Source organism: Paraburkholderia sp. LEh10 (assembly GCF_017814945.1).
Classification (GTDB): domain Bacteria; phylum Pseudomonadota; class Gammaproteobacteria; order Burkholderiales; family Burkholderiaceae; genus Paraburkholderia.
Window position 1 is genome coordinate 1 of record NZ_JAGIPX010000049.1, and the last position, 55,457, is coordinate 55,457.

General features: G+C 60.3%; 56 protein-coding genes and 4 pseudogenes (1 of these 60 running past the window's edge). 27 read left to right on the forward strand and 33 right to left on the reverse strand.

What is annotated here, in order from left to right:
• Positions 1-216: 216 nt before the first annotated feature.
• Entirely contained in the window at positions 217-543 is a 327-nt protein-coding gene (locus J8I87_RS31100; protein ID WP_209935992.1) for a hypothetical protein, read from the reverse strand.
• Positions 544-1,254: 711 nt separating this feature from the next.
• Between J8I87_RS31100 and J8I87_RS31105 the strand changes: the two genes are divergently transcribed.
• The 4 genes from J8I87_RS31105 to J8I87_RS31120 all read left to right on the forward strand — a co-directional run bounded on the left by J8I87_RS31105 (position 1,255) and on the right by J8I87_RS31120 (position 3,895).
• Positions 1,255-1,458, forward strand: a complete 204-nt coding sequence (locus J8I87_RS31105; RefSeq protein ID WP_209935994.1) for a cold-shock protein — start codon at positions 1,255-1,257, stop codon at positions 1,456-1,458.
• 779 nt (positions 1,459-2,237) lie between these two features.
• Entirely contained in the window at positions 2,238-2,978 is a 741-nt protein-coding gene (locus J8I87_RS31110) for a 3-ketoacyl-ACP reductase (RefSeq protein WP_209935995.1), read from the forward strand.
• A 162-nt stretch (positions 2,979-3,140) separates the two neighbouring features.
• On the forward strand, positions 3,141-3,476 hold the full coding sequence (locus J8I87_RS31115; RefSeq protein WP_209935996.1) for a hypothetical protein: 336 nt from the start codon (positions 3,141-3,143) through the stop codon (positions 3,474-3,476).
• A gap of 185 nt (positions 3,477-3,661) precedes the next feature.
• On the forward strand, positions 3,662-3,895 hold the full coding sequence (locus tag J8I87_RS31120) for a hypothetical protein (protein ID WP_209935997.1): 234 nt from the start codon (positions 3,662-3,664) through the stop codon (positions 3,893-3,895).
• Between the two features lie 170 nt (positions 3,896-4,065).
• Here J8I87_RS31120 and J8I87_RS31125 read toward each other — a convergent pair whose 3' ends face one another.
• The 5 genes from J8I87_RS31125 to J8I87_RS31145 all read right to left on the reverse strand — a co-directional run bounded on the left by J8I87_RS31125 (position 4,066) and on the right by J8I87_RS31145 (position 7,406).
• Complete coding sequence (locus tag J8I87_RS31125; RefSeq protein WP_209935998.1) at positions 4,066-4,590, reverse strand: hypothetical protein; 525 nt, start codon at positions 4,588-4,590, stop codon at positions 4,066-4,068.
• A gap of 423 nt (positions 4,591-5,013) precedes the next feature.
• Positions 5,014-5,229, reverse strand: a complete 216-nt coding sequence (locus J8I87_RS31130) for a hypothetical protein (protein WP_209935999.1) — start codon at positions 5,227-5,229, stop codon at positions 5,014-5,016.
• Positions 5,230-5,254: 25 nt separating this feature from the next.
• On the reverse strand, positions 5,255-5,425 hold the full coding sequence (locus J8I87_RS31135) for a hypothetical protein (RefSeq protein ID WP_209936001.1): 171 nt from the start codon (positions 5,423-5,425) through the stop codon (positions 5,255-5,257).
• Positions 5,426-5,946: 521 nt separating this feature from the next.
• Positions 5,947-6,375 carry an SRPBCC family protein gene (locus J8I87_RS31140; RefSeq protein ID WP_209936002.1) on the reverse strand — a complete coding sequence of 143 codons (429 nt, stop codon included), beginning with the start codon at positions 6,373-6,375 and terminating at the stop codon, positions 5,947-5,949.
• Positions 6,376-6,386: 11 nt separating this feature from the next.
• A complete protein-coding gene (locus J8I87_RS31145) occupies positions 6,387-7,406 on the reverse strand; it encodes an aldo/keto reductase (protein WP_209936003.1) in 1,020 nt (339 codons plus the stop codon).
• A gap of 98 nt (positions 7,407-7,504) precedes the next feature.
• On the opposite strand from J8I87_RS31145, the gene J8I87_RS31150 reads away from it, so the two are divergent.
• From J8I87_RS31150 to J8I87_RS31170, 5 genes and pseudogenes are all read left to right on the forward strand, one after another.
• On the forward strand, positions 7,505-8,410 hold the full coding sequence (locus tag J8I87_RS31150) for a LysR family transcriptional regulator (RefSeq protein WP_209936004.1): 906 nt from the start codon (positions 7,505-7,507) through the stop codon (positions 8,408-8,410).
• Between the two features lie 29 nt (positions 8,411-8,439).
• Positions 8,440-8,526, forward strand: a pseudogene (locus J8I87_RS31155) (DUF3079 domain-containing protein); the annotation flags it as partial.
• 306 nt (positions 8,527-8,832) lie between these two features.
• A complete protein-coding gene (locus J8I87_RS31160; protein WP_209936006.1) occupies positions 8,833-10,071 on the forward strand; it encodes a Crp/Fnr family transcriptional regulator in 1,239 nt (412 codons plus the stop codon).
• Between the two features lie 78 nt (positions 10,072-10,149).
• Positions 10,150-10,914 (forward strand): flagellar motor protein, encoded by a 765-nt coding sequence (locus J8I87_RS31165; protein ID WP_209936007.1) that lies wholly within the window; start codon positions 10,150-10,152, stop codon positions 10,912-10,914.
• 63 nt (positions 10,915-10,977) lie between these two features.
• Positions 10,978-11,679 (forward strand): flagellar motor protein MotB, encoded by a 702-nt coding sequence (locus J8I87_RS31170; RefSeq protein WP_209936008.1) that lies wholly within the window; start codon positions 10,978-10,980, stop codon positions 11,677-11,679.
• A 398-nt stretch (positions 11,680-12,077) separates the two neighbouring features.
• On the opposite strand, the gene J8I87_RS31175 is transcribed toward J8I87_RS31170, so the two are convergent.
• The gene (locus J8I87_RS31175; RefSeq protein WP_209936009.1) at positions 12,078-12,848 is read right to left on the reverse strand and encodes a DUF3047 domain-containing protein; all 771 of its coding nucleotides are present in this window, start codon (positions 12,846-12,848) and stop codon (positions 12,078-12,080) included.
• Positions 12,849-13,200: 352 nt separating this feature from the next.
• Here J8I87_RS31175 and J8I87_RS31180 point away from each other — a divergent pair, with 352 nt between their 5' ends.
• Both J8I87_RS31180 and J8I87_RS31185 read left to right on the forward strand, forming a co-directional pair.
• Positions 13,201-13,647 (forward strand): hypothetical protein, encoded by a 447-nt coding sequence (locus J8I87_RS31180; RefSeq protein WP_209936010.1) that lies wholly within the window; start codon positions 13,201-13,203, stop codon positions 13,645-13,647.
• Between the two features lie 773 nt (positions 13,648-14,420).
• Complete coding sequence (locus tag J8I87_RS31185) at positions 14,421-15,653, forward strand: ABC transporter substrate-binding protein (RefSeq protein ID WP_209936011.1); 1,233 nt, start codon at positions 14,421-14,423, stop codon at positions 15,651-15,653.
• A 252-nt stretch (positions 15,654-15,905) separates the two neighbouring features.
• Here J8I87_RS31185 and J8I87_RS31190 read toward each other — a convergent pair whose 3' ends face one another.
• The 14 genes from J8I87_RS31190 to J8I87_RS31255 all read right to left on the reverse strand — a co-directional run bounded on the left by J8I87_RS31190 (position 15,906) and on the right by J8I87_RS31255 (position 26,930).
• Positions 15,906-16,115: a hypothetical protein gene (locus tag J8I87_RS31190; protein ID WP_209936012.1), complete on the reverse strand. Its 210-nt coding sequence runs from the start codon at positions 16,113-16,115 to the stop codon at positions 15,906-15,908.
• 393 nt (positions 16,116-16,508) lie between these two features.
• The gene (locus J8I87_RS31195; RefSeq protein WP_209936013.1) at positions 16,509-17,024 is read right to left on the reverse strand and encodes a hypothetical protein; all 516 of its coding nucleotides are present in this window, start codon (positions 17,022-17,024) and stop codon (positions 16,509-16,511) included.
• Positions 17,024-17,215 carry a hypothetical protein gene (locus J8I87_RS31200; protein ID WP_209936014.1) on the reverse strand — a complete coding sequence of 64 codons (192 nt, stop codon included), beginning with the start codon at positions 17,213-17,215 and terminating at the stop codon, positions 17,024-17,026. The genes J8I87_RS31195 and J8I87_RS31200 overlap by 1 nt, the downstream gene beginning before the upstream one ends.
• A 199-nt stretch (positions 17,216-17,414) precedes the next feature.
• Positions 17,415-17,612 (reverse strand): hypothetical protein, encoded by a 198-nt coding sequence (locus J8I87_RS31205; RefSeq protein WP_209936015.1) that lies wholly within the window; start codon positions 17,610-17,612, stop codon positions 17,415-17,417.
• 215 nt (positions 17,613-17,827) lie between these two features.
• On the reverse strand, positions 17,828-19,600 hold the full coding sequence (locus J8I87_RS31210; protein WP_209936016.1) for an ATP-dependent DNA helicase RecQ: 1,773 nt from the start codon (positions 19,598-19,600) through the stop codon (positions 17,828-17,830).
• Positions 19,601-19,637: 37 nt separating this feature from the next.
• Entirely contained in the window at positions 19,638-20,633 is a 996-nt protein-coding gene (locus J8I87_RS31215; RefSeq protein WP_209936017.1) for an SDR family oxidoreductase, read from the reverse strand.
• A 58-nt stretch (positions 20,634-20,691) separates the two neighbouring features.
• Positions 20,692-20,964 carry a DUF6723 family protein gene (locus J8I87_RS31220; RefSeq protein ID WP_209936018.1) on the reverse strand — a complete coding sequence of 91 codons (273 nt, stop codon included), beginning with the start codon at positions 20,962-20,964 and terminating at the stop codon, positions 20,692-20,694.
• Between the two features lies 1 nt (position 20,965).
• Positions 20,966-21,202 carry a low affinity iron permease family protein gene (locus J8I87_RS31225; protein WP_280923115.1) on the reverse strand — a complete coding sequence of 79 codons (237 nt, stop codon included), beginning with the start codon at positions 21,200-21,202 and terminating at the stop codon, positions 20,966-20,968.
• A 301-nt stretch (positions 21,203-21,503) separates the two neighbouring features.
• Positions 21,504-22,673, reverse strand: coding sequence for a zinc-dependent alcohol dehydrogenase (locus tag J8I87_RS31230; RefSeq protein WP_209936019.1), 1,170 nt, complete (start codon positions 22,671-22,673; stop codon positions 21,504-21,506).
• A 50-nt stretch (positions 22,674-22,723) separates the two neighbouring features.
• A complete protein-coding gene (locus J8I87_RS31235; RefSeq protein ID WP_209936021.1) occupies positions 22,724-22,927 on the reverse strand; it encodes a CsbD family protein in 204 nt (67 codons plus the stop codon).
• 219 nt (positions 22,928-23,146) lie between these two features.
• Positions 23,147-23,848, reverse strand: coding sequence for a hypothetical protein (locus tag J8I87_RS31240; protein WP_209936022.1), 702 nt, complete (start codon positions 23,846-23,848; stop codon positions 23,147-23,149).
• A 317-nt stretch (positions 23,849-24,165) separates the two neighbouring features.
• The gene (locus J8I87_RS31245; RefSeq protein ID WP_209936023.1) at positions 24,166-25,056 is read right to left on the reverse strand and encodes a manganese catalase family protein; all 891 of its coding nucleotides are present in this window, start codon (positions 25,054-25,056) and stop codon (positions 24,166-24,168) included.
• 122 nt (positions 25,057-25,178) lie between these two features.
• Complete coding sequence (locus tag J8I87_RS46405) at positions 25,179-25,376, reverse strand: hypothetical protein (RefSeq protein WP_409518845.1); 198 nt, start codon at positions 25,374-25,376, stop codon at positions 25,179-25,181.
• A 9-nt stretch (positions 25,377-25,385) separates the two neighbouring features.
• Positions 25,386-26,930 carry a CYTH and CHAD domain-containing protein gene (locus J8I87_RS31255; RefSeq protein ID WP_209936024.1) on the reverse strand — a complete coding sequence of 515 codons (1,545 nt, stop codon included), beginning with the start codon at positions 26,928-26,930 and terminating at the stop codon, positions 25,386-25,388.
• A 671-nt stretch (positions 26,931-27,601) separates the two neighbouring features.
• Here J8I87_RS31255 and J8I87_RS31260 point away from each other — a divergent pair.
• Both J8I87_RS31260 and J8I87_RS31265 read left to right on the forward strand, forming a co-directional pair.
• The gene (locus J8I87_RS31260) at positions 27,602-28,027 is read left to right on the forward strand and encodes a CopG family transcriptional regulator (protein ID WP_209936025.1); all 426 of its coding nucleotides are present in this window, start codon (positions 27,602-27,604) and stop codon (positions 28,025-28,027) included.
• Between the two features lie 41 nt (positions 28,028-28,068).
• Positions 28,069-29,163, forward strand: a complete 1,095-nt coding sequence (locus tag J8I87_RS31265) for a PHB depolymerase family esterase (RefSeq protein ID WP_209936026.1) — start codon at positions 28,069-28,071, stop codon at positions 29,161-29,163.
• Between the two features lie 121 nt (positions 29,164-29,284).
• On the opposite strand, the gene J8I87_RS31270 is transcribed toward J8I87_RS31265, so the two are convergent.
• The 3 genes from J8I87_RS31270 to J8I87_RS31280 form a co-directional block, all read right to left on the reverse strand.
• Positions 29,285-29,575, reverse strand: coding sequence for a hypothetical protein (locus J8I87_RS31270; RefSeq protein WP_209936027.1), 291 nt, complete (start codon positions 29,573-29,575; stop codon positions 29,285-29,287).
• A gap of 129 nt (positions 29,576-29,704) precedes the next feature.
• Positions 29,705-29,941, reverse strand: a complete 237-nt coding sequence (locus tag J8I87_RS45130) for a hypothetical protein (RefSeq protein WP_245254300.1) — start codon at positions 29,939-29,941, stop codon at positions 29,705-29,707.
• The gene (locus J8I87_RS31280; RefSeq protein WP_313066982.1) at positions 29,865-30,281 is read right to left on the reverse strand and encodes a CsbD family protein; all 417 of its coding nucleotides are present in this window, start codon (positions 30,279-30,281) and stop codon (positions 29,865-29,867) included. Before J8I87_RS31280 ends, J8I87_RS45130 begins: the two co-directional genes overlap by 77 nt.
• A 276-nt stretch (positions 30,282-30,557) precedes the next feature.
• On the opposite strand from J8I87_RS31280, the pseudogene J8I87_RS31285 reads away from it, so the two are divergent.
• The 4 genes and pseudogenes from J8I87_RS31285 to J8I87_RS31300 all read left to right on the forward strand — a co-directional run.
• Positions 30,558-30,711 (forward strand): annotated as a pseudogene (locus J8I87_RS31285) (alcohol dehydrogenase catalytic domain-containing protein); the annotation flags it as partial.
• Between the two features lie 195 nt (positions 30,712-30,906).
• Positions 30,907-31,404: a ferritin-like domain-containing protein gene (locus J8I87_RS31290; protein ID WP_209936029.1), complete on the forward strand. Its 498-nt coding sequence runs from the start codon at positions 30,907-30,909 to the stop codon at positions 31,402-31,404.
• A gap of 233 nt (positions 31,405-31,637) precedes the next feature.
• Complete coding sequence (locus J8I87_RS31295; protein ID WP_245254294.1) at positions 31,638-32,966, forward strand: Nramp family divalent metal transporter; 1,329 nt, start codon at positions 31,638-31,640, stop codon at positions 32,964-32,966.
• Positions 32,963-33,148 (forward strand): annotated as a pseudogene (locus tag J8I87_RS31300) (CinA family protein); the annotation flags it as partial. The gene J8I87_RS31295 and the pseudogene J8I87_RS31300, both read left to right, overlap by 4 nt.
• 120 nt (positions 33,149-33,268) lie before the next feature.
• On the opposite strand, the gene J8I87_RS31305 reads toward J8I87_RS31300, so the two are convergent.
• Complete coding sequence (locus tag J8I87_RS31305; RefSeq protein WP_209936031.1) at positions 33,269-34,213, reverse strand: YihY/virulence factor BrkB family protein; 945 nt, start codon at positions 34,211-34,213, stop codon at positions 33,269-33,271.
• Positions 34,214-34,503: 290 nt separating this feature from the next.
• Positions 34,504-35,478: an oxidoreductase gene (locus J8I87_RS31310; protein WP_209936032.1), complete on the reverse strand. Its 975-nt coding sequence runs from the start codon at positions 35,476-35,478 to the stop codon at positions 34,504-34,506.
• A gap of 77 nt (positions 35,479-35,555) precedes the next feature.
• Here J8I87_RS31310 and J8I87_RS31315 point away from each other — a divergent pair, with 77 nt between their 5' ends.
• The 3 genes from J8I87_RS31315 (at position 35,556) to J8I87_RS31325 (ending at position 38,082) form a co-directional block, all read left to right on the forward strand.
• Positions 35,556-36,545, forward strand: a complete 990-nt coding sequence (locus J8I87_RS31315; RefSeq protein ID WP_245254295.1) for an AraC family transcriptional regulator — start codon at positions 35,556-35,558, stop codon at positions 36,543-36,545.
• A 272-nt stretch (positions 36,546-36,817) separates the two neighbouring features.
• The gene (locus tag J8I87_RS31320) at positions 36,818-37,003 is read left to right on the forward strand and encodes a hypothetical protein (protein WP_209936033.1); all 186 of its coding nucleotides are present in this window, start codon (positions 36,818-36,820) and stop codon (positions 37,001-37,003) included.
• A 305-nt stretch (positions 37,004-37,308) separates the two neighbouring features.
• Positions 37,309-38,082 (forward strand): response regulator transcription factor, encoded by a 774-nt coding sequence (locus J8I87_RS31325; protein WP_209936035.1) that lies wholly within the window; start codon positions 37,309-37,311, stop codon positions 38,080-38,082.
• Between the two features lie 28 nt (positions 38,083-38,110).
• Here the strand turns inward: J8I87_RS31325 and J8I87_RS31330 are convergent, their stop codons facing one another.
• Together J8I87_RS31330 and J8I87_RS31335 are read right to left on the reverse strand one after the other, a co-directional pair.
• Positions 38,111-38,497 (reverse strand): response regulator, encoded by a 387-nt coding sequence (locus J8I87_RS31330; protein ID WP_280923116.1) that lies wholly within the window; start codon positions 38,495-38,497, stop codon positions 38,111-38,113.
• A gap of 74 nt (positions 38,498-38,571) precedes the next feature.
• Positions 38,572-39,576, reverse strand: coding sequence for a LysR family transcriptional regulator (locus J8I87_RS31335; protein WP_209936037.1), 1,005 nt, complete (start codon positions 39,574-39,576; stop codon positions 38,572-38,574).
• Between the two features lie 271 nt (positions 39,577-39,847).
• On the opposite strand from J8I87_RS31335, the gene J8I87_RS31340 reads away from it, so the two are divergent.
• Positions 39,848-42,316 carry an ATP-binding protein gene (locus tag J8I87_RS31340; RefSeq protein ID WP_209936038.1) on the forward strand — a complete coding sequence of 823 codons (2,469 nt, stop codon included), beginning with the start codon at positions 39,848-39,850 and terminating at the stop codon, positions 42,314-42,316.
• Positions 42,317-42,617: 301 nt separating this feature from the next.
• Here J8I87_RS31340 and alsS read toward each other — a convergent pair whose 3' ends face one another.
• Together alsS and budA are read right to left on the reverse strand one after the other, a co-directional pair.
• Positions 42,618-44,312: an acetolactate synthase AlsS gene (gene alsS / locus J8I87_RS31345; RefSeq protein WP_209936039.1), complete on the reverse strand. Its 1,695-nt coding sequence runs from the start codon at positions 44,310-44,312 to the stop codon at positions 42,618-42,620.
• A 58-nt stretch (positions 44,313-44,370) separates the two neighbouring features.
• Positions 44,371-45,153: an acetolactate decarboxylase gene (gene budA, locus J8I87_RS31350; RefSeq protein ID WP_209936040.1), complete on the reverse strand. Its 783-nt coding sequence runs from the start codon at positions 45,151-45,153 to the stop codon at positions 44,371-44,373.
• Positions 45,154-45,252: 99 nt separating this feature from the next.
• Here budA and J8I87_RS31355 point away from each other — a divergent pair, with 99 nt between their 5' ends.
• The 4 genes and pseudogenes from J8I87_RS31355 to J8I87_RS31370 all read left to right on the forward strand — a co-directional run bounded on the left by J8I87_RS31355 (position 45,253) and on the right by J8I87_RS31370 (position 50,189).
• Positions 45,253-46,200, forward strand: a complete 948-nt coding sequence (locus J8I87_RS31355; RefSeq protein WP_209936041.1) for a LysR family transcriptional regulator — start codon at positions 45,253-45,255, stop codon at positions 46,198-46,200.
• Between the two features lie 302 nt (positions 46,201-46,502).
• A pseudogene (tatB, locus tag J8I87_RS46085) lies at positions 46,503-46,964 on the forward strand (Sec-independent protein translocase protein TatB); the annotation flags it as partial.
• 68 nt (positions 46,965-47,032) lie between these two features.
• Positions 47,033-47,827: a twin-arginine translocase subunit TatC gene (gene tatC, locus J8I87_RS31365; RefSeq protein ID WP_209936043.1), complete on the forward strand. Its 795-nt coding sequence runs from the start codon at positions 47,033-47,035 to the stop codon at positions 47,825-47,827.
• Between the two features lie 121 nt (positions 47,828-47,948).
• Positions 47,949-50,189 (forward strand): FUSC family protein, encoded by a 2,241-nt coding sequence (locus tag J8I87_RS31370; protein WP_209936044.1) that lies wholly within the window; start codon positions 47,949-47,951, stop codon positions 50,187-50,189.
• 334 nt (positions 50,190-50,523) lie between these two features.
• Here the strand turns inward: J8I87_RS31370 and J8I87_RS31375 are convergent, their stop codons facing one another.
• From J8I87_RS31375 to J8I87_RS31385, 3 genes are read right to left on the reverse strand one after another with little or no spacing between them, the layout of a single operon-like run.
• Complete coding sequence (locus tag J8I87_RS31375) at positions 50,524-51,396, reverse strand: efflux RND transporter periplasmic adaptor subunit (protein ID WP_209936045.1); 873 nt, start codon at positions 51,394-51,396, stop codon at positions 50,524-50,526.
• A gap of 9 nt (positions 51,397-51,405) precedes the next feature.
• Complete coding sequence (locus J8I87_RS46090) at positions 51,406-51,606, reverse strand: DUF1656 domain-containing protein (RefSeq protein WP_209936046.1); 201 nt, start codon at positions 51,604-51,606, stop codon at positions 51,406-51,408.
• Between the two features lie 49 nt (positions 51,607-51,655).
• A complete protein-coding gene (locus J8I87_RS31385) occupies positions 51,656-53,188 on the reverse strand; it encodes an efflux transporter outer membrane subunit (protein ID WP_209936061.1) in 1,533 nt (510 codons plus the stop codon).
• 316 nt (positions 53,189-53,504) lie between these two features.
• On the opposite strand from J8I87_RS31385, the gene J8I87_RS31390 reads away from it, so the two are divergent.
• Together J8I87_RS31390 and cydB are read left to right on the forward strand one after the other, a co-directional pair.
• Entirely contained in the window at positions 53,505-54,944 is a 1,440-nt protein-coding gene (locus J8I87_RS31390) for a cytochrome ubiquinol oxidase subunit I (protein ID WP_209936047.1), read from the forward strand.
• Positions 54,945-54,958: 14 nt separating this feature from the next.
• Positions 54,959-55,457, forward strand: partial view of a cytochrome d ubiquinol oxidase subunit II gene (gene cydB, locus J8I87_RS31395; protein WP_209936049.1) — the 5' portion only. Its footprint extends 494 nt past the window's final position; 499 of the gene's 993 nt are visible here — the first part of the coding sequence; the start codon lies at positions 54,959-54,961; the stop codon falls past the right edge of the window.

A 55,457-nucleotide genomic window follows, 5' to 3' on the forward strand; every position in this document is an offset into this window, starting at 1 on the left:
GAAGCCCGTCAGGCAGTCACCCTCAAAGAGGCCGCCTGAGTTGCAAAACCGTGTCCAGACAATCCGAGCCGGTACATCGGTTAGCGCTTTCGAGCACCGAACTGCTGCTCATCGAGTTCGTACTTGCGGCGCAAGGACTTCTCGCCCCCGACAACTGCGCGCAGCGTTGTCGAGGTCGAACGCATTTGATGGCGGCGCGAAGTGCGCGGTAAGGCCTTATTCGCTATCAGGTCTATCAGGTCTGGTTTTCAGCCGGAAAGGCGCAAGCAGTGCCTGGACGTCGACCGATTGGCCTTGCAGGATCAACAGGCGGGCATGCAGAACAGTGTTTTCGAGGAGGAGTTTGGCCGTGCTCAGCAAATACATCGCATGGACGTCATCGACGTTCAGGTCATTGCGGACGTGATGGTGGCGCTCAACGAGTGAACCGACTACAAGCCGACGCAGTTCCTTCTCGCCAAACGGCAGGTCGGCGTAATCGATAGGATCTGCAGACTCGATTTCCTGCAGCATGTCGACGAGATTTTCGGTGCTTACCTGCATGTTCGCTCCTTTGTAAGGCACAAGCAGCATAGGTATCGCGGCAGCCGGTTTCGACCCCGTGCAAGCAGTCTACCAGACCAGCGCACAGCCCGTCGGCGCGCTTTCGCGGGCGGCATCGGCGTGCATTATGGCGCCGCGCTCTGCCGTTTCAACCGCACACCCGCCAAACGAAAGCACGCTTGCCAAGGACTTAATGGCGTCCTCGCAATTGTCGCGACGAGAAGCCGTACTACGGAGACAGACGGCAGCGATTCTGTGCTAGCCAGCCGGGTTGCCGTGCGCGCAGTGCGCCCGATTGACTAGCAGACAGTAATGCGTCCCCATTTAAAAACCAAGAGTGACGGGGCTGTCCGTAACTTAACCGATCCGTACATATACTCGTCTAAGGAATGAGATTCGTCCCTGTTAAGATGAACTTAACCGCGCGTCGCTTCACGGACAACTTCGAAAGAGATGGATATGAGTTACCGACAAAACCCTCCAACGGTGGGGTTGAGCGCGACCTCGGTCCAGGCGGGTCGTTATCGTGCATTGTTGTCGGTTGAAAAACGATATAACGAAGCGGAACTTGTTCGACGGTGTGCTTATACACACACAAGCCGCTTCAAATATCGTAAACGCGTATGTCCCGCATCGGTTTTGCTGTGTTAAAAAAACGTCTCTGCGCTAGACAATGGCGACATTTTTTCAACTCAACGGGTTATCGAAACTATGGCCTCAGGTACTGTCAAGTGGTTTAACGATGCAAAGGGTTTTGGGTTCATCACGCCGGATGACGGCGGCGAAGACCTGTTCGCGCACTTCTCCGAAATTCAAGGCAAAGGTTTCAAGTCACTGCAGGAACAGCAACGTGTGACCTTCGACGTCAAGCAGGGACCGAAGGGTAAGCAGGCAGCAAATATTCAGCCGCAGTAATCCGTCGTCACGTTGTGCAACACAGACAAGAATTTTTTTGAAGCCATGCTTCGTGTCGTCATGACCAGGAAGCAGCGGGGCGTATGAATCGGACTTCCAGCGAAACGCGCGGACATCCATGCCGCCCTAAGGGAGTGCTCAACTGGCGCTGGCTGCAGATACGTTTATATGTATTGAGCTGTATGCATGCGCACTGTTGGGCACTCCCCGCCTGCCGCCCCAAACGTGATGATGCCACTTGAAGTTGTCAATTGACTGGTTAGCTTTGTTGGTCGCCCAGCTGCGACGACTATAAGACATACGACTATAAGACACTGCTGAGAGACTTCAAACGCGATGAATCAACGCGCACAAACCATCGAGCATCTCGAGCGTATCGGTGAGGACAGTAGCTTGAGACGCGCTCTTGCCGCACGTCTTGACACTGCCCTGAAGCGTGCTGGCGTCACCTCCGCCCGGGCCGCCAGGTGGCTCGATGTCAGCGAATGCGACGTGCAATTCTGGCGCCGTGGAATCACGGTGCCACCGCTAAACGCATTCAAACGGATTGCAGTCTTTCTCAACCTGGACGTCTACTGGCTTTGTACTGGACAAATACCGGCATAGCCGGTTTCATTTCAGTTCGTGCAGGGCTGCGACGGATGACAATCAGGTTGTATGAAGCTGGTCAGCGAGCTTACCCATCACAAAGTAGTACTGCTATCAAGATATAAAGAGGCCACAATTCATTGCATGGCGCGGCAAATAGAACTAACCGTTAACAACGAGGAGTCGAAGACATGGCGAAGCGAATTGCTTATGTAACTGGTGGCATGGGCGGAATCGGAACTGCAATCTGTCAGCGCCTGCATAAGGACGGGTTGACGGTGGTGGCAGGCTGCGGACCGAACTCCCCTCGTCGGGAACGGTGGCTGGCCGAGCAGTCGGCGCTGGGCTTTACGTTCATCGCATCGGAAGGCAATGTCGCAGACTGGGAGTCGACTGAGGTGGCCTTCGCGAAGGTGAAGAAAGAGGTAGGTGACATTGATGTACTGGTGAACAATGCGGGCATCACCCGGGACGGCGTGTTTCGCAAGATGTCGCGGGAGAACTGGAACGACGTCATTGCGACCAATCTGACCAGTTTGTTCAACGTGACCAAACAGGTCATTGAGGAAATGGTCAGCAAGGAGTGGGGCCGCATTATCAATATCTCGTCCGTCAACGGGCAGAAGGGGCAGTTTGGCCAGACCAACTACTCGACTGCCAAGGCGGGCATTCACGGCTTCACGATGTCGCTTGCCCAGGAGGTAGCGACAAAAGGCATCACGGTGAACACGGTTTCTCCAGGGTACATCGGGACCGATATGGTCCGTGCAGTGAAGCCCGAAATCCTGGACGCAATTGTTCAAAGCATTCCGGTTCGCCGTCTCGGCGAAGCCTCGGAGATTGCGTCGATTGTCTCGTGGCTCGCCAGCGACGAAGCAGCGTTCGCAACAGGAGCGGACTTCTCGTTGAACGGCGGCCTGTACATGAGCTAGGGGTCTCCGACGCTTGAACCACGGCGCGAAAGCTGCTGTCTCCAGCGCTCTCGAGGGAACGCTGGACGATGGTGGCGTCGCGCTTGAATCGACGTGTTGCACCGGACCTGGGTTGATAGCCTGGCGTCAGGCGAATCCCACGCATCACTCACGGAGAACAGCATGCGCGATGTGCCAAGCATCGAATCATCTACATTCATGGTAGGGCAGAGGACGCTGCGCATGCTTGCGCGCGATGACAAAAATCCCAGCGCCGCACTCGTGTATTGGTTAGGGACAGCAGAGCCGTCACGCGAAGCGAACTTCTTCTACGCGACACGAAAATTCGGCGTTTTGATGCAGCTCGTTCTTCCCGACGAGCGCCCCGGCGTGTTTGTGAATCGGAGCGCGGTTCATACCGTTAAGGATTGTGGTGCGGTGAAACGACTTGTTTTCAAGGACAAGTCGTCGCTCGACGTCCGATACAGCGGACCTTGCAGCGACCTGTGCGACCCGTGACTGTCCGTTGACAACGACGGGTCCGCATACTTCGTCGCACCGCGCGATGACGAGCACGGGACGACAGCGTCATTGCGAAGAAAAGCGCATACTGGCCAGGCATCCCTGTTGCCAGTATGGGATTCGTCTGACTCGACGCGGACATCCATCGTCGAACGGTCTACCTCGATAACGAGGAGGTGACTATGGACCTGGAAGAAGAGTTGGGCGAACTCTGCGTGGCCGACAAGCACATCGCCAGAGGGCTGGAACTCGTTGAGCAGCAGCGAAAAAGGGTGCGCGCGCTGGATGGAGTCGGGTACGACTCTGCGTCGGCGACCCGATTGCTGGTGGCGTTGCAAGCGTCGCTGGATGCAATGGCCGAACACCGTGCGGTCATCCAGGAAACCATTGCAATGATACGGTCGGGTCTTAGGTAATCAGCGATCTTGAGACCTATGAAGTCCAGCTGCAAAGGTTCCACGTCGAGTCAATATCGGATTGGTGAACAAGCCGGACCAGCATGAACGGCTGGTCCAGCTACTAGCTGATTTCACGAGCCCGTCGCGCGCAAGCCCGGGAACGCCGCAAGGACCTACGCCGCGGCGCGTCACGACGTCGAGCCAGGCTGAGGCCAGGGCCATCCCGTCTTGTCGTCGGGCGCATCCCACTCACCGATCGGCGCTGCCTCGACGGACGCTTCGGCCGGACTGGCGTCCATAGCAGCGGCAGTGCGCGGCGATTCGCCCGCAGTGCTCTTTTTCATCTTGGGCAGCCCAGTTCCAAACCACGCGACCTTCTCGTGCATGTAGGCGACATACGCCTTCCAGCCGTCAGGGTTACCTTCGAAGAGGTCGTGCTGAACGGTCGACGCAAGCGCGGTGCGGTTGAGTTCCACTTCGAGCAGTTCCTTTGGCCACAAAAACAAAGCGCTGGCCACGCGAGCGCCGAACTCCGCCGTCAGCATTCTCGGGGCAACCATTCGGAGGAACTGGAAGTCCCGCAACGATTCTTCTTGTTTAGCAAGTTGTGCAACGGGTATGTCGGGCTGGCCAATCCTGGATAAACAGTTGACGGCTTCGAGCATGTCCCCGAGGTGAAGCAGCAACTCCCTTCTATCGAATCGGTCGTCCATTGCGGTATCTCCCGTCCATTGTGTCCCAGTTCGATGATACTCGCCGTTCTCGCGGCGGCGTTAAGCGGCCTTTGACGACAGGAAAGCAGCGACGCGACAAACAGCTCTGGTGAGCGCGGTTTCCGTTACGGGAATCGGGAGTCTATGCTTGCCCTCGGCCCTTGGCGGCCATGCTGACCCGGCGCGCAAAGCAGTGCGGCGGCTTCATATGACATTTGGTGGCACTGCCTTTTCCCGTGCGCTTCCAGGATGCCGAGGGGCCTTTTCCGCCTGATGCACCTGGGCGGTTTCAGTCCCGGCGTTTCATGGATTTCTCATGAAGACAACCTCCAGCAAGGTCGCGGTATCAATCACGTGAAGCCCGTCGCCATCGTCTCACGTAGAGTCACCGCTCGCCGCCGCTATAGGCCGGCGATATGCTTTTTAGCCGCCCGGATTCAGTTCAGGGTGACCGTGGGAGTAGGGCGCTTCGTGCTTCAGTTCGTAGTGCGCGCCGACACCCGTTCGTGTTGGCGGAAAGCGGTCGCCCTCGACGCATGTGGCTTCGAATGTCCTGCCCTCGCTGTCGCCGCCTTCAAGGACGACGGAGTAGATGCCCGAGATTTTCACCGTTTCGCCGGGTTTGAAAGTGTCTGCCATGGTGCCTCCCTCCTGGTTGCGTCCCTCATTGCTCGGGCAAATCATCGTCAGTTTCGTCGCCGTCTTCCGACTCGATGCGGGTCGTTCCGCCCGTCGCCGGCGGGTCGCTGGCGGGAAACGTATCATCGACAGTCCTGTCGATTTCGTCTTCGGATTTCGTATTGGTCGGGTACTGTTCCTTGGGCTTTCTGGCCATTTGCGTCTCCAGTGGTCTCGTGAGCGATTCAATCGAAGCAAGGCGTATTCCGCACCCGCGGCGACACCGTGCGAAGCAAACGCGATGGCATGCATGATGGGAAGCCTCAAGCCAACCCGGCATCTCGCTCCTCCCGCTCACTATCAGTGCGGATAGTGCGGGCCTGACCTTAGCACCAGCATTTTTCCGCTTGGCTTCGTTCAATCGATCTCTGAGGTGATGAGCGCGCGGACTTGCTGCGTCATCGTGCGAGAACTCCCATCGGGTATGTACGTGCGGACCGAACGGAAGGCAGCAAGACGCAAGGGCAGAACATAAGAGCGGCGGTTTTATGAACGCTTCATCAGCGAAGTTTTCGCCGGCCAAGAGTCACCAACGCTTTCGCTCGCTCGATGGGAGTCAGCTGATCGCGGACCGCCATGCCGTATGGAACGAGCTGAAACCGGCTGGCGTGCATCACGCTGGCGGCAAGCACCCGGCCGGCCCCGATCCGAGGCCGGCCGGGCCCGAACGCGCGCTGTTCAGGCAAGGCCCTTGTTAGCGAACGCTGCCGCCAGCGCCTGCAAACCGTCCCGATAGATACCTTCGAAGAGTCTCGATGCTTCTTCGTCGCTCACACCGTTCGGCGTGAACTCGCCGGACCAGTCGACCTGCGATGCACGGCCGCCCTCGATCTCCCGCACCTCTATCGTCGAGCGGTAGCCCGTGACTGGAAACGGCGCCTCAATGATCGAATAGGTATAGCTGCGCGCGCGGTTATCGAACGCTTCCAGACGTTCGACGATCACTTCGCCGCTCGGATTGGCCAGGCGCCGCACGCGGCCGCCTTCACTCAATTCGCTGGATGGAATATAGGGTAGCCAGTCCGGCAGCGAGTTGAAGCCGCCGATCAATTGCCACACCACGTCGGGCGAAACGGGAATCCGGATGGTTGAACTGGCGCGGGTCATGATCGATCTCCTTATGCGTTGGTCGGCAGCGGTGCATTCGCGGCGACGAGACCCTGCTCGCGCAACTCGCGCCAGAAGTCTGCCGGAAGCACTTCCTTGACGGCGGCATGGTCTTCCGCGATGCGTTCGGGCCTGCTCGCGCCCGGAATCACCGCCGCGACGACCGGGTTGGCCAGCACGAATTGCAGCGCTGCGGCCTTGACGCTCACGTTGTGGCGCGCGGCGATGGCCTCGATACGACCGACCTTCGCGAGGATCTCGGGCGATGCCTTCTGGTATTCGAAGTTCGCGCCGCCTGCGAGCACGCCCGAACTGTACGGACCGCCCGCAACGATCTCCACGGCTTGCGCGGCAGCGGCCGGCATCAGTCGCTGCAACGCACGGTCGTGATCGAGCAGCGAATAGCGGCCTGCGAGCAGGAAACCGTCCGGCTTCGATTCGGAGAGATCGAGGAGCAGTTCGCAAGGCTCGACGCGGTTCACGCCAAGTCCCCATGCCTTGATGACGCCTTCATCGCGCAGACGGGTCAGTGTACGGAAGGCGCCCTTGCGTGCCGATTCGAACACCGAGAGCCATTCGTCGCCGTAAAAGTCCTGCGCGACGTCGTGAACCCACACGATATCCAGATGGTCGGTCTTCAGTCGCTGAAGACTGTCTTCGACCGAGCGCAGCGTTGCGTCGGCCGAATAATCGTTGACGATCTTGTTGGGACGGCCAAATGCAAACACGCCGCCTTTCTCGCCCAGATCGCGCGCGCCCGCATCCTCGATTTCGTCGAGAATCACGCGGCCCACTTTCGTGCTCAGCACGTATTCGTCGCGCTTATAGCCTGCGAGTGCTTCGCCCAGACGGATTTCGGAAAGGCCGGCGCCATACAACGGGGCGGTATCGAAATAACGCACGCCTTGGTCCCAGGCGGCCTTCACCGTCGCAAGCGCTTCGGCTTCCGGGATGTTGCGGAACATATTGCCCAGCGGCGCTGCGCCAAAGCCGAGCTGTGTGCCTGCGGGCAATTTATCCTTGATGCTCATCGACTTGCTCCTTTTGGTGAGTCGGTAGCGCAAGTCTAGGGTGGTGATTTAAGTCTGTCCAAGACATAATAAGATAAACTTGAGACCCCGGAGGTCTTATGCTGGACATTCGCCAGTTGCACTATTTCGTGGCGGTCGCCGAGGAAGAGCATGTCGGCCGGGCAGCCGAACGGCTGCATATTTCACAGTCGCCCCTGAGTCGCCAGATCGCGCAGCTCGAGGAAAATCTCGGCCTGACGCTGTTCGAGCGCTCGCAGCAGCGCATTCGTCTAACGATTGATGGGCGCACGTTTCTCGCCGAAACGCAGGCATTCCTTACGCACGCCAAGCGCCTCGAATCGCTCGCGCGGCGACTTGGGCGCGGCGACGAAGGCGGCCTTTGCATCGGATACCTGGAAAACGCGATGCACTCCGGCGTGCTGCCCAATGCGCTACGGCAACTCCGGTCGGACAAGCCCGATGTGCACATCGCCCTCTACAACTATCAGTCGGCCGACCAACTGACGGGCCTGCGTCAGCGCAGCCTTGACATCGCGCTCGTATGCGAGCCCCCGCCGTCCGACGACCCGGATCTCGAAGCAGCGCAGGTTCTGGATGATCCGATGTTGCTCGCGATTCCTGAAGGCCATCCGCTGGCCAACGCGGCGTCCTTCACGCCCGACGACCTGGCGGCGCAGAAGTGGATTGGCGTGATGCACACAGAAGGAGCGCTGCGGCACGACAACTTCGTTGCGGCATGTGCGAAGGCGGGCTTTACTCCCGATATCGCGATGGAGGCAACCGAGCCGCTGGCCGCACTGGGTCTTGTCGCAGCGGGTCTTGGCGTGACCATGATCCAGCAAAGCCTGCGACATCAGGCACCGGCTGGCGTCGTGCTACACGAGCTTTCGTGGTTCAGCTATCGCACGGCGCTGTGGGCCGCATGGCATAGGGTCAACCTGAGACCACTTGTAGAGCGTTTCCGCACCACGTTGCTGCGTTCCAGCGGCACGTTGCAGACGTGAGCAGGCAATCATGCGAGTGGGTCAGGAAAATGGCAAAGAACATTCCGCTGCACCCGAAGCATCCCGAGCGGATCTGCTGGACGTGTGATCGTTTTTGCCCGACTGACCCGGTGGCCTGAGGCAATGGATGGAGCCGGACCCAGCATGATGTTGAACCGTTGGCGATGACTGGTTACTGCAGCGGGTCGATTTTTTCACGTTCAGCAGGAGATAGAACGCGCAAACGATTGCGTCGGGCACATTCCTCCGGTGTTATCGAATGACGCCGGTGAAATCGCGCTAAATCCTTCCACCCCGGGCCTCCAAGGCTAAAGACGGTCGACGCGGGTGTCGATAACCAGTGACCACTATCGCTGTCAAAAAGAGCCCAGGATTTCTGAAGGGCAAGACGGCGACGACTAAGGCACCACCCGGGGAACGGAATGAAACAGCAAGGTTCGTCCTGGTCACGCACTGCCGTGCCGGGAGAAGTTATCTATTCGGAAGGATTCGCTGGAGAATCGGTCATCTACATCATCGCAGATGGCAAGGTAGAGATCTCGACACAGTGTGACGATAAAAAGGTCGTCGTCGCGACGCTCGGAAAAGGCGAATTCTTTGGCGAAACAGCGCTGATCGGTTCCGAGCCTAGGCCGAATACCGCCAAAGCCCTCACATTCTGTCAATTCACCGTGGTGCGGGCCAACGTGGTCGAGGAGGAACTCGAGCGCGTCTCACCGCTGCTTCGGCATATCGTTCGAACAACAATCCGTCGCATCAAAAAGAAGGACGATCTTCTCGCGACCTATACGCACGCGGATTTCATGCCGGGCGTGCTGTCATACGCACATGTGCTTGCGCTGATGGCGAACGGCGTCGAAAGTTCTGGCGAGCGCGGATGGCGGGGGCAACCCGAAGAGGTGTCGGTGCCGTTGCGCGAAGTTATCAAAAAGTGCCGCGCAATCGCCGGTCACTCGCGACTGCACGTGATGGTGATGCTCAAGCGCATGGAGAAGCTGAACCTGATCACAATGGAAGCGGGCCGTTCGGAGTTCATGGGCGCTTCCGCGACCCGGCACACATCCTCTGAGGATGCAACCGAGCGTCAAGTCGTCACATTCGATCCGCAACGTATTACCGAACGCGCGCAAAACGTCGCTGATCAGGATCTTGAAGTCGCCGTAGCGAGCGAGCTCGAGCTAATCGAACTCACGGACCTCGAGGCGTTGATCGGCGTTGAGAAGAAGATGATTCTCAACAAGCTTTCACGGGCCGAAATTGCCGAAGACGTCTTTGCTTTTCGCAAGACGAAGGTACTGAACTACGTCGAGGAAAAAGGGCTCACCTATTTTTCGCGCCCGGCACGTCGGCCACTGGGCGAAATCGCTTCGCTCGAAGATCTGGAATTCGTCGACCAGCGTTCGCTATTCGACGCCGTCAGTGCTTTCGATACCTACGATCTGGCAAAAATGCTCGCGTCGATGGCGGACCAGACCATTGTCGACCGGTTGCTGGGAGTGATGACGGAAGCGCGAAAAAAAGAAGTGTCGTGGGTCATGCGACGGGACATCCGTATCGATCCCGTCGAGGTCGGCGATATCGAACAGCGCTTCCTCGAGACGCTCAGGACGATCAGATCGTCTGCCACGGCAGCGGGGCCGCTGTCGCAACTGGGCGCGTAATCACGTCGCGCGGCAAACAGATGTCGGGGTGCCGAACCCAGCGCACGGACGCGGCTACCCCGACGACCTGAGGAACTCATGGACCTTCTCACTGTATTCGGAGCACTGCTGGGGCTCGCGGCTATTGGCGTCGGCTTCACGCTCGAAGGCGGCCACTTCACCGCGCTGCTGCAGCCGCAAGCGCTCGTTATCGTTCTGGGCGGCACGCTTGCCGCCGTGATGATCCAGAACACATGGGCGCGATTCTTCGATGGCGTCTTACAGATTCGACTCGCATTCGTGAAGGCCCGCCAGGTCGACAGGGAAAACTTGTCGCTGCTGCTGGAGTGGGGCGATCAGGCCAAGCTCAACGGGATGCTGGCGCTCGAGTCGATCGATACGAGGGGGCTCAACCCGTTCGCACAGAAAGGTCTGGAACTGCTTGCGAATGGTCTGCCGACCGCCGTCATTGAAGACGCGTTGCAACGCGAGCTGGATGCATACGAACGCAATCACATGGGTGCGGCGCGCATCTGGCAGCAGGCGGGCGGCTACGCGCCGACGTTCGGCATTCTTGGCGCAGTGCTGGGCCTGATCCAGGTGACCGGGCACATACTCGAACCCGCGCAACTGGGACAGGGGATTGCCGTCGCCTTCGTCGCGACGCTCTACGGTCTTGCCGTGGCAAACCTCATTTTTCTGCCTTTGCACGGCAAGATAAAGGCGCAGATCGACAGCGAATTGCGCTTTCGCAGATTGTATCTCGATGGCCTGCTGGCGATATCGCGCAAGGAGTCGCCGCAGATGATCGAGACGCGTCTTGCCGGGGACGTGCGCAGGCGGGCTGCAGAGCTGCTCGCGTAGCAAACGCAGCAGAACAACGCTCGACCATCTTCGCAACGCATTGTGAAAGAAGACCTTTTGTCGATGGACATCCATCATCGCTACCGGCGACAACCCGCCAAAACAGCCAGTCACTTGGGCGAAGAGGAAGCCGACGGCGACGCGAGTTCGGAACGCTGGCTGATTTCATACGCGGATCTGATCACGACACTGATGGTGTTCTTCCTGGCGCTTTACGTGCTGCAGCTCGCGAAGACCCGGGAAGTGGAAATGAAGGCTTTGGCGGCACGCGTCAGTCACGACAACGTGGGAAACACTAACCGCGTCGTTACCGTCGCCGCGGAGCGGGAGGCAGCCCGAAAAAGTCTGCTGACGCAACTCGAGACGTTGAAGGACAACAAACAGATCACGGTCAGGAGCGAAAATCAGGGTGTCGAAATCGGCATCGATGCACGCATACTTTTCAATCCTGGCGACGCTCGCCTGCTACCGCAATCGCTTGACGTGCTCGGGGACATAGCCATGGCACTGCGAAAACAGCCGGACAGCCATGTACTGGTTGAGGGGCATACGGACAGCATCCCGATCTCGAATGCCCGGTACGCGTCGAACTGGGAGCTATCGTCGGCGAGGGCGGGGGCAGTCGTGAGACTTTTCGTCGACAAGGGAATCTCGTCGCGCAGGCTTGCTGCCGTCGGCCGCGCCGATAACTATCCGCTCGTGATCGGCAATGATGCCGCGGCGCGGGCGATGAATCGTCGCGTGACAATACTGGTCCAGTACTGACTTGCTTTGGCCGGAATCGTCTGCCCGCGCTGCTGCTTCAGTGCAAGACGGTAGTCTATGTTCGACGGTCGACGCAGGCTCAGGTCCAGATGAATCCTGAGAGCCAACGTCGCCGATATGAACTCGTGAGTGATGCGACGCGCAACAACGAAGCCGGTTGCCGACCATACGGCGCTGGCCATTGCCCGCCGTCATCTGAAGGACGAGGCGATGCCGGCTGCGAGACGCGTGCCGCTTGCGCGGACCGTTCGCAGATGGATCGCGCCGTGCTGGCGTCACTTGCTGCGCGGGCCACCACCTGGCCTTTCGCGGCGCTGATGACGGGAATCAAGCCGAGGACCATGCCGCACCACTTGCCGCTGGCGGGCGAGTGGGCGGCTTCGTCCGGCGTCCGATTGTCATGGCCCGGGGAGGAACTGGATGTCTCCGTACCAGGCTCGCGCCGTGGTACCGGTATTGTCGGTATCGGTCAGCAGACCGTAGCCGGTGATCCGTCCTGGCGGTTCGTGAAAGACCTTTTCATAGTCTTGCACGATATTGCGACGCAGGCTTTGCCATTGGCCCGCGTCACCGGGCTGACCGGAGACGACGATCATCTGTACGCGGTTGGTATGGGGATTGGCAATGACACTGCCCGGTGCGGCCGCGGTCGACCAGATGTACATTAGCGTGGCATAGGGCAGGTCCTGGCCACCCAGGCGCTTTGCGACTTGCATGCTCGCCCGGTCGAAAAGCGACAGCTTGCTCTTGTCGCCGTCAAATGCGAACACCAGTCGCGCGGGCGCGTCTTCCTTCGTTCCGTCGCGGTTGTCGGCCCCCTCGATCGGCTTTTCTGCTTTCCAGCGCCATACCACAACGGGTGTTTGCGCCAGATCGATATTGCCTTCATGCATCAGGGCAGAAGCGGAACGGTTCGCGTCTGCCTGCAGGACAGTGGTATGGGCGTCATGCACGATCGTGTATTGCGTCATCGCCTTGCCGTTCACCACGGGCAGGTTCTTCCACGCCGCCGGCAACGGTGACCCGGGCTCGATCATGGAAAAGGCAATGCCCGGTTTTTCGTCCTGAGCGAGAAGGGCGGGCGGGGACAGAAGGAGGGCGATGCACACAGCAATCCGGACCGGCCTGACTGCTGGTTTGCACGCTCGGAAGATTAGTGGAAGATGCATGGCTCGTTGCCTTCGGCTCCTGGGCAGGATTTGTTGTAGCGGTCCGGCTGACGGTAGTCGGGCGGTTCCCTTTATGCACTAGCGGTTGACGCTCTGGATTTGAATGCCGCACCGCGAATCCGAATCAACCCGACACGACCTGTCTGGCCATGCGAGCCTCATGCAATTATGCCTTCAGGGAACGGCTCGTGTCTCCTGCCGGAAGAGCGCTCCGCAAAGGCGCGTCGACGACTTAGCTATTAAGCGCTTCGTGCACTACGATTGGCTCTGTGACTTCTGCACGTCACCCGCGTGAGTAAAAGGACGAAAAGGACGAAAAGGACGTACTTAAGCACTCTACAGGAGACACCAGATGAGTGAGCATCATGGGCGGTTCTGTCCTTGCTGTAGCGGCGCCGCGCAAAAGGCAATGAGTCGCCACACGTTTCTAAACATGATCGCCGGCACGGCCGCCGGACTCGCGATACCGTCAGCCTTCGCGGACGAACAGGCGGCTCCTTCGATTGCTTACGACTCGGTTGCCAATCCCGTTGTGTTGCCAAAAGATTTCTACTTCGGAGAATGTGCGGGTGTGGCACTCAGCTCACACGGCCACATCTTTGTGCTTTCGCGGGGCAACACGACAGGCCCGGGCTATGGCGCGGCTGCCGCGCAACTGTTGGCGTTCTCGCCCAACGGGCGCTTCATTCGCGTCAAAAATATGCGTCAAGTGGCCTTGCGGCACGTGCTACCATCAACCATTGCCAGCAATGCTTCAGGTTTCCCAGAGACGCGTGCGACTGCACTCGCCACAAAATAAAAGCTGGTCATCTCGGGGGTAGCACTGATGGACATCATATCGATCGTCGGCACGGTCGGCGTTCTCGCCATAGTTCTTTTGTCTGTTGTTGCGATTCTGGAAGTTCTCGTCGGTGTCACTCGACGATCACGGGCGAGCATGCGCCGGAAAAGCCATGCAAAACGGGAGCGAAAGCAAAGGCCGGGCAGGCGTTCTCAGAATGCGCCACTGCCCGGGGACACGGGACGAACCCTTTAGTTTGTCGCTAAGCGAATTCCCAGCCAGCAGGCCGCGGCGTTAATCGTCGTGCGCCCCTGCGCGCTTCTGGCGGGCAGTTCGCCAGTGCCCGCCATCCGGATCCGCGATGGCGGTTTCGAATCGGTCCAGGAACCCGACAGCGCCGGGATGCAAGTGAAGCGGCAGGGACTCTCCCCGGCGCACCGGCATCGCGCGTCCCGGAATATCGCGACCGGGATATCGTTCGCGTCATCAACGACCACGTCGCGAGTCTTCCTGGGAGGCAGCAACGCATGCAACTCGCCATTCTGACGTGTATCGGCAATGACACTCTTTCAGCATGCGCCGGCCCGCGCCCCGCCTCCAACAGATCGATGCTGCGCTTCGAGCGGCGCAACAGTTGTGCACGGGCTTAACCCTCAAGGCAAATGAGATTAAGGTTCATTGGTTTGCGCAAGCGTGACGCATCAAAAAAGTGCCCATCTTAAGGGCGTTGTGCGTGTTTGTGCCCACAACGCTACGCGGTTATTGACACCCGTGACGACAGGAGAGAGACGATGTGGAAAAGAGGGAAAGCGGTGTTGCTGGCGAGCTGTACGGCATTAGCGGCGCTTCTGAGCGCATCGGCAAATGCTTCGCAGGCACAGTTGTCCGATGGTGTGGTCAAGATCGGGGTTCTAACCGACATGTCGAGCATTTATTCGACGCTCGGCGGCCGCGGTGCCGTGCAAGCCGTCAAGATGGCGGCGGACGACTTCATGAAGGAGAACCCCGACATCAAGGTGGAAGTCGTCTATGCGGACCATCAGAGCAAAGCCGACATTGCAGCGAGTAAAGCGCGCGAATGGTTCGACCGTGACAACGTTGACATGGTTACTGATTTGACGAATTCGAGTGTCGCCTTTGCGGTTATCGACCTGGCCCGTCAACGAAACAAGATTGCCATTGCGACAGGACCGGCGAGCTCAGAGATCACCAATTCGAAGTGCACGCCCGTCAGCGTTCAATATGTGTATGACACGTACGCGCTAGGCCGTACGACCGCACGCGAGATGATGCGGCAAGGCGGCAAGACCTGGTACTTCGTCGCGGCCGATTACGCGTTCGGCAAAGCATTGGTCGGCGATGCGTCGAATGCGATCAAGTCCGAGGGCGGCAGCGTTCTCGGGACTGCGTGGGCCCCGATGCATACCGCCGACTTCTCGACTTACCTGATGCAGGCGCAGTCCTCGGGTGCCAAGGTGGTCGGATTGGCCAATGCGGGCGGCGATTTTGTCAATGCGATGAAAGCGGCTCAGCAATTCGGGCTCACGCGTACCGGCGGGCCCCAGATGGCGGGCTTGCTGGTCTTTCTTGCGGACGTGCATGCAATCGGGTTGCAAGCAGCGCAGGGCCTCGAATTCTCCACCGCGTTTTACTGGGATCGCGACGAGGAGACGCGCAAGTGGAGCAAACGGTTCCTTGAATCGGCGAAGCGTATGCCGGAGCAGACGGACGCGGGGGACTATTCGTCGACCTTGCATTATCTGAGGGCGGTAAAGGCCGCCGGAACCGACGAAACCGGCGTGGTCATGAAGAAAATGCGCGAATTGCCGGTCAACGACTTCTTTGCCAGCAACGGAAGAATTCGCGAGGATGGCCTCATGGTGCATGACATGTATCTCGTGGAGGTCAAGAAGCCTTCCGAGTCGAAATACCCATGGGATTACTACACCGTAAAGGCGGTCATACCGGGTGAGAAGGCGTTCAGGCCGTTGGCTGAAAGCGCATGTACGCTGGTCAAGAAATAGTGTTGCCCGGCCCTGATCAGACTCCACCGCGCATGAAATTCAGCAAGAGGTCTGAAGCTCATGCGCTTGCCGGAAGTTCTATCACTGCGTCTGCGCTTGCCAGAGAGAGCGCTGATGGCAGATGCCCATCGCTGCTCGCAAGCGGCGATTGCCTTCGGTGCTCAGTTGTCTCGCGTCGGGCACTGCGCGCGTCGTCGTCTGCATTTCTGCGATGACGCCGCTCATCGGTTGACGCCGGCGAGGGCAGTTGGGCTAGACGACCATGGCAGAAGATTCAACGGCCGGCAGCTTTTTCTTCAAACGCTCGATACGCGCGAGATGGTTGGCAACGACGGCCAACCGTGTCAACGCTGAGAGCCTTGCTTCCCAGTAGGTGGCCGGGAACTGGACGGCGGTGCTCATGTGCGAGACGAGCCGTTCGAGATGGCATAGTTCCCATTCGACGAGGTGCGTAGGGTTCATAGTTCTTTTGGCGGTTCTTTTGCAGAAACTCGCCTATCAAGTTGTCAGGTCAAGGGGCTGGCCGGTCACCTGGGGTGGCGACGCGTCCGACGTCGCGCCGAACACTGCATCAGTCGGCGAGGCGCGCACGCGGGTCGGCAAGAGCGACGTGCAACGCGCTCCGCTCAGTTGATCTTGAGACAGTTAGCTGTTGCACTTACTCGTGCCGGCCGCCGGCAAGCGACGATCTGTCGCCCGTAACCACCGTGTCCGTGACCTGAGCCAGCCGGCAGGTATCGAGCAATCGCTGTGCCTGATAACGCGCGCCGTGGCGCGTTTGTCTCTCACCGCTGCGACGAGTCGAACAGAGTGCTTTGGGGCCGTGGCACAGCGACTAAATCTGTGGGCGCATCATCAGCGCTTGCGCGGTACCCTCGCATTGACCAATGGATTGAAACCTGTCGAAAGTGCAGAACCGGACGAAGGCGCCGACGCGCCTTCGCGGACGGCCGCCGCGTTTCTACGCCGCTTCGGACGGCGTGCGGCGCCAAGTTGGCGGATCACGGCTTCGTCCTCGTCGGATCGTTCTTCCCGGTCCTTGCTGGTGTCATGCTTCGTCGACGCGTCGGCGGCTTTGGAGCGTGCATCGTCGCTCGCGTCGTCCGCCCCGAGATGCGCGATGATCCGTGCGAATTCACGCGCCGCATGATCCGGCGCGTGGCCCGGCATCATCGTCGTCACAACGATGTCGTGAAACGTACGGCCATCGACGGATTGAATGTCGGCTTCCGTGTCCCACTTCACCCTCGCGCCGATGAATGCCGACAGCACGCGCTCGAGGACCGCCGGCGACAACACGCCGCCATCATATAGCGACACGACCGCCCGTTCGGCGACGCGAAATAGCGACGAGGTCTCGCGCGCGGCCATTATGTGAAGCTCGCCCGATCATCATGCTGAGCGGAGCGCCGGACGCTTTCCTTTTCTTCAGGCGATGGCGTGGGCGCAAGCGGGTCCATGTCCGGCGGCAGGCCGGGAGCGGGACGGGGTTGCTGCCCGGGATCGTCGATTGGCTGATTGGCCGGATCGGCGACCGGGTCGATTGTCGGATCGGTTTGCATCGCGTTAATTTCCTTTCCAGGTGGATAAGAAGAACCTGCCAACGATCTATGTCGAGAATGCGGGTGCCAGGCAGCATCTCTACGCGATCGCCGCTGCGGAAGACGTGGTCCGTTCTTTGAAGCTGGTTCGACGTCTTCCTGGCGACGTTGCATAAGCTGCGGGTTGCGCCGGCACGAGCGTCGGAATGCTATTCCAGCTTCACGAATTGTCGTCTTGGGACGGTGGTTTCGTTTCGGACAAGTCGTCCTTGCGAACTTCGGCCTGGCGGACAGTCGTGCCGTCTTCGCCCGTCTCCGAGATGTCGGTCTCGAAGGTCTCGTCCTCGTTCGACTCGGCAGTGTCGCGATCAGCGGGCGCGCCTTGTCCCCCTTGCTGCTGTTTCTGGCCATTAGTCATCGTGTGCTCCGTATGTGAACCGCGCGAGACGCAGAGGAAATGCGGCGTGCCGTCTCGCGCTCAATCGCACTGCCGCATATCCGATCAAGCATTCGTAGTTCCTGCCAATGCGCGTGAGCGCCGACGACCCGTTAGCGGCTTCACCAGCCGGCGCAGCGATAGCGCGTGCACACTGGCTGTGAACGTGACGGAGCAAACTGCACAAGTAGCGATTTCTACGCAACGGCCTTGACGAATCGCGCGAGGAAAGTGCGCGTGGTCCCGTCGGGAAACAGCACGGCCACTTGTTCCGCCGTCGCAAACGACACCTGACCCGTGCCGTATTTGCGCACGCGTACCGGCTGGCCGCGCGCGAACCCGCGTTGCGCATCGAGCGTCTTGCGAGCGGTAGCCATCATCCGGCCCTGCGCTGTCGCCGGTTCTTTCAGGGGCTCGACATGCGGCGGATTCAGACAGTTGTCGCATGTGCCGCAGCGCTCCACTTCTTCGCCATAGCCGAAGTATTCGAGGATCGTGCGCCATCGGCATCGCCCCGTCTGCGCGTAGTCGACGATCTGTTCAAGCGCCGCGCGGTCGCGCTCTGCCAGTTCGCTATAGCGCTCGAGCGACGCAATGAGCGCATCTTCTTCGACGGTTTCGTCGCGCAACACATAGCGGCGCGCGCGGTTGCGGATCACGAGACGCGCGTCGAGCATGATCTTCAGCACGACCTGAAGCTTGTTGCGTCCGACGTCGCTGAGCAATTGTGCGAGATCGCCCGCGCTCACACCCGTGCTCGACGCGTCGCGAACTTGCCGCAGCGCGTTGTGCACGCGTCCGACGAGGTCGCGATCCGGGTAGCGTCCAAGCATCAGGAACTGCTGCACGCGCCTGTCGCTCAGATCGAACAGCAGCATGCAATCGGCGGGCTCGCCGTCGCGTCCGGCTCGTCCCGTTTCCTGGTAGTAGGCGTCGATGCTGCCCGGCATCTGGTAATGCACGACAAAGCGGATGTCGCCTTTGTCGATGCCCATGCCGAAAGCGTTGGTCGCGATCATCACGCGCGCATCGCCGCGCATGAAAGTGTCTTGCGCGTCACGACGCGCGCGTGCCGTGAGGCGTCCGTGATACAGCGCCGTCGTCACGTCCCATTCGCGGAGCGTTGTGGACAGCCGCTCGGCTTCGCGCACGGTCGCCGTATAAACGATGCCCGGCCCGTCGCGTTCGGTAAGCAGCGTTTGGATGGTCGCGAGCTTGGCCTGCGCGGATCGTGCCGAAGCGCGACCCTTGCCGTCCGCAACCGAGGTTTGCTTCACGCTGTAGTGCAGGTTTGGGCGATACACGCCTTTTTGCAGCACGCGCGGATCGCGCATGCCCAGTGTGCGCACGATATCGTCGACGACAGCCTCGGTCGCGGTCGCGGTGAGCGCGAGAATCGGCGGGCGACCGAGGCTTTCGACGGCATCGCCGATCTGCAGGAAGGCGGGCCGGAAATCATGGCCCCACTGCGACACACAATGCGCTTCATCGACAACCACGAGACGCACGCGCCAGTCTTCGTCGCGTCTGGCGTTGCGCTTTGCCGTTTGGGATTCGACACGCGTTCGCAGCGCATCGATCAGCATCGGCTTGCCCAGTTGCTCCGGCGTGACGAAGACGATCGCGCGCACTGCGGTGCCAATCTTTTCGAACGCCGTGCGTTCTTCGTCCGCTTTCAGCGTGCTGTTGATCTGGACGGCTTCGATACCCGCATCGAGCAATTTATCCAGTTGATCTTTCATCAACGCGATCAGTGGCGAAACAACGAGTGTCAGGCCGTCAAGATGAAGCGCGGGCAACTGATAGCAAAGCGATTTGCCGGCCCCCGTCGGCATGATCGCGAGCGTGTCGCGACCTTGCATCACGCTCTCGATGATCTCGCGCTGGCCGGGGCGCAGCGATTCGATCCCGAACACGTCGCGCAACGTTCGGCGCATGGCTCGCAGGCTCGCGGTGGAGGAAGCCGTCATTGGATGTTCCTTCTTGCGGATAGCGAACCAGCCGGCGTCAATGGCGCCGCTTCCACGCGAGCAGGCCGAGCGCGGCCGCGCCGAGCGTCGGCGTGGCCGTCCATCCGGGATGCAATGCGGCGCGCGTGTAGAGACTGCTTTCGTGCACGTAGCGCTTGCGCGGCGATCGTTCGAGCATTTCGCTGCGACGGGCGGCGTCCGTTCCCCGGGCAGCCCGATCCGTCGACTGCATGCGGATGCCGAGTCGTCCCATGAACGCGTCGAACAGGCGCGGAGCGAGACGCGCGAATGCGACATTGCCGCGCGCTGCGCCGCCGACATAGATCGCGCGCCGGGGCGACACGGCCGCGTGCAGGATCGCGTCGGCAACGACATCGGGTGCGTAAAGCGGCGCAGGCAACTTCGGTTCGACATCGAGGTGGTTGCGTGCATGCTCGACGAACAGCGTGTGGATGCCGGAAGGCTTGATGAGCGTGATAGACACGGGCGCGCGCTCGTCGATCAGTTCGAGGCGCAATGCATCGGTGAACCCTTTGACCGCATGCTTCGACGCGACATAGGCGCTTTGCAGCGGCACAGCGATATCGGAGACCTCGCTGCCGAGATTGATCAGCGCGCCGCCATTCTTGCGCAAATGGCCGATTGCCACCGTCGAGCCGCGTACGATGCCCCAAAAATTGGTGTCGAACAGATCCTGTTGCTCTTCGATAGGGACGTCGTCGAACCGTCCGTAAATCGAGCCGCCGGCATTGTTGACCCACGTGTCGAAGCCGCCGAAGCGCTCGATGGTCCGCTCTGCGGCTGCCTGCATCTGCGACGTATCGCGCACATCGGCGATCACGTAATCGACTTGCGCGCCCGAGGCGTTGAGGTTTTCGGTGATCGTCTTCAACGCCGTTTCGTCGCGCCCCAGCAGCATGACACGCGCGCCGGCGTGCGCCGCCGCGCGTGCAGTGGCTAGGCCAATACCGCTGGTCGCGCCTGTGATGACGATGACCTGCTCGTTCAACGGTTTCAGTTTGATGCGGTTCATGAAGATGTTCCTTGGATCGCAATGGAGAAAGGAGGAAGCGCGTTAGAACGGCGGTTCCCTACGGCTCGGGATTTTTCAGGTCGGCTTCGATCAAGAACACGCCATGCGCGGTGGCGGCGGCTCTCGCATCGTCGACTGTGGCGAAAGGACCGATGGGCGATGCGCCCTCAAATGGAAAGAGCTTGCGTCCATCGGTGGTGCGTACCAGTAAAAGCTCGCCAAAGAAGCAACCTGTCGCGAAGAACTTCGTCGTGACGTAGATTACGTAGTCATCCGCCGTGTCCGGGTGAGACTTTCCTGTCTGTTTGACGAGCAGTTTGCGGCGTACCATTTCACGCTCCCTCCAGCTCGTCGTTCGTGTTATGGATGCCCAGGAGCGGCCCCGGAATGAGCCATGCAACGATCGCAATCACGGCCACGCCGAACGCAACGGGCGAACCCGGCCAGCGCGTGACGGTCGAAGCGAATCTGTCGACTGCGCGCGTGACGGGATGTCGCGCGGCATAGGCGCGACTCGAAGTATCCGGCACGGATTCGAGGCGGTCGGCGGCATGTCGGTCTGAGCGCATGAAATCCTCATCGAGCGTCGTGCCCCTTCAAGGCGGGGCGCTTTTAAGGCGCTCAGCAAACGCTATGCCGAAGTGCGGTTGCGGACGTGCCCCTGACCAGCTTCTTCGCGTGCCATGCAGAAGGGGCGGACGCGCACGCGGTACGATGCATGCTCATCCAATGGCGACAGTTCTGCAGACAATGCGCTTGCCGTCCGAAGCACTGGATCGGGCTGTCAGGTGTCGTTCATAGGGTTGTTCATAGGCGTGGGAGGGGTCCCGCCCGGCGGCCCCTCTTCGTGGATCGAGCCGCCCGATGGCGTCACGGTTTCAGCACGACCTTGATGCAACCGTCTTCCTTGTCGCGAAACGTCTTGTACATAGACGGCCCGTTCTCGAGCGCCACCGTATGCGTGATCACGAATGACGGATCGATCTGGCCGTCCTGTATCCGGTGCAAGAGGTCGTCGGTCCAGCGGTTCACGTGTGTTTGGCCCATGCGCCACGTGAGTCCCTTGTTCATCGCAGCGCCGAAAGGAATCTTGTCGATCAGCCCGCCATAGACGCCCGGAACGGAAAGCACGCCTGCGGGCCGGCAGACGTAGATCATTTCGCGCAACACATGCGGACGATCCGTCTCCAGCATGACCGCCTGCTTGGCGCGGTCGTACATCGAATCGAACGAGCGGGTTACGTGGGACTCCATCCCGACCGCGTCGATGCACTTTTCGGGGCCCTTGCCGTAAGTGAGGCCTGCCAACCGGTCGAGCACGCTTTCTTCCTTGAAATTGATCGGGATCGCGCCGCTCGCGCGCGCCATCGCGAGACGTTCGGGAACCCAGTCGATTGCAATGACCTGGCGTGCGCCCAGCAGGACGACGCTACGGATCGCCATCTGACCGACGGGGCCGGCGCCCCAGATCGCTACTGTGTCGGTGGGTTCGATGTCGCATTGCACGGCAGCTTGCCAGCCGGTCGGAAAGATGTCGCCGAGAAACAGCACCTGCTCGTCGCTCAGGCCATCGGGAATCTTCACGTGCGTCTTGTCGGCAAATGGAACGCGGACGAATTCCGCTTGCCCGCCGGGATAGCCGCCCGTCAGATGTGTGTAGCCGAACAGGCCGGCCGTCGTATGGCCGAAGAGCTTGTCGGCCGCATCGCGGTTGCGGTTGGTCCGTTCGCAGACGGAGAAATTGCCGCGTTTGCACTGGTCGCACTCGCCGCAGATGATGGTGAACGGCACGACGATCCGGTCTCCCACCTTGAGCGCTGAATTCTCCTTGCCGACGTCGACCACTTCGCCCATGAACTCGTGTCCCATGATGTCACCGGATTCCATGCCGGGCATGAAGCCGTCGAACAGATGCAGGTCCGAGCCGCAGATGGCACAACTGGATACCTTGACGATTGCGTCGCGCGGATGTTCGATGATCGGATCGGGAACCGTATCGCACCGAATGTCTTTCTTGCCGTGCCATGTAAGAGCTCTCATGCGTTTCTCCTTAAGCGGGGATGGGAGCGAACCAATGTGCTGCGAAGCGTTCAGAGGTTGGTCGGGTTGCCGGGATCGGTCTTGCCTTTTTCAGCGTTTTCTCGCTGGTCTCCAAGGTCCTTGCGGTTATCGCCTTCAGTGATCTGCGCTTCGCCTTTGACCTTCTTCGCATCGTTGCCAGTAACCGAGCCGACGCCCTTGTTGAGGTATCCCTTAAGTTCCTCCTTGATGCCTTCGGTTTTGTCGTTAGCCATTCCTCTCTCCGCAATGCGGTGATGTAACGACGCGCCCGAGCGCCTGCATGCACGGGCGCCGCTTCGCGCCGGCATGCATACGCCATGCCGGACACGCACAGCCCTGAGCGACGACATCCGCGGCGCGCGGTGCACAGTCGGCCGGCGAATGGACGACGCAGCAGAACATTGAAAGAAATACGTCCTCCTTCCAATCATGCTGCGTCCGATACTCCGACATCATGGCCTGACGTAACGCTCGCGCGCAGGGGCAGCCTCACGCTCGGACGTAGAACCGCTCTTTTCGAACGGTGGCTGGTGACGAAAACCTGCGCCACCGGAGACGATTGCGATAATCGCGCCGACGACCAGTGCCGCGAACGAGTACCAACTGGCCCGCGCAACTCCGCGCGCCGCCGTGTCGGCCGTCTGTCTGGCCTGTTGCTCCGCTGCGGGGCTCGACGCTATAGCTGCTGCGGAGGCGGCGGCGCCCTGGATCTGCTCTTTGGCGGCGTTCAGTACCGCCGCGCCCGATCCTTCCTGACTGGTGGCCGTCGCGCCGACCTGCGCACCCGTGGCGGCGATGCTGCCAGCAGTACTCACGGTCCCGGCGAGTATGGATGTCATGCCATACGCGACAAACAGTGTCATGACGGCCCATGACAGGAGACCATGTAGCCATCCCAGGACGGGGGCACAGCGTCCGGCGAAGTAAGAGCCAACGAAAACTGCAAGCACCGTCGTGACGATCATCCATATGCCCGAGCCCAGGCCAAAGCCCTGCAATGGATGTGGTTTCGACAGCGGCGCCAGCAGGGATGCGCCGACGGCCGCACCAAGCACGCTAAGGACAAGATAGACGATCATCGACAGGATCACGCCCGCGATGACAGGACCCCATGACAGCCGGGGCAGGCCGTCTCGAGTGATGAGAAGTCTCATGGATATCTCCTTGGAGGAAGGTTGAGCAACGTACGATTCCCGCCGACCGGTGTCCGGGAGGCGAAATGATCGTGCAATCGGTATGCCGCGTACAGGCTGCGGCCGTTGGTGGTCAGTTTGTAAAAGGGTGCAATGTAGAGATGACGGACGCGCTAATGAGGACATCCGGGTTCAGCGCGCCTCTCGGGGAGCGACGCATCGGATGCCGCATGACGGCCGGGTGAGACTCGCAATTTGCCGGACAAAGACCGACGCAATAGGGCCGCGGCGCTTTCGCGCTCGCGGCGTACGCACTGCGAGTGATCACTGCGGCGGCTTTAGGCCGGCTTCGTGGAATCGGGCGACGCCTCCATACCAAGCTCGGCACCCGTTGCCGGATCGGTCGACGGATCGGACATTAGCCGCTGGCTCATCGCTTCGAGCGCGGTCTTTTGCGTGGCATTGAGCTTGACGGATGCGGTGCCGTCGCCACCGTCCGCCGTCAAGGGCGGATCCTCGATGAGCTGCAGCCCTGTGCCCTGATTCCACGGCCCCGGTACGGGCGGCTGCCCATGAGACATCTTGTAGTACGCGCTCGCGAACTCGGGAACGGGCGGCATCTTGCCCGGCGGGAAATTGCCTGTGATCGAGTACAGCGCTTTTTCGAAAGACTTCTGATGCGACACCTCGCGTGTCATCAGAAAACCGAGTGCGTCGCGCACGCCGGGGTCATCACTCACATTGATCAGCCGCTCGTAGATGATCTTTGCGCGCGCTTCGGCTGCGATATTCGAGCGCAGATCGGCGGTCGGCTCGCCGATGGTGTCGATATACGCCGCCGTCCACGGAACGCCCGCCGAATTCGTGAGCGGCGTGCCCGCGCCGTAGAGCACCTGCGTCACGTGACTATCGTTGCCGGCACCGTTGATCTTGCGATACAGCTCGGCCTGTGCATCGACCGCTTCGGCCAGCTCGCCCTTTGCGCCACGGTTGAGCATCGCCACGATCGAGCCGATGATTTCAAGGTGACTGAGTTCTTCCGTGGCAATGTCGTAAAGCATGTCCTTGCGGCCGGGATCTTCTTCGGTGACGGCTTGCGTAAAGTAGCGCATCGCCGCGGCTAGCTCGCCTTGCGGTCCGCCGAACTGTTCTAGCAGAAGGTTGGCCAGACCCGGGTTGGTATCGGTGACGCGGACCGTGTACTGCAGACGCTTGTTGTGAACGAACATCGTGACCTCCGTAAGGTTGGCTTAAGCCAACCGTCACTGCGCAATCGATGTTCCACTGAAGCGTTTGGGAAGCGTGTGGCGACTGCGGGGAGCGCGTCCGGGGGTGAGCGTTCCTGCGGCATTCAGTGATATCCGCAGCCGCGCACCTTCTTGCGAGATACCCAATACGACCAACGCACGTACATGAACATTGCGCCGATTATCAGGAACTCGTGCGAGCGTTGCGCCGATGCGGCATCCCGCAAGCGCGGTTCAGCGGCGCCGTCCAGCACGGCGATGAAGGCGCCGCCGTGCCATTGGGGGAACTCCGTCTCGATCACATCGGCGCGTTAGCGTCCAGGCAGCGAGGGCGGGTCAAGGCGCTTGAACCGGGCCCACAGTGCCTTCATCGCATCGTGATCCTGTATCGCGCGTGATGCAAAGTAGCCCCGTGCAAAGCCTGCGCCCAATGCAGCATCGGGCTTATCGGATGCGAGTGATCTGAGCAAGCCGTCCGCAACGACAATATCATTGCGCCAGCCGAGATCGTCCTGGAGTTTGCTGAGTGCGTTGATATAGCGCTTGACATCACGTTTGTCGAAAAGCGACGCAAAAAACTCGGTCGCATAGCGAAGCTTCTTCGCAGCGATACGCGCACGATGTCGAGTTTCGTCGTCCAGTTCGGCGAGGCCCCGGCCACGCTTAAGCAATTTTCTGTGGCGACGGGACAGCGTCGCATTGGCGAACTCCGAAATGGATCGCTGGCAGCGTGCACGTTCCTTATCGGTTTGTCCTTTGCGCCATCCCATCGATTCAATCCAGAGCGTGAACTGCAACACCAGTCTCGTATAGCGCACGGAGTCCACCGCGGCCGCGGCTGTCTTGCGATTCTCTGTTGCGCGACCTTTCGCTGCTTCACGGGTCGCACGCACATCGTCACCGTCTCTTGCGGACGCAAACGCCTGCTCCAGCGTAGGCCCCGCCAGCACCTCCCAGTCACGTGCGCCGCCAAGTTCACCCGCGATCCATCTGAGATCCTTGTCGAAATGGGCGGGCGCGGAGATGACATCCGCGAACATGTCGAGCGCGGAGCGCAACCTGCGAAGCCCGACCCGCATCTGATGCACGCTTGATGGATCGTGTCCCGACACGACCCCACGTTCATTACCGTGGATCTGGGCGAGACAGTTCTTCGCGATGTGCTGGAAGGTCTCTTCCACGGTGTAACGCCTCTTGAGTTTGAGCGGCTGCGCCCGAACCGGGGCGCGGTGTTCCTGTACGAGCAGTTCGTACCCCCGATCGCCTTTGCTCATGTAGTCGATGCGAAGTGGTGTGGTTTCCAGCAAGGCGAGCGCCAGTTCGTAAAGCTGCTCCGGCGCGCCGTTTTTGAGTTCCAGCTCCACGGCGTGAATGGAAGTCGAGCTTGTCTGCGTTTCGATGACCCCGTCGTCCGCTGCCAATTCAACTTCTGCGTTGTCCGCGAGGCGAAGCACGGCCGTTGTGCGCTTGACCCGGGTCACAAAAAGCGGCTGAAGCTGCGATGCGAGTCCTTCCGTCTGCAGGAGCTTCACTTCCTTCCCGTCCTCGGGAAGCAATTGCTGGAGTGATCCGAGCTCCGGGGAGTCACCCCGTACCGGGCCCTCGAATTCATCACGTTCGAACAGTCCCGCCTCAGGTGCGCCATCGAACTTGAGCGTCTGCAAGCGCCTGTCGCCCGCCACGCGGACTCGCAATGATGCGCCGCGTTTATGCAAGCTCAGATCCGGCGTATCGAAGTATGTGCTTGTCAGCTCGTCGGTCCTCGCCGGATCGACCAGCAGACGACTGATGGCGGGAGCGTGTAAAACCTGGCTGGCGTTGCCAGCGGAAGCCAGCAGCTTCAGTTCGCTTTCCATTGCGCCTCCATTGAGCACAGGGATGATTGCGGCTCCTCCTTCAACCAGCATGAAACGTACTCAGGCAACACCTATTTCGATCGCAGCTGGTGCATTGCACAATTCTTGCTCGACGAACCTCTGCGCCAAAACCATTTTGACGACAACGGAGTGCTGCCGAACATGAACGACGCCGAAATTGCCATGACGTTACTGAACAGATGGGAGCGGGACACTCGTTCCTGTAGAACGACCTCAGTCGTTGACCGTCTCCGTGAGGGCGGTCTGCGTGTTGTCCATCGGCGCGGTGTTGTCGACGATGTCGAAGTCGACTGCCGGACGTTCGACGACGGCTCGTGCGCATTGCGGCTAAGCCACGCCAGACAAGGATGGCGTGTGTCTCCTTGGAAAGCGGTCTCTCCTGGCGTTACAGCGGACTGCGCGTAACCGGAGAACCTCTGATACCAGACGCGAACACGGGGCCTCAAGGCGGTCCGTGCAATCGTTGCCTCGGCCCAAAGCAAACTCGATCTGTGCCGGTTCAACGCAGAGGCTCATTCATTAGATCCCGAATGGCTCGGCGCGCGAGGCAGTCGCGCAGCGAACGCGACGTATCGGCCCCGAATATTGATGTTGCAACGCGGCGAAAACCCGCCTATAACCATCTGCATGGATGGTGTGAGGATGGAGAAATGAAAAAGCTGATAGCGCCGGGAATGGATCGTCCGAAGGGCGGCGACTCGGAAAAGATCACGATCAACCTGGGTCCAGTTGATCTCGGGCAGATCGACCTTCTGGTACAGGAAGGTTTTTATGCAAACCGGACCGACCTGATCCGAACTGCTATTCGCAACCAGCTTGCACTCCACGCGCAGGTCGTTCAGGACACGGTGACACGCCGCGCGCTCGTGCTCGGACTGCAACACTTCTCCAGACAGGATCTCGAGGCAGTGCGTGCCGCGCGCCAGCGGCTAACCATCCAGGTGCTCGGACTCGCCAGCATTGCCAGCGACGTCACGGCGGACCTTGCGCTCGCGACAATCGAAAGCGTCCAGGTGCTGGGCGCATTCCACGCTTCACCCGCCGTCAAGGCGGCACTCGCCGACAGAATCCACTAGCCACACGATGCTCAACTCAATCCGCTAATCGGACACAGACGATGAAACTCGATGAAAATTTTCTAGGCTCAATGCGCGAAGCGATGAACTTATTGCGTACCCGCGGTCCCGCCGAAGCGACAAAAGTGATCCAACGCGTGCTGCGTGGCAGCGCCGTTGATGGCGGGAGCGAAACCGTGTCACGACACGAGGCGCCAGTTTTCCCGTTCGCGAGGAATGGGGAGCGACACGTCGCACCGCACACAGTGCGAGACGGCAACGTGGACGCCGACGTCGAAGATCGGGGGCATTTCAGCACGCACGCGTATTCGAATGCGGCAGGCTCGCGGCAGTATCGTCTGTATGTGCCGGCGCGCGCAGTGGGCGAACCGCTGCCACTGATTGTGATGCTGCACGGCTGCACGCAGAACGCCGACGATTTTGCCGCGGGGACACAGATGAACGCACTCGCCGAGCGACATCGATGTCTTGTCGCCTATCCGGTGCAGCCAGAGCACGCCAACCCGTCGAAGTGCTGGAACTGGTTCAAGCCCGCCGATCAGCATCGCGAGCGTGGTGAGCCTTCGCTGATCGCAGGCATCACGCGCGACATCATCGCGGCCCACAATGCCGATCCGGCGCGCGTGTACATTGCAGGCATGTCTGCGGGCGGAGCCATGGCGGCGATCATGATCGCCACGTATCCTGAACTGTACGCGGCGGCTGGCGTCCATTCCGGTCTGCCCGCAGGGTGCGCGCACGATCTGCCTTCCGCGCTCGCGGCCATGAAAGGGGGCAGGCGTCATGGCAAGCGACATCACGCGCAGGGCGATCGCCGCGCACCGCGACGGCCACTAATCGTCTTTCACGGCGACGCCGACGCTACGGTTCACATCGCTAACGCCACGCAGTTGGTGCAGGGCTTCGAACCGCGGCGCGGCGGCGATGGACCGCGTCGCGTCGAAACGAGCCGACGTTCCTGCACCGTCGCGACGCTCGTTTCTCCCGACGGCATCGACGCAGAACTATGGACTGTTCATGGCGCACCTCATGCATGGTCAGGCGGCGATACACGCGGCAGTTATACCGATCCCACCGGCCCGGACGCGAGCGCGGAAATGCTGCGATTCTTTCTTGAGCATCCGAAAAAGGGCTGAGATGCAAGCGCAAAACAAAGCGCCTTTTGCGCTGGACGAATCTGGGTCCGTCGTTGCCTCAAACCGACTCAACGTCTTAAGACGCTTTGAAAAAGACGATGTTGCTCTCTACTGCATTCTGTTACTGTTGTACTTCCTCTATTGCGTCGTCACCTGATATTGAAGAGCCGTACGCGCAACAGTCCCCGAAAGCAGCGAACTTCGTCGGCGTCGGCCCTTTAGTGTCGCGATACTCAATTTTGTTTGGCGCGACGGAAATGTATTCACGCACCCTTGCGACGATGGGAGGATTGGCATCAATACGGCGCAGGTGTGCTGCGTGCCGCGCGGCGACCAGATTTGCGCGTGATGCGGCCATCTGCTCCAGCACTGACGCCTCGGCCCTGGCAAGCGCGCTAGCTTTAGAGATCATTTCAACGTCTCCCTGGCCACGCGGAGGTCTTCGCGGATCTCGTGATGAAGCACATGGAACGAGCGCGCCGGCTTCTGCGAGCGAACGGCAATGAGGGAAATAATGCAAAGCAGGAGCCACGCGCCCGCGCTAGCCCAGGACACCTGCACGAAGTAGGGTGTCGTCAGCGCCGTTGCAAGCACTGCGATGCAAGAGAACGACAGCGCGAACAGCGACCGCGAGCGCGACGAGCGCGATGACTTCACGCGCAAGCTGCATTCGCGCCTGCGCCAGTTCGATGGAAACAAGTTCACCGTAGTCGCTCATTCGCTCCATATAGAAGCGGCCCACGGCGCTCCACCGATTCACTTTTGACTGGATCGACATCGTACCGCTCCGTCGAACAGGAACGAGGCTGAGCAGTCGCCTGAAGCATCATGGATAAGCCTGACGGCGGGAGGCCCAAAGCGCGCCAACAAGGAAGCCAATCGCGCTGGCGCCTGCCAGCACCGCCAGCGGATTTGACGTCATTGTGTTCGCGGGCCAGCTCGCTGGCGTCCGCGTAGAGCTGTTGTGCCTTTCCGCGCAGCTCATCGGCTGAACCTTCAAGCTGCAGCCTCGTGTCTCCGACTATCGAGCCGACAGCATCCTTCACGTTTCCCGCCGTTTCGCGGAGGGTGCCTTCCGTCTTCGTGGTTTCCTTCGTGGTTTCCATCGTGGTTTCCATTTGTCACTCCAGTTAGCCGCGACGTATTCCCGCGCGGACGCGGCCGGTAATCGTTCAATCTTTTGCCCGTGCAACCTTCTGTCGGCGGGATCGACCTCTGGCATCGCCGATAGCGCAAGCGCCGGACCCGAGCGACACGCAGCGCCTGACACCACATTAACCAGCACAATGCCGCGCCCGGTTTCTCTGGAATACCCATTGCTCTCGTTTCGCAACGGGCGTCTCACGCCCGACCACTCGCAGCATTTTCCATGGAGAAAAGCATGAGTTTCATGGGGCCATGAGTTCATGGGCGAGGTAGTCGAGGTCGGTAAAGAAGCGGAACCTGGGCGACCGCGTGGTTGTGCCGTTCACCATCTTCTACGGCGATTGTGGGCAGTGCAGACGCGGCAACTTCTTGCTTTGCGAGCGTAGTAATCGAAACCGGGAATGTCATTACACATCCAGTGCCGCTGCGGGACGGGCCGGGTGTGTACAAGACGTTCCGCGAAAAGGCAGACGGCTGCCGCAAGGTGGCATTGAAACCGTGAGAAGCGGGGCAGTCGCGGTCGGACCGGCTCCTCATGGTCTGGAAGTCAGCGTCGCTGACTGTTGATAGTGAAGTTCCATCTGAAGGGAGTGCAAAATGGCACAACGTAAGACGGTAGACGATCTTTTTGTCCATATGCTGTCGGACATTTACAGCGCGGAGAAGCAGTTGACCAGAGCGCTCGCGAAGCTGTCGCGCGCCGCATCCAATCCAGAACTGAGCGATGCGTTCAAGACACATCTGGAAGAGACGCAAGGCCAGGTCGAGCGTATCGATCAGGTCGTCGACGTGTGCGGCATCAAGCTTAAGCGCATGAAGTGCGTCGCGATGGAAGGTCTGATTGAAGAAGGTGACGAACTCATCGACGAAATTGAAAAAGGCGCAGTACTCGATGCCGGCCTGGTCGCTGCCGCACAGAAAGTCGAACACTATGAAATCGCAGCCTACGGCAGCCTGTGTGCGCTGGGTAAGCAGTTGGGCTTCACGGAAGGCGTGAAACTGCTGAACGAAACGCTCGAAGAGGAAAAGGCCACCGATCTGAAGCTCACACAGTTCGCCGAGAAAGCGGGCAATGTGAAAGCGAAGGCTGCCTGACTCACGCGACGCCGTCGGGCCGCTGCCTACGCAGACGGCAACGCAGATTGGTCTGGGTACAGCCGGCATGTTTCGGCAACTGGCTGATCGCAACCAACGGGTCGACGCTGGCGTGACGCGCGCTGCGTCGACTCACTGCTCCCGACAGCTTCTGCACAAGGTGTCCCGTCCCATTCATAGCGATACGGGACTTCGATAAAAGTACCTCAGTTGCCAGCGCCATGTCCGAGCGTATGAAATCCTGTTCGAACGCCGACGCCGTCGAATTGGCCGCGCCGAGCTTGCCGGACGCATACCGGTCCGTTGCCATACCTGCAGGCCGGGTGGGCTGGCAGCGCTTTCTGGCCTTCATGGGGCCGGGTTATATGGTCTCTGTCGGCTACATGGACCCAGGGAACTGGGCAACCGACATTGCCGGCGGATCGCGGTTCGGCTACACGCTGCTTGCCGTTATCCTGCTGTCCAACCTGATGGCCATATTGCTACAGGCGCTGTCGGTACGCCTGGGGATCGCCACAGGGCTGGACCTTGCACAGGCCTGCCGCGCGCGCTACCCAAAGGTACTCAGCATTACGCTCTGGATTGCCTGCGAGTTGGCCATCGTTGCCTGCGACCTCGCGGAGGTGATCGGCACGGCGATCGCATTGCAGCTGCTCTTTGGCATTCCGCTGATCGGCGGCGCAATACTCACCGCGCTCGATGCCTTTCTGGTGCTGCTTCTCATGAACCGAGGCTTTCGCTTTCTCGAAGCGTTTGTCATTGCGTTACTGATCCTGATCGCCGGTTGCTTCATCGTGCAGATCGTGGCCGCCGCGCCACCCGTGGCTGCCGTGCTGCGCGGCTTCATACCGTCGTCCGACATCGTCACGAACCGGGAAGTTCTTTACGTGGCGATCGGCATCATTGGGGCGACCGTCATGCCGCACAACCTCTACCTGCATTCTTCTGTAGTGCAAACGCGCGCTTATCCGAAGACTTGCGACGGTCGGCGCGACGCGATCCGCTGGGCCACCATGGATAGTACGCTTGCGTTGGTGCTGGCGCTTTTCGTTAATGCGGCGATCCTGATTGTCGCTGCCGCAACTTTTCACGACACAGGCCACACGAATGTTTCCGAAATCGGCGACGCATTCCGTCTGCTGTCGCCGCTGCTCGGTGTCGCCATTGCCTCCACCCTGTTCGCACTCGCCCTGCTCGCATCGGGATTGAACTCGACCGTGACCGCGACATTGGCGGGGCAGATTGTCATGGAGGGCTTCGTGCAATTGCGTATGCCGGCGTGGGCGCGGCGGCTCATCACGCGCGGCCTCGCGATCGTGCCGGTGGTCGTGGTCACTGCTCTCTATGGCCAGCGCGGTACGGCGCATCTGCTGGTGTTAAGCCAGGTGATCCTGTCAATGCAGCTGCCGTTTGCGGTGATCCCGCTCGCGCAATTCGTCTCCGATCGGCGACTGATGGGCTCCTTTGTCATCGGCCGGCGGACAAAACTGCTGACGTGGGCCGTCGCGAGCCTGATCGTTGTTCTCAACGGGAAGCTGCTGATTGACATGATTGCAAAATGACCGATCGGCCTGGAGGAAAACATCAGCATAGCGAGGCAGGTGTGTCGTTTCCCGGCACCCGCGGCTTGGAGCTAGCAACGGCGCAATCGTGCAGGGCCGGCCTGATCGCATCGTGCCTGGCCGAGGTGCCGGGCAGTGGAGCAAGTCTGGACGTCGGCTTTGTCACCTATTCGCCATCTGGAACGTGAGTGGCGCGTCGCGTTTCTCAGCGACTATCTGTTTGCAAATGGACTGTTCTGCATTCGACAGCGCGCCGACGATCGGTGGCCTCCCTCAGGGTCCGCATCGTATCAACGCCGCCATCACTTTTTCGCTGGCAGACCGGGGGGAGCCGTTGCCATTTTAGACTCGTCATCATCATAAGAAGCGACGCCGCTCAGTGCGGCGACGACTTCCGCTCCAAGAAGGAAAACGGCGGCGCAGAAATACAACCACATCATCAGCACTGCGAGCGATCCGGCGGCTCCGAACGAGCCAGCGGTGCCCGCGTGAGCCAGATAAAGGCCAAAGAGGTGACGGCCCAGCGTGAACAGTACCGATGCAACCAGCCCGCCAATCAGCGCCGGGCGGATGGCGACATGTACGTCTGGCAGCCATTTGATCAATGCGCCCAGCCCGATGGTCAGGATCAAGAGCCCAAGCAGCGATTGGGCTACTTCCGCAAATACGGTGAGGGCAGTGCTGCCGAAGATAGCATGGCCGACCGTCTGTATCGCAGCGTCGAGTACAAGCGAGACGACCAGCAGAAAGGCCAGGCCCATCACGAGACCGAGCGAGACAAGACGGGCGCGCAACAGTAGCGCTACGCCAGCGATGCCCTTCGGAGACCTCGCATGGAACACCACGTCCAGTGCTGTATTGAGCGACGAAAATGTGGCGGAGGCGCCGACGGCGAGTAGCACGATCGATATCAACGCGGCAAAGCCGCCTTTGCCGGAGAAGTGCGCGTTCTCAACGATAGCCTGGATCGCGCTGGCCGCATCGGCACCCAGTATGCCTTTGACCTGCGTGAAGAGCCGGCCCTGAGCGGCGTCGCGCCCGAAAAACCAGCCGGCCACGGCAAGCACGATCACGAGAGTCGGCGCGAGAGAAAACGCCGAATAGAAGGCGATGCTTGCACCCATCATCGTGCAGCGGTCGCTGGAGAAACGCGCCACGATCTGTTTGGCCAATGCACCGAGGCCGCGGGTCCTGCCGGGCGACTGTCTCGAATGGTGGTGCAACGATTTTGAACCGGTCGATCGCATATTCAGCTCCCTGACGCCTGGTCGGAGATGAGCTGAATAGAGCAACGGCTGTGCCTCTGCGGCTGGTCCTGCACGCGCACGGCCTTCTTGTCAACGGAAGCGGCATGTATCGAGCTCGCGCGACAGACGAACTGCTGTCGTGCGGCACGCCGGCTCATATGCCCGAGACGAGCGGGAGCCGGCGCAAACAAGAGCAAAATTCGCCGAGGCATGCGACTTGCGGAGATGTGGGCTGCCAACGCGTTTGGTATGCAAGTCACGCCATGCTTTCGCGAACAGTACGCATGTTTTTATTCAATGCGGGTACCAGTGAGTTGCTCGCTGAGTTGCCAAAGACGTCCAGCGGCGACCCGGTCCGTCGCGCGCGGGCGCACGCCCACCAACTCGGTCGAGTCGTCGGAGGATAGCAAGGGCGCGATTTCGCAATCGGCGCAGTAGACGCCTCCCATACCGTCGAGCCTGGCGCTCGTCGCGCACCATACCGTCGTGGCTGCGCCCTGTTGCGGTGTCTTCTTGTTGTTCAGCGGATCGATGATGGGCACGCCCGCCTTGTCGATGATCTCGCTGGCGTCGATCTGAGCCTGGGACATGTGTCGAATGAGGTCCGTCACGATGCCTCCGGGGTGCACGGAGAACGCACGAACGCCTTGACGTCGCCCGATCGAGTCCAGCGCGACAGCGAACAACGCGTTTGCGGTTTTGGATTGACCATAGGCAATCCAGGGGTCGTACTCCCGCGTCTCGAAGTTGGGGTCATGGAAGTCGATCCCGGCGCGCCGGTGCCCGTAGGAACTGAGCGCGATGACGCGTGCCCCCGGTGCACGACGCAGAGCAGGCCAGAGTCGGCAAGTCAGATGGAAGTGGCCGAGATGGTTCGCGGCGAATTGAGATTCGTAACCTCGCGTATCCCGTGTAAGCGGAGGTGCCATCACGCCCGCGTTGTTGACAAAGATATCGATCGAATCGGTATTTCCGAGAACATGCTCCGCATATCTATCGATCGACGTCGGATCGAGAAGATCCATCTTGTCCAGAATTACGCCGGGAATATCGCGAAGCGCTTCCTTCGCCTTGATCATGTCGCGAGCGGGCACGAATACCGTCGCACCGGCTGATCGGAAAGCACGGACCGTTTCAACGCCAATTCCTGAATACCCACCCGTGACGACGATGCGCTTGCCAGTCAGGTCGATGCCTGCAATGACGTCGGCAGCAGTCGAAGCCGGGCCGAACCCGGAACCGATGGGGGCCTGCAAGGTTGTCATGTTGTCACTCCGTCTTGATGAAGGGAGGACTGTATCGGGCTGCGTCCGTACCAGGAATGCTTGAAAGGACGTGTTTTATGCGCGATAGTCCGAAGATGGAAACGGACCTTCTCTCAGACCTGCTCAACCTCGTGCGTGCACGGTGTAGTCTCTCCGGGCGGCTCACCGCCGGTGGAAGCTGGGGGCGCCGCTTTGACAATCTCAATGCCGTAAAATTTTGCGCTGCTGTCGAAGGAAGCTGCTGGTTCTTCATGGAGGGTATGGCGAGCCCCTTGCCGTTCGAGCGCGGCGGCATTCTCGTCATGAATGGCTCCCGTGCGCTAGTTCTGGCGAGTGAACCGGATCGCACCGCGGATGCGGTCATGACGCCGCTCGCTGCGGAAGGGAACAGCAATTATCGACTTGGCGAGGGCAACGACTTCGTGATGTTGGGCGGTATGGTGCAGATCGACAAAGGTCATCAGGCTCTGCTGCTCGGCGGCCTTCCGCCATTCATTCATGTAAGTGGCGCTCAACGGCAGGCTGCAAGCATTGCCTGGCTACTCGAACAGATCGTCCGCGAGATGGAACCGCCAATGCACCCCGGCCGCAACATCATCCTGGCGGAGCTTGCACAGCTTCTTTTTGTGCAGACGCTGAGGGCCTATGTGATGCAGTCGCCGACGAGCGACGGCGGCTGGCTAAATGCCCTGGGTGATCGACGGCTTGCTCCCGTGCTTGCCGCGATGCATGCGCGTCCCAGTCGCGCCTGGAATCTCGAGGATCTGGCCAGAGAATCCGGCATGTCACGCACGACTTTTGTCACCCATTTTCGCGAGGTGATGGGCATGCCGCCACTCACTTACCTGACCAACTGGCGCATGCGTCTCGCGCAGCGAGAATTGAGCGCAGGCGCATCGGTCGCGCAGGTCGCGCAAGCAATTGGCTACACGTCCGAAAGTGCGTTCGCCCATGCATTTAAGCGCGTAACGGGGGCAGCACCCGGGACATACCGCAAGACCTTCGAGGCACGGCGATCAGTGCGTCTACACGCCACAGTCGACGACGAGGCGGCAACAGCGTTCTAACGGCCGCATCGCTACACGAGCATGCTGCCCTCGCGGGAATAGGGGGCGATCTGACACACGCCCGCGATCGGGCACGCATGTGCGTGTTCACCCCTGTCCGCCTGATTGACTCAATATGCGGGACGACCCGAATTGCCGGACCGCAGAGCATCCCCTACGATCGACTCCCCGCGTCACTTGTAGCGGATGCGCTACCGGCAATGCACGTCAAAAGCGAGCAGTACAGCCGGCGCGATTGATACAGCACCTACTCGAGCTATCAGGAGACAAGCATGCTTAGCGCCCGTGAATTTGCGACATCGATGCTGGTGTGTGATTCCGCCGACCACATTGCTGAACGCAAAGAGCTGGATGCGTTGCTTGAGCGGCAGCTTGTCGCCATGGAAAAACTCGCTGTACCGTCGCATGTTACGCACGACGACGATGTACTCCTGTGTACCCACACGCGCATTCACTGACGCATCGAAACCTGCGGAACGTAGCGGGCTTGTATGCGTGCCCTAATATGCGTGCCCGTATCTTCCGCCCGATCGATAGCGACCTGGTCGACAACGCGTTAGCGGAAGGCGAAGTCGCCTTCACGTTCCTGAGTAGCCGTCGACGCACGCTTCGAACATCCCGATCAGAAACAGGAGCTTCCGCCCGTCGCCTCGCGCGACATCGCAGGCATGCGTGCCCGTCCGACACATGGACAAGTCAATAGCGAGACTGATACGTCGTTTCGGCGGATAATCGTTGTGCACCTGAACTCAGCGTTACTGCTATGAGTGAAGTCAATCCTCCTCATGTTCTCGTGGTTGATGACGATCCGGCGATCCGCGAACTGATTGCCGGATACATGCACGACAACGACATACGCGTGACCGCGGCCGGGAACGGAAACGAAATGACGGCGGCACTTAACGAGTTCGCGATTGATCTGATCATTCTCGATTTGCGCATGCCCGGCGAGGACGGCATGCAGATCGCTCGCCGCATCCGCGAACAGTCTTCGCTTCCCATCATTATCGTTTCAGGACGACGCGACGAAGCCGATCGTGTGATGGCACTCGAACTGGGTGCCGATGACTACATGACCAAGCCATTCAGTTCGCGAGAGCTTCTTGCCCGGGTGAGGGCGCTTCTGCGACGTGCCGCCGCGTTCAGCGCCGGTGCGGGCACGGGCCGCCAGTCGGACGCCCGCGCGTACCGCTTCGACGGCTGGGAACTCAATATCGGTTCACGGCGGCTCACTTCGCCAGCGGGTGAGCGCGTGTCGCTAACCAACGGGGAGTTTTCACTGCTCAATGCATTTCTCGCGTCGCCGGGACGGATACTCACGCGGGAGCAACTGCTCGAGTCGAGTCGTCTCTATGACGATGTGTACGATCGCTCGATTGACGTGCAGATCCTGCGATTGCGGCGCAAGATCGAGCCGGACCCATCGCATCCGAGGTACATCAAGACTGAACGCGGAGCGGGGTACGTGTTTGCAATGTCGGTAGAAAAACTCGACTCGGCCGCGACGTGGGGCGGCGAGGCCGCGCAACCCGGCTGACGGACAGCTCGCGTTTGCGTGGAAGCTTTTACGGGCAATCTTGCGCCGCGCCTGTCAGTTCCGTGACCACGTCAATTAACCGATCCATGCGCAACGGCTTCGGCAGCGTTCGATCGACACCCAGCTCAGCCGCCAGCGCGCCGCGCGCCGGGGTACTCGCGGGAAAGTACCCTGAAATAGCGACAAGCGTCGAAGACGGAAACTGTTTGCGCAGCATCTCGATGAGGTCGACGCGAGTCGACTTGGGGGAATTGATCGCTACGACGATGGCATCGGCTTTCATCGCCGTAAGGTGGCAGGCGGTTTTCACGGTGGTCGCGTTTACCCGAAAGCCGGCATCCGCGAGCGAACTCGATATCAGCTCGCGCATCGACGCGTCGTCTTCAACAACCAGAATGTCCCGTCGGCGTGTCATCGCTGTAACTCTCCCGAAGAAATGGTGATGTGACGCGCGGCCAGACGGCAACGCCGATTGCGTCTGCGCTTTGCTCAGTGAGCGAGCGCAAGATCTGGTGTCAGATAGCGGCGGCCCGCGCCGGCCAGGACCGGCTCCACGATCGATCGCCCGTTCAGGGCAGATAGCTGCGCATGATTGCGCTCGAGCGCCAGTGGCACGTAAGTACGTAGCAAATCAAGCCACGTCCTCGTTCTTGCATCGACGAACCGGCGTGAAGGATACACGGCGCAGATCTCTCTCAATCCGACCGTGTGGTCCGGCAACACACGCGCCAGCGAACCGTCGTTCAGCCCGGCCAACGCTGCATGAACGGGTAGCGCACCAATGCCGATTCCCTGGCGGATGGTGGCTGCAAGGGCTTCTGCGTTGTCCAGCTGCAGGGCGCTGTCGATAGTCAGCCGCTCGTTCCCGTGCGGCCCATCGAAGTGCCATTCCCGTTGCGCAAACGTGGGCGTGCTCAGCGTCAGGCACTCGTGCGCCCGCAGGTCGGCCGGTTCTGTCGGCACGCCATGCGTAGACAGATAAGCGGGCGACGCACACAGAACATCGAACGTTGAACCGAGCCGGACCTGAACGGCGTCGGAATCGGGCAACGACGAGACCGCGAGGATCGACGAATCACAAGAGCCGTCAAGCAGATCTGGAATGTCTTGCGAGAGTCGCAGCTCGATCTTGACGTCCGGGTAGCGCCGTCGATACTCGGAGATGGCTGGAACCACATAATGCTGGCCAAAGCTGGCGAAGCTGTGGATGCGTAGAACCCCGGACGGCGAAACGCGTGAACGCGCTATATCCTCTTCGGCTTTCGCAATATCCGCCAGGATTTCCCGGCACCGTTCGAGGTACTCGGCGCCCGCGGCCGTCAGCGCGATGCGGCGCGTCGTCCGATTTAGCAGGCGGATACGAAGATGTGCCTCCAGCTCGGTCATTGCGCGTGAGGCCGACCCTGGACTGATGCCGAGCGACTCGGCTGCTGCAGTGAAGCTTCGTGCGTCGACGACGCGGACAAAGATCTGCATGTTCTGCAAAGTGTTCATGCTCGGCCTCATTTACGGTTGGAAGACGTGCGTTCGGTTGGATGACAGGGATGCGACGCCTTGAATGCACAATTTCAAGTCTTATTTCCCGCAATTGCGGGAATGTTTCGTTCGGCTTCGCTGTGCATTTCAATTGAAATCATGCTTCTAGCCGGTGCACACTCCGGCCGATGCCCGTCGCCCGTACACGGCGCATTCCCCTTGCGGAGGGTGGGTATTCTGTGTTAAACGGGGATCGTTTTCCGCGCGCAGTCGACAGTCGAGCATTCTCATGCGTGGTTTCTTCGTGACCATCCGGAACTGGCGAACGATGACCTGGCCTCGCTCGGAGCGCGCCGTTGCGATAGGCGCGACGCTTGTCGTATTGCTGCTTTGCGTGACTTCGGGATGGGACCAGTGGAGAGCGCGGAATCTGACGCTGGCCGACAACGATCGCGAACTCGCGAGCCTCGCGAGTTCGATTGCCGAGCACACCGCCAGATCGATGCAGGGTGCCCAGCTGATACTGCGCCGCACGGCGATCGACCAGGACGTGATGCGTGCGCGGACTGCGCCGCTTCAGGCCGCCACCTTCTTACGCAAACAGATCGATGGTGCGCCGCAGCTGCGCGAGTTGAGCATTGCGGACGTTACCGGGCAACTGGTGGCGACCTCCGAGAAAAGTGACTACTCCCATGTGAATGTCTTTGCGCGGTCCTACTTCCAGCGTTTGCAGCGTGCAAATGGTGACGCAATAGCGATCAGCGAGCTGGTAGTGAGCCTGCTGGATCATAAGCTCGCGTTGCCCATGGCGTTGCGCCTGCATGACGCATCAGATCGCTTCACCGGGGTCGTCGTCGCTTCGATCGAACTCGGCTATTTCCGGAAGTTTTACGAGCAGATCGACCTGACGCCGGGAACCCGTATCCGTCTTCTAGGTAGCGACGGAGAGCCGATAGCCGGCTACGAGCGCCCGCCCGGCATCGTCGGAAGCGACCTGCGCTCGGTTGTCCACGCCGTCGAGGGCTATCCGTTGAAGATCGAGGTCGCGAGGTCGAACAGTATGATCCTCGCCGCGTGGAAAGCCACGGTTTTCAATGTACTAACCCGGTCGCTTCTGATTTCCGTTTTCATTGCGCTGCTCGCCAGGTTCCTCATCAAGCAGCTTCGCCGCGTTCGACAGATCAATGAAGAGCTGCGCTCGAGCGAGCACCGGTTACGCACCGTGTTCGAGCACGCCCCCATAGGCGTTGTCGTATTGCGTGGCCACCGCTACATCGCCGCCAATCCGGCATTTCAGCAGATGGTCGGATATTCGGAAGCGGAGTTGAAAGAGTTGCATATCGAGGACATCACGTACCCCGACGACGCGTACCTGACCCAACTTCACACCAGTGAACTCATATGTGGCGGCGCCACGAGCGTGCACTTCCAGAAGCGTTATGTCCACCGTGACGGGCACATCGTCTGGACGGACATACGCTCCGCGCGCATCTTTCCGTCACGGCAGGCAGAACACGTGCGCGATGTCGACCAGGAATACATGATGGCAGCCGTCGAAGACATCACGCAGCGGCTCGAGGATGAGCGGCAGCGCGAGCGCCTCGAGCAGCAGTTGCGACAGTCCCAGAAGCTGGAGGCGCTGGGCACCTTCGCCGGCGGTGTCGCCCATGACTTCAACAACATTCTTGGCGCTATTCTCGGGTTTGGCGAACGGGCCTTGTCCCTGCTTGAAGACGGCACCCCGGAGCGCCGCCATGTCGAGCAGGTCATGAAGGCAGGAGAGCGGGCGCGTCTGCTCGTCGAGCGAATTCTCACGTTTAGCCGCAGCGGATCGACCGCGCGTGTGGCCGTCGACGTGCGGTCCGTCGTGTTCGAAGTCATCGGACTTCTGAGGGCGACGCTGCCGGACTGCATCGCGCTAGAGGTGCAACTCGACGATGAAGATCTGTTCGTGCTTGGCGAACCGACGCACCTTCATCAGGTGGTGATGAATCTTTGCAGTAATGCGGTGCGCGCGATGCCGGAAGGGGGCAGGCTTCGGGTCAGTCTGAAGCGCTTGCGGATGGACGCACCGGTTACGCTGTCCCATGGTGCCGCGAGCGAAGGCAACTACGTGCAACTCAGTGTTGCCGATAGTGGGGTGGGTATTCCCCCGGAGGTCCTCGAGCGCATGTTCAATCCATTTTTTACGACCCGCAAGGCGGGCGAAGGTACGGGCTTGGGGCTGTCTCTGGTGGATGGGATCGTCCGCGAGTATGGCGGTGCGATAGACGTAAGAACTGAGGTCGGCAAGGGCACGTGCTTTCTCGTGTATCTGCCGTTGACCGATGCGTTGCCGGCGAGCGCGTCACCAGGCGGCGAGCCATTGCCGCGCGGCAAAGGACAGGTGGTGATGCTGGTCGACGATGAAGAAACGCTGGTCACGCTGGGCGAAGAGGTGCTGGCCGAACTGGATTACGAACCTGTCGGGTTTCAATCGGCTGTCGCAGCATGGCAAGCGTTCCGGGAGGAACCCGAGCGCTTTGATGTCGTCGTGTCAGACCAGACCATGCCAGATATGACCGGCCTCGAACTGGTCCAACGAATCCGCACTCTGCGCCCCGATTTGCCCGTCATCCTGTGCAGCGGGTTCAGTACTGTGGCACTGGAGGAAGCGGCTCGTGAGGCCGGTGTGCTCAGCGTGCTGCACAAGCCGCTTTCGCAAGCCGATCTGGCCAGGGAACTCGAGCGTGTCTTTCATTCCACATCGGCGCATTGACGATCGCCACCGCTCGCCGGGGACGGGCGGGCAACCAGCCCCCTTCGTCAGTCAACTGTTTCTTCAGAGGTGCTCGATTCCTCGTATGCCAGTCAGAACCGGTGCTGGATACCGGCGGTTACAACGGTTTGCGAGTTGCCCGTTGACGGAGCCACTGCCCAGGCTCGACGTTTCGACGCGCACGCGAATGCCGTTGCTTCGACGTGCCGTTGCACAAGGGATCATTACCTTGTGATTTGTGAGTCGAGGAAGGGCCAATGGCCGTCGCGGGTTGCACGACGGCCATTGGCCCGGTTGCGCATCAGATGAGATAGTCGAGATAGTCGCTTCCCAGCGGTGCCATCAGCTTGTGGTTGTCCGAGTAATCGACGGGAATGGCAACTACGGCGGGAACGTCTACGGCCAATGCCGCGCGCAGCGTGTCGCGCAACGTATCAGCGGACGTGACGGCGAAGCCTGCGGCACCGAACGACTCAGCGTAGGCCTTGAAATCAATCGGCCCGAACTCGACGCCCGAGCGACGCTTATACTTTTGAACCTCCTGGATCTCGACCATGTTGTACATGTTGTCGACCCAGATCACATGCACGATGTTGCTCTTGAGGCGAACGGCCGTTTCGAGTTCCATGCTCGACTGCATGAAGCTGCCGTCGCCCGAGACCGAGATCACCTTTTCGCCGGGACGCACGAGCGAGGCGGCGATTGCCCAGGGCAGTGCCACGCCCATCGTCTGCTGGCCATTCGAGATGAGCAGTTGCCGCGCGCGGAAGCTGTACAGGTAACGCGCGATCCAGATATGAAAGCTGCCCATGTCGACGCACAGGGTCGTGTTGGCGTCGACGACATCCTGCAACTCCTTGACGATACGCAACGGATGGACGGGGGAACCGCCGAGCGAGGCCGCCTTGTGCGTCAGTGCGGAGCGCGCCGTCGCGAGCGTCGACAGGATGGCGCTGAGCTCGCGCGAGGGTTGGCGCGCGTGAACTTCTGTTCCGAGCAGCTCGATGGTCTTTGCGATGTCGCCGACGAGTTCGATGGCAGGGCGATAGTGGCGATCGGCATCGGACGGCTGCACGTCCACATGAATCAGCGAACGATGTACGTCCTTGTTCCACAGTGACGGATCGTATTCCACAGGGCTGTAACCGACCGTGACGACGACGTCCGCCTGATCGAGCAGCACGTCGCCGGGCTGGTTGTTCCAGAGGCCGACACGTCCCGCGAAACGCCCGAGATTCGCAGCATCGATCGTACCGGCCGCCTGGTAGGTGCCGACCACGGGAATGCCCGTTTGCTCGACGAAGCGCCGTACCGCCTCGGCATTCTCAGGCCGGCTCGCGAGCAGGCCGACGAGCAGAACAGGGTTACGTGACTTGCCGAGCAGCTTCGCGGCAGCCGAAATCGCCTCTGTTGCCGCGGCGCCCGCAGAAACAGGTGCGAGATCCGCGAGCGGTTCACCCGTTGCCGGAAGATTCGCGACATCCGCGGGAAGGCTGACGAACGCCGCGCCTGGCCGGGGACGTTCCGCCGCACGGAAGGCGTTGCTTACCACTTCGGAGATCGACGACGACGTGACGACCTCGGCCGAATATTTCGTGATCGGCTTGAATAGCGACACAGTGTCCATTGTCTGGTGCACTTGCTTGAGCCGGTCATCGAGTTGTACGGCGCCGCCGATTGCGACCATCGCATCGCCTTCCGAGTTCGCCGTCGCGAGGCCCGTCGTCAGATTCGAGCAGCCAGGACCGGAGGTGACCAGTGCGACGCCCGCCTTGCCGGTCAATCGGCCAACCGCCGCCGCCATGAACGCTGCATTGGCTTCGTGCCGGACGACCACCGTGCTGATCGGCGAGTCCTCAAGGGAGTCGAACACGCGATCGATCTTCGCTCCCGGAATGCCGAACACATGCTTGACGCCCTGCGCTTCGAGATTGCGAACCACCAGGTCCGCACCACAGGTCCACGTCGTATCGACGTTGTATGCCTTCTTCAACATTTTCTACTCCATCCAATTCAATTCATTCAATACGCGGTAATGCAATGCGACTCCGCGTTCAACCTTCAGCTACTTCGATTGCCCGTCCGAGATCTTCCGAATGCAAAGTGGCTCTCTGAAAGTGCTCGGTACGCGGGAGATCGATGCGAAGTCGCGAGATCCTGGCCACTTCAACCTTTCCTTCAGTCAGTCGGTAATCGAGCACGTGGCCGCCGCCCTGGCGATCGTCCGTGATGTAGTGCACGTGGAAGCCCGCTACGTTGATTCCCTGGACGTACTCGGGACACCGGAATCCAATCAGCGTGCCCGAGGACTCCTTGAAGGTGAAGACGGGCTGACGCTCGATTGCCTGCAGCATCGGGCGATAAGGCGCGGTCTGACGAGGCACCGTGCGCGTTTCGACCCGTTCGAAATGGCCGTCGATCCGAAACGCGCAAAAGAGGTTCGGCGAACCGATCAGTTCATCGAGGATTGCCTGAACCTCCGGCCCATCGAGGGGCGCGCCGAATGTGCCGAACATCGTAGGGCGGAACTTCGTCACGACGGCAAATGGCGTCTTCTGATCCATACGCGCCAGTCGCGCGCTGCCGTCCTCGCGAAGCTGGTGAACCTCGCTGTCGAACGCGACCAGCTCGCCATCGAGTTCGTCGAACGTGCCGAGACCAAAATCGCCATGTTGCAACAATTGCCCGATGGTCTTGTCTCCGTCGTACACGCCGTCGATCAGCGCACTCATCAGCGACGTCTGATACAGCTCGCTTTCCTCTTGCCCCTTACTGACGAGGCGCGAGAACGATTTCGCTATGTCGCTTACGCACGAACATGTGGCAGCGTCTTTCATAACCCGGTTTCCTGAAAAAGTGTTGCGATGCAAGCAGTATGTTTCTCAGGCGCACCGGCGTCTAATATTGAAAGCAATCCTCTTTGATATGAGTTCGATATGGAGTTTCGCCACCTCAAGTACTTTGTCACCGTTGCCGAGGAGCGGCACTTCACGCGCGCGGCAGAGCGTCTCGGCATGGCGCAGCCGCCCATCAGCCAGCAGGTTCACAAGCTGGAGCACGAAGTCGGTGCACAGCTTTTCAGACGCTTGACGCGCGGCGTCGAGTTGACGGATGCGGGACGCGTGCTTTACGAGGACGCGCGCAAGGTTCTCGATCTGGTCGAGCAGGCCCGGTGCCGTGTGCAAAGCGCCGCGCGCGGACAAACGGGAAGCATTCGGGTCGGGCTTGCGAGCTCAGTCGTATTCCATCCCGTCATTCCGGAGATCGTGCGCGTATACCGGGAATCGCACCCCAAGGTGACGATTTCGCCTTCAGAAACCAACATTTCGGCGTTGGTCGACGATCTGATCGAGAAGCGAATCGATGTCGCGATCATTCGCCAGACATCGCTGGTCTCCGACCGGGTCAAGCTCACCCCGCTGCTCGATGAAAGGATGCTGGTCGTCCTTCCGCCTCAGCACAGGCTCGCAGACTCGACGCGCATCAGCCTTGCAGACGTCGCGCACGAGCGTCTGATTCTTTTTCCTCGCTCGATTGCACCCGTCCTTTACGACGATGTCATATCGGCGTGTCAGCGCGCGGGCTTCAGTCCGCACCTCGGACAGGAATCGACCCAGGTCGCGTCCGCGGTCAGCATGGTCGCGGCGGGCTTTGGCGTGACTGTCGTGCCGCATTCGATCCGACAGTTGCATCACCCAGATGTGACTTACCACGAGATTGAAGGCGTGCAGCCTACCGCTCAGATTGTCGTCGCGTACCGATCCGATGAGTTCTCCAAGGTCGTGCGCGATTTCATTCATGCCGCGCAGCGCGAGACGAGAAGGCACAACGCCGGCGAAGTGAACGAACTCGCGCTGGCGCTCAGCGAATCCGCGGACGCCTGAGCGCGGCCGATCGTTCATCTGGCACGGGTTCGTTACATCTGCAATGTACGCGTGCAAAGCCTGAAAGCATCGGGTAACGGCGCGTTGATCAAATACGAAGGTCGTAGTGACCAGCGCGCGCCGTGACACACCGTATGGTCTCGCGCTGGCTGACCGTCCTTGCAGACCGCATCGCATCGGCAGTGATCCTGACGAAGAGTCGAGGCATACACAGACGGGACGAGGAATGGTGAACATGCGGTCGTTGCAAATGGCGATAGCGCGTGCGAATACGGTGTGTACTCGATGTGAGGATGAACTCTATGCTGGACCTGGGAATCACCAAGATGGCCCTGATCGGCGTGGTCGCGCTGGTCGTGCTGGGTCCGGAACGGCTGCCGCGCGTCGCGCGTACAGCGGGCGCGGTCTGGAGCCGGGCGCAGCGCTATATCAACGACGTCAAGACGGAAGTGACGCGCGAGCTTGAACTCGAAGAGCTGCGCCGCATGACGAGTGGCTTCGAATCGGCTGCACGCGACATCGGAGAGTCCGTCCACGCGACCGTGCTTCGCGACGACGCGACGCTGACAAGTCCACCGCAGTCCGCTGCACCCGCCGCGTCCATCGTGCCCGTCGTGGCATCGGCACCGCTCAACAAGCGCAACGGGCGTTTGATGCGCGCGGCGACGCAAGCGAGGGCCGCGCGGCCGGTCGGGCATCGTTCGCCCGCCCTGTTGGGCACGCGGCGCGTCATGCGCCCCGCGCCAACGGCCCTGCGCCAGCCCAGGCACTATTCAGGGTTCAACACGCATATCCCTAAACGCGGGGCTTACAGCACACAGGCGAGGGCGGTATGAGCACACTCGATACGCGCAAGCAGTCTGATGGTGCTCAGACGAGCGAAGCAGAGCAGTCGTTCATCTCACATCTGACGGAACTGCGCGACAGGATCATTCGCGCGGGAGCATCGGTTATCGTCGCGTTCCTTGCGCTCGTTTATTGGTCGCCTGACATTTTCCGGCTGCTGGCCCGGCCATTGATGCAAAACCTGCCAAGCGGCGGAAAAATGATCGTGACCGACGTGACGGGCTCGTTCTTCGTGCCGATGAAGGTGACGATGGCCGTGGCATTCGTCGTTGCGCTGCCCATCGTGCTCTATCAGATCTGGGCTTTCGTCGCGCCCGGACTCTATCAGAATGAGAAGCGGCTTGTCGTGCCGCTCGTCGGCAGCAGCTATCTGCTGTTTCTGTGCGGTATGGCATTCGCCTATTTTGTGGTCTTTCCGGCCATCTTTCGCGTGATGGCACACTACAACGCGCCGCTTGGCGCAGAAATGACGACCGACATCGAAAACTATCTGGGTTTCGTGCTGACGATGTTCATCGCGTTCGGCGTGACGTTCGAGGTACCGATCATCGTCGTGTTGCTCGTGCGCATGCGTGTGCTGACGATTGCAAAGCTCAAGCAGATCCGTCCATACGTCGCGGTGTGCGCATTCGTCGTTGCTGCCGTCGTCACGCCACCCGATGTCTTCTCACAACTGATGCTTGCCTTGCCGCTGATCGTACTGTACGAGGCGGGCATTCTTGCCGCTCGACTCTTCGTGCGCAGCGACCACAGCGTAAGCGGGGCGTGCGGGTCGACCTGATTATCAGGCACCCATCGCATCGATACATGAACGCCTCGCCCCGTTGCCGGGCGTTCACGCAGTCGCGGGCGATCGCAGCATCTATCCAGTTCCCAATCATGTGAGCGGATGCGTCGATTGCATGCGCGCTTTTTTTCTTTACGCGAATGGCGATGCCCGAAAGCAAGCAACCTCGACCTCTATAATCGTGAACCATCGATCCGCCTCGAATCCCGTATCTGCACGCACCCCGCTATACAAACTCTTGACGTGCCGAGTAGGGCTTTACGTCGCGGATTGGGCTGCACGCGACGGCCTGACATGGCTTTATCTTCTCAAGACAGTTATCGCGGCGTCACTGGCGCTCGGTATCGCGATGCTGCTGGAACTGCCTTCGCCGCGCACCGCAATGGTGACGGTCTTCGTGCTGATGCAGCCGATGCACGGCATGGTGCTCGCCAAAAGCTTCTATCGGGTCCTTGGCACGGCAGCCGGGATGGTCGCTGCGATCGTGCTCGGGGCGTTGTTTCCGCAGCAGCCGGAACTCTATCTTGCCGCGATCGCATTATGGTCAGCCGTGTGCACGGCCCTGGCGACGCGCTTTCGACACTATCGCTGGTATGCGTTCGTCCTCGCCGGTTATACCGCGGTGATCATCGGCATACCGGTAGTCCAGCATCCGGATGGTCTGCTGTTGGCCGCTCTCACGCGGGCCGCCGACGTGTCGCTGGGCATTCTCTGTTCGGGGGCGATCAGCGCGCTGGTTTTTCCCGCCAGATCGAGTGCGGCGTTGCTGCGTAGTGTCCGGCAACGGAAGATCGACTTGACCGCATTCTGCGCGGATGTGCTGGCTTTGCGCTGCGACAACGAAACATTCGGGCGGCGGTTCGAAAAGCTTGTCGACGGCATCGCGGGCTTCGAAGCAGCGCGCACGTTCGCGTCATTCGAGGGTTCCAGCATGCGCGTAAGAGTACGGCGCATCGCGCTGATCGACAGTAAGTTTGCGACTGTGTGCACGCGGCTGCACATGGTCCATCAATTGATCAGGCGACTGCAGGCCACACGTTCGATGTGCGTGCTCAAGGCCATCACACCGTTATTTGCGGACCTGTCCATCGTGCTCGACCGCCTGCACGCGCGGTTGCTGGATGCGCAAGCCAGATCGGACGTCATTGCGCAAATCACGCGATTGCAGGCGTCGCTGTCGCGACGCATCGACGAATTACGCAGCACCGAAGTAGGCCGAGCGCCCGTAGCCCGTATCGAGCAGTACACAGCATTTGAATCCGTGCACAGGCTGGTTGCCGACCTGCTCGAGTATCTCGAGACGGATGAGTCGGCCGCCGGGCAGAGCGATCAGCGAGAGCAGTCGAACACCTACCAGTCGCGCACAAGCTTCTACGTGACCGCACTGACGTTTGTGCGAACCGCGCTGACAGTCGGTGCCGCCGGGGCTTACTGGGTCGCGACTGCCTGGCCAAGTGGCAGCCTTGCTGTCATTGCGGCTGCGATTGTTGCAGGGCTCACGTCGGCTTCCGCGAGACCAGAGAGGCTAGCGTTACAGATCGCTGCAGGAGCGGCTTGCGGGGTCGCTATCGGTTACGCCTACCTATGTTTCATCTATCCGAATATTGATGGCTTCCCTTTGCTTTGTGCCGCGCTTGCACCTGTCATCGCGTGCGGTGCACTTCTCGCGAGCCGACCTGGCACGTCCGGATATGGCATCGGGTTGTGCGTGTTCTTTTGCCTGCTCGCCGTGCCCGACAACGTGGTGGTCTATACGCCCAACATCCTGCTGAACAACGGCGTGGCTGTCGTGGTGACACTATTGCTCTCGGCAGCCACGTTTGCGGTCGCGTTTCCGTTGCAGGCACCTTGGGTTGTCGAAAGAATCCTGCGCGATTTGCGGCGCGAGGTTGCCGTTGCATGCGATGGCCCATACGACGGCGTGGCGCAGAGGTTTCAGTCCCGGACCCATGATCTGCTCTCGCAACTCAGGATGCTTCTGACGCCAGGCTCGACACGCTACGCGAATGCCTGGCGTTGGATGCTGGCGACGCTCGAAATGGGCTATCTGGTGATCGCTCTGCGCGGCGATCTTCCGGAAGGAGAGGTCAGCGGCACGCGGGACACGGCAAGATGGATGACCGCGATCGACCTGATGAACCGAAGGATGGCCAATCTGTTCGACTACCCCGATGAGCACCGCTATTTACGTGCGTGCCGAACATTCGAGCGGGGATTGAAACGAGTGAGCATAGAGATCGAGCACGCCGAGCGTGAGGGAGATCGAGTCCGGTTGTATCGGATCGCGAGCCAGCTCTGCGTCATTCGAAGCGCGTTGCTTGACGGCGACGCGCCATTTCAACTGACCGGACAGTAATGTGAACCCAGCTTTCGCTTCCTGCCGAGCCTTGCTGATGGCGGTTCACCGGTTTCGAGAGCGGAGATTCAACGGGTAGTATCCGGCGTGCTGCGCACTGGGCCGGGCGCATTAGACATATCACGTAGTCGTATTTTCTGTGATGAGCGGGTTGTCACCCGTCCCGGAATAGGGGCGTGGGGTTCTATTTTTCGAACTCGTCGCTCGCATAGCCCTGCGATGTGTCTGTCTCATATCGCGAGGTATTCAAGCGCACGGAAGGATGCTAGACGGTATCGAATCGCAAGCCGTGCAATGCGACTCGCGCAGCTTGGCGAGCGTCGCGGATGTGTCTTCAGTTAGAGGCAAGAACTACGGTACAGGTCTGCCCGGCGGAGAGCAACGGATCTGACAGCGTCGAGTCGATGTGGATTCGAACGGGAACACGCTGCGCAAGGCGTACCCAATTGAACACGGGATCGACGTTCGCGACGAGATCGCGGCTTTCGGGATTGTCACGATCGTATATGCCGCGAGACACGCCTTCGACGTGACCTTGCAGCAATTCGCCGCTCATCAGGCGAATCTGCGCGTGTGCACCGATCCGGACCCGCGGGAGCTTGGTTTCCTCGAAGTAGCCGTAAACCCAGAACGAATGGCTGTCGACCAGCGCGAGCCGTGCGGCCCCTCTTGTTGCGTAATCGCCGGCGAACACCTGCAGGTTCGTGATGTAGCCATCAACGGGCGAGAGCACACGCGTACGTTCCAGGTCGAGCTTCGCGGCTGCAAGCGTGGCCTTTGCCTGCTGGTACTTTGCCGCGGCCGCCGAGGCGGCCGTGTTGGCGTCGTCGCGGCTCTCCGCCGACACGACCTCGCTGCTGAGATCGGCTCGTCTGGATGCCTGGTCGCGCCGCATACCGAGTTCGGACGTCGCCGCCGCTACGGCCGCCTGGGCCTGCTGAACGGCTATCGCATAGTGCGAAGGGTCAATCTGCATGAGCAGCTGGCCTTTCCGGACGAATTCGTTGTCGTGAACGGGTACGGTAACGACTTCGCCCGAAACGTCCGGGGCGATGTCGATGATATTGGCGCGTACGCGTCCGTCCCGGGTCCACGGATCTTGCATGTAGTGGACCCATAATGCGCGCACGGCTACGGAACTGGCCGTGCAGATGGCAAGTGTCGCGAGGATGCTTGTGATGGCGCGAGGAAGTTTTCGAATTCGCATCTTTGAGAATCAGTGGTAAACAAGGAGGCCCAACATCGCGCAGACGCCGGCAAGCATGGCCGTCTGCAGAAGCGCGGGATGCCAGACATGCGAATAGATCTTCAACCGCGAGAGTACGCGGTCGACAATCCATGTGATCGCGATGCCAATCAGACATAGCACGATCACTGTGGGGACATAAACGCCGAGAATCGAAAGTTGATAGGGCACGGTCGGACTATACGAATGGAGTTGGGGGTTAGCCGGGGCGCTGGTCTGATCATGAGTGGCTATCCGGTCTGGACTCTGCTTTCGCCTTGATCTGTGCGGCGCGTTTGCTTCCGATGGCAGGCTGCATCTCGGATGCCGTTGCGCCGTCGCCCGGTTCGGCCAGGCCTCCACCGAGGCTTGCAACAAGCGATGCGTATGCGCTCAACTCCTCTGCGTGCACGTTGACGACATCCTGCTGCGCGTCGAGCAAGCGCGTTTGTGCGATGAGGACATTGACATAGTCCGTGAGGCCGCGACGATACGCTGCTTCGGATAACCGGAACGTTGTCCCGGCATTTTGCAGGTAGCGTTGCGCTTCTGTTTCCTGTGTGTTCAACGAGCGAAGCCGGACGACCTGATCGGCAATTTCCCCCAACGCAGTCACGATCGTCTGGTTGTACAGGGCCACCGCCTCGTCGTATTCAGCTGACGCCGCGCCGAGTTGCGCGCGCAGGCGTCCGCCATCGAAGATCGGCAGCGAGAGCGCCGGCCCAGCCGTCCAGCCGCCGTTCCCCGCGTGCAAAAGCAGCGTCAAGGGACCGCCCGCTGCGAAGGCGCCGACCGTGGCCAACAAATCGATGTTGGGATAAAAGTCGGCCTTTGCCACATCGATGTCGCGGGCCGTGGCTGCGACCGCCCAACGTGCCGCGACGACGTCAGGGCGATGTCCGATAAGTTCTGCGGGTAAGTGTGAGGGCAAGCCGAACGTCGCGACGAGATCGAGCTGTGGTTCACGGATAGCGTCACCCGCACCGGGTCCCTTGCCGGCCAGCGTGGCCAACTGGTTGCGGTCGAGCGAAATCTGCTCGCTGGTCGCATCCACCCGTCGTTCGTAGTCGGGAAGTGGTGCTTCCGCCTGGCTCAGGTCAAGCTGCGTTCCGAGCCCGGCTTTCAGTCGCCTGTCTGCGAGAGAGGTGAGTTCGCGCTGCCGTTCGAGCGTGTCCTTTTCAATGTTCAGAGTCGCGAATCTGGCCGATAAATCGACGTAGGTGCGCACGACATTGACTTCCAGTTCCAGCGCCGCCGCCCGTTCGTCGATGGCGCGCTCATGAGCAATGTCGAGTGCGCTCAATGCCGAGTTCTTGTTTCGCCCCCAGAGATCGAGTTCGTACGTCAAGCCAAGCGTGCCAGTGTTGTTCCATGTTTCCGTGTTGTCAAAAGCGCCAGGACCGTAATAGGCATTCGATGGCCAATGCTTGCGCTGAAGCGACAGGTTGCCGTTCACTTGCGGATCGAGGGCTGCATTCGCCGCGCTTGCCATCGCTCGCGCTTCCCGCACCCGGGCGCTGGCTAACTCGAGAGTCGGACTGCCGCTCAAAGCCGCCTGGACCCAGCTGTCGAGTTGCGGGTCGTGATAGGCGCGCCACCATTGGACGTCGGGCCATTGCGCATCGACCGCGGCGGATCGCAGCGCAGCGCCTGCGTCGAGCGACGCCGGATCGAGCTGCGCTTGTTGCGAAGTGACGTGATCACCGACGAAAGCGCAGCCGGTCATGAGCAAGCCGAGGCTGCAGGCTGCAGTTGCCAATGTGCGCGGGAACATCAGAGATGACACAGGTTCTCCAGGAATAGCAATCGCCCATTCAGGCCTGTCATGTCGTCTGGTGGTGCGCAGAGGGCGGGGATGAGTGGCCTTTCGTGCAAAGGTATCGATCCGCTATTACCCGCCTGTTTCTTGTAGCAGCCATCGGGTTACAACCGAAATACAGGACGGTGTGTCATCGCCTCCGCTTGTCGACGCGAATGGTCGTCGACGAACAGCGCAATTACAAATGAAATAGCGTGCGACGCCGTTTGAAATGGGTTGGCAACGCCTGCGACGAATACTCGATGCCAACACCCGATGAATGAGGCATCCGATGAACATATCGACTCTGTTCCTGTCGCGACTACAGTTCGCGGCGACTATCTCTTTTCACATCATCTTTCCTGCATTCACCATCGGACTTGCTGCGTGGCTCGCAGTGCTTGAAGCAATGTCGCTGGCAACGGGCAACCCCGTATACAGACGCGTGTTCGATTTCTGGCTGAAGATTTTCGGTGTGGCGTTCGGGATGGGCGTTGTATCCGGAATGGTGATGGCCTTCCAGTTGGGCACCAACTGGAGCGAACTATCGCGGGCAAGTGGTCCGATCCAGGGACCTTTGCTGAGCTATGAGGCATTCACTGCCTTCGCACTCGAGGCCGCATTTTTCGGTGTCGTGTTGTTTGGCCGCAGTCGGGTGCGCGCGTGGTTCTATTTGCTCTCTTGCATCCTGGTCGCGGTGGGCACGACGCTGTCTGCGTTCTGGATTCTCGTCAACAACTCGTGGATGCAGCACCCGGTCGGATTCGTTATCCAGAACGGCGTGTTCGTGCCTACGGACTGGCCTGCGATCATCTTCAATAGCGTCGTATGGGTTCGGTTTCCGCATATGCTGTTGGCGGCGTATCTGACCACGGCCTTTTGTGTCGCGGCTGTCGGCGCCCGATATTTGCTGCAGGGACGTGACCGGGCCGAAGCAACCGTGATGTTTCGCATGGCGCTTGGCCTTGCTGCCGTGCTGATCCCGCTCCAGATCTTCTTTGGACACTTGACGGGCGACTATGTCCACGACTATCAGCCTGCGAAGTTTGCGGCGATCGAGGGCCGTTGGGTCGACGAGCAACCTGCGGCAGAAGTGATCTTCGCGGTTCCCGATTCCGATGGCGAACGCAACCGGTTCGAATGGAAGGTACCGGTGCTCGGTAGTCTGATCGGCTCCGGGACGCTCGACTCGAAGGAAATCGGCCTCAAGGATTTTGCGCGTGCGGATCGCCCGCCCGTCGCGATTCCGTTCTTCGCGTTCCGCGTGATGGCCGGCTGCGGCATGCTCATGCTCTTGCTGGCCTGGCTCGGCACTTACTGCGCACGCAGCAGGAAGCTCAACGAACAGCGTTGGCTGCTTTGGCCCGTAGCGTGGAGCTTTCCGCTCGGCTTCATCGCTGTCCTGACAGGCTGGTTCACTGCGGAAGTCGGTCGACAACCATGGACGGTGTGGGGCGTAATGCGCACGGCCGATGCACTGACGCCGGGCTTATCGAGTCATTTTGCCGCCGCGACGCTGGCGCTCTATGTCGCCGTCTACGGCTTCATCTTCTGCTTCGGTATCTACTACATCCTGAAGATCGTGAACCGCGGCGTGATGACGGGCAAAGTCGTCGCGTTCTGGAACGGGAATGCGATTCACCAAACGTTCAATCCGGACCCGCGCTTCGCCGCGCAGCGGAAAGCAGCGGAAATCACACTTGCAGCGCGCAAGGCCGCGTCGCGTCGATAAAGGAGGGAGTAGAAATGCTTAGCTGGTTTTGGCTCGCGGAATTCGCTTTCACGCTTGCGGCCTATGTGGTGCTCGACGGGTTTGACCTCGGTGTGGGCATCTTGAGCGGTATCGCCGGCAGGTCTTCCCTGAGGGAAGAGATGCTGGCCTCCATTTCGCCCGTGTGGGACGGCAATGGCACCTGGCTCGTGATCGCGGGCACCATCTTGTGGGGCGCATTTCCGCCTGTGTACTCGATCGTGTTGCCTGCCCTTTACGTGCCGCTGGCGGCCATGCTGGTCGGCCTCATCATGCGTGGCGTGGCAATCGAGTTCAGTCACAGGGCGGGGCAGTCGCGCTGGGTCTGGGACACGCTGTTCTTTGTCGGCTCGCTTCTCGCCGCCTTCATGCAGGGCGTGTCGGTTGGAACGTATGTGCAGGGATTGCCCGTCTCGCAACTTCGCTATACGGGCACAGGCTTCGAGTGGTGCAGCGCGTTCCCGTTGTGGTGCGGCATGGCCCTCGTATTGGGCT

Excerpts from the sequence above, each read along its gene's own strand:
- J8I87_RS31100 (WP_209935992.1), bottom strand. The coding sequence starts at position 543 with ATGCAGGTAAGCACCGAAAATCTCGTCGACATGCTGCAGGAAATCGAG.
- J8I87_RS31105 (WP_209935994.1), top strand. The coding sequence starts at position 1,255 with ATGGCCTCAGGTACTGTCAAGTGGTTTAACGATGCAAAGGGTTTTGGG.
- J8I87_RS31110 (WP_209935995.1), top strand. The coding sequence starts at position 2,238 with ATGGCGAAGCGAATTGCTTATGTAACTGGTGGCATGGGCGGAATCGGA.
- J8I87_RS31115 (WP_209935996.1), top strand. The coding sequence starts at position 3,141 with ATGCGCGATGTGCCAAGCATCGAATCATCTACATTCATGGTAGGGCAG.
- J8I87_RS31120 (WP_209935997.1), top strand. The coding sequence starts at position 3,662 with ATGGACCTGGAAGAAGAGTTGGGCGAACTCTGCGTGGCCGACAAGCAC.
- J8I87_RS31125 (WP_209935998.1), bottom strand. The coding sequence starts at position 4,590 with ATGGACGACCGATTCGATAGAAGGGAGTTGCTGCTTCACCTCGGGGAC.
- J8I87_RS31130 (WP_209935999.1), bottom strand. The coding sequence starts at position 5,229 with ATGGCAGACACTTTCAAACCCGGCGAAACGGTGAAAATCTCGGGCATC.
- J8I87_RS31135 (WP_209936001.1), bottom strand. The coding sequence starts at position 5,425 with ATGGCCAGAAAGCCCAAGGAACAGTACCCGACCAATACGAAATCCGAA.
- J8I87_RS31140 (WP_209936002.1), bottom strand. The coding sequence starts at position 6,375 with ATGACCCGCGCCAGTTCAACCATCCGGATTCCCGTTTCGCCCGACGTG.
- J8I87_RS31145 (WP_209936003.1), bottom strand. The coding sequence starts at position 7,406 with ATGAGCATCAAGGATAAATTGCCCGCAGGCACACAGCTCGGCTTTGGC.
- J8I87_RS31150 (WP_209936004.1), top strand. The coding sequence starts at position 7,505 with ATGCTGGACATTCGCCAGTTGCACTATTTCGTGGCGGTCGCCGAGGAA.
- J8I87_RS31160 (WP_209936006.1), top strand. The coding sequence starts at position 8,833 with ATGAAACAGCAAGGTTCGTCCTGGTCACGCACTGCCGTGCCGGGAGAA.
- J8I87_RS31165 (WP_209936007.1), top strand. The coding sequence starts at position 10,150 with ATGGACCTTCTCACTGTATTCGGAGCACTGCTGGGGCTCGCGGCTATT.
- J8I87_RS31170 (WP_209936008.1), top strand. The coding sequence starts at position 10,978 with ATGGACATCCATCATCGCTACCGGCGACAACCCGCCAAAACAGCCAGT.
- J8I87_RS31175 (WP_209936009.1), bottom strand. The coding sequence starts at position 12,848 with ATGCATCTTCCACTAATCTTCCGAGCGTGCAAACCAGCAGTCAGGCCG.
- J8I87_RS31180 (WP_209936010.1), top strand. The coding sequence starts at position 13,201 with ATGAGTGAGCATCATGGGCGGTTCTGTCCTTGCTGTAGCGGCGCCGCG.
- J8I87_RS31185 (WP_209936011.1), top strand. The coding sequence starts at position 14,421 with ATGTGGAAAAGAGGGAAAGCGGTGTTGCTGGCGAGCTGTACGGCATTA.
- J8I87_RS31190 (WP_209936012.1), bottom strand. The coding sequence starts at position 16,115 with ATGAACCCTACGCACCTCGTCGAATGGGAACTATGCCATCTCGAACGG.
- J8I87_RS31195 (WP_209936013.1), bottom strand. The coding sequence starts at position 17,024 with ATGGCCGCGCGCGAGACCTCGTCGCTATTTCGCGTCGCCGAACGGGCG.
- J8I87_RS31200 (WP_209936014.1), bottom strand. The coding sequence starts at position 17,215 with ATGCAAACCGATCCGACAATCGACCCGGTCGCCGATCCGGCCAATCAG.
- J8I87_RS31205 (WP_209936015.1), bottom strand. The coding sequence starts at position 17,612 with ATGACTAATGGCCAGAAACAGCAGCAAGGGGGACAAGGCGCGCCCGCT.
- J8I87_RS31210 (WP_209936016.1), bottom strand. The coding sequence starts at position 19,600 with ATGACGGCTTCCTCCACCGCGAGCCTGCGAGCCATGCGCCGAACGTTG.
- J8I87_RS31215 (WP_209936017.1), bottom strand. The coding sequence starts at position 20,633 with ATGAACCGCATCAAACTGAAACCGTTGAACGAGCAGGTCATCGTCATC.
- J8I87_RS31220 (WP_209936018.1), bottom strand. The coding sequence starts at position 20,964 with ATGGTACGCCGCAAACTGCTCGTCAAACAGACAGGAAAGTCTCACCCG.
- J8I87_RS31225 (WP_280923115.1), bottom strand. The coding sequence starts at position 21,202 with ATGCGCTCAGACCGACATGCCGCCGACCGCCTCGAATCCGTGCCGGAT.
- J8I87_RS31230 (WP_209936019.1), bottom strand. The coding sequence starts at position 22,673 with ATGAGAGCTCTTACATGGCACGGCAAGAAAGACATTCGGTGCGATACG.
- J8I87_RS31235 (WP_209936021.1), bottom strand. The coding sequence starts at position 22,927 with ATGGCTAACGACAAAACCGAAGGCATCAAGGAGGAACTTAAGGGATAC.
- J8I87_RS31240 (WP_209936022.1), bottom strand. The coding sequence starts at position 23,848 with ATGAGACTTCTCATCACTCGAGACGGCCTGCCCCGGCTGTCATGGGGT.
- J8I87_RS31245 (WP_209936023.1), bottom strand. The coding sequence starts at position 25,056 with ATGTTCGTTCACAACAAGCGTCTGCAGTACACGGTCCGCGTCACCGAT.
- J8I87_RS31255 (WP_209936024.1), bottom strand. The coding sequence starts at position 26,930 with ATGGAAAGCGAACTGAAGCTGCTGGCTTCCGCTGGCAACGCCAGCCAG.
- J8I87_RS31260 (WP_209936025.1), top strand. The coding sequence starts at position 27,602 with ATGAAAAAGCTGATAGCGCCGGGAATGGATCGTCCGAAGGGCGGCGAC.
- J8I87_RS31265 (WP_209936026.1), top strand. The coding sequence starts at position 28,069 with ATGAAACTCGATGAAAATTTTCTAGGCTCAATGCGCGAAGCGATGAAC.
- J8I87_RS31270 (WP_209936027.1), bottom strand. The coding sequence starts at position 29,575 with ATGATCTCTAAAGCTAGCGCGCTTGCCAGGGCCGAGGCGTCAGTGCTG.
- J8I87_RS45130 (WP_245254300.1), bottom strand. The coding sequence starts at position 29,941 with ATGTCGATCCAGTCAAAAGTGAATCGGTGGAGCGCCGTGGGCCGCTTC.
- J8I87_RS31280 (WP_313066982.1), bottom strand. The coding sequence starts at position 30,281 with ATGGAAACCACGATGGAAACCACGAAGGAAACCACGAAGACGGAAGGC.
- J8I87_RS31290 (WP_209936029.1), top strand. The coding sequence starts at position 30,907 with ATGGCACAACGTAAGACGGTAGACGATCTTTTTGTCCATATGCTGTCG.
- J8I87_RS31295 (WP_245254294.1), top strand. The coding sequence starts at position 31,638 with ATGAAATCCTGTTCGAACGCCGACGCCGTCGAATTGGCCGCGCCGAGC.
- J8I87_RS31305 (WP_209936031.1), bottom strand. The coding sequence starts at position 34,213 with ATGCGATCGACCGGTTCAAAATCGTTGCACCACCATTCGAGACAGTCG.
- J8I87_RS31310 (WP_209936032.1), bottom strand. The coding sequence starts at position 35,478 with ATGACAACCTTGCAGGCCCCCATCGGTTCCGGGTTCGGCCCGGCTTCG.
- J8I87_RS31315 (WP_245254295.1), top strand. The coding sequence starts at position 35,556 with ATGCGCGATAGTCCGAAGATGGAAACGGACCTTCTCTCAGACCTGCTC.
- J8I87_RS31320 (WP_209936033.1), top strand. The coding sequence starts at position 36,818 with ATGCTTAGCGCCCGTGAATTTGCGACATCGATGCTGGTGTGTGATTCC.
- J8I87_RS31325 (WP_209936035.1), top strand. The coding sequence starts at position 37,309 with ATGAGTGAAGTCAATCCTCCTCATGTTCTCGTGGTTGATGACGATCCG.
- J8I87_RS31330 (WP_280923116.1), bottom strand. The coding sequence starts at position 38,497 with ATGACACGCCGACGGGACATTCTGGTTGTTGAAGACGACGCGTCGATG.
- J8I87_RS31335 (WP_209936037.1), bottom strand. The coding sequence starts at position 39,576 with ATGAACACTTTGCAGAACATGCAGATCTTTGTCCGCGTCGTCGACGCA.
- J8I87_RS31340 (WP_209936038.1), top strand. The coding sequence starts at position 39,848 with ATGCGTGGTTTCTTCGTGACCATCCGGAACTGGCGAACGATGACCTGG.
- alsS (WP_209936039.1), bottom strand. The coding sequence starts at position 44,312 with ATGTTGAAGAAGGCATACAACGTCGATACGACGTGGACCTGTGGTGCG.
- budA (WP_209936040.1), bottom strand. The coding sequence starts at position 45,153 with ATGAAAGACGCTGCCACATGTTCGTGCGTAAGCGACATAGCGAAATCG.
- J8I87_RS31355 (WP_209936041.1), top strand. The coding sequence starts at position 45,253 with ATGGAGTTTCGCCACCTCAAGTACTTTGTCACCGTTGCCGAGGAGCGG.
- tatC (WP_209936043.1), top strand. The coding sequence starts at position 47,033 with ATGAGCACACTCGATACGCGCAAGCAGTCTGATGGTGCTCAGACGAGC.
- J8I87_RS31370 (WP_209936044.1), top strand. The coding sequence starts at position 47,949 with ATGCGCGCTTTTTTTCTTTACGCGAATGGCGATGCCCGAAAGCAAGCA.
- J8I87_RS31375 (WP_209936045.1), bottom strand. The coding sequence starts at position 51,396 with ATGCGAATTCGAAAACTTCCTCGCGCCATCACAAGCATCCTCGCGACA.
- J8I87_RS31385 (WP_209936061.1), bottom strand. The coding sequence starts at position 53,188 with ATGTTCCCGCGCACATTGGCAACTGCAGCCTGCAGCCTCGGCTTGCTC.
- J8I87_RS31390 (WP_209936047.1), top strand. The coding sequence starts at position 53,505 with ATGAACATATCGACTCTGTTCCTGTCGCGACTACAGTTCGCGGCGACT.